Source organism: uncultured Sneathiella sp., from assembly GCF_963973085.1.
Taxonomy (GTDB): domain Bacteria; phylum Pseudomonadota; class Alphaproteobacteria; order Sneathiellales; family Sneathiellaceae; genus Sneathiella.
The window spans coordinates 228,860-286,530 of sequence record NZ_CAXAXA010000004.1; the positions used below are offsets into that span (position 1 = coordinate 228,860).

At 51.7% G+C, this 57,671-nt stretch carries 53 protein-coding genes and 1 tRNA gene (1 of these 54 cut by a window edge); 20 read left to right on the forward strand and 34 right to left on the reverse strand.

The genetic code is table 11. The annotated features are described in order from the left end of the window. Window positions 1–57: 57 nt before the first annotated feature. A tRNA-Ser gene (locus AACZ19_RS11810) sits at window positions 58–147 on the reverse strand. A 241-nt stretch (window positions 148–388) separates the two neighbouring features. Here AACZ19_RS11810 and rplU point away from each other — a divergent pair. The 14 genes from rplU (at window position 389) to AACZ19_RS11880 (ending at window position 14,435) form a co-directional block, all read left to right on the forward strand. Continuing rightward, window positions 389–928 (forward strand): 50S ribosomal protein L21, encoded by a 540-nt coding sequence (gene rplU / locus AACZ19_RS11815; RefSeq protein ID WP_339634156.1) that lies wholly within the window; start codon window positions 389–391, stop codon window positions 926–928. Between the two features lie 5 nt (window positions 929–933). Then, window positions 934–1,191, forward strand: a complete 258-nt coding sequence (rpmA, locus tag AACZ19_RS11820) for a 50S ribosomal protein L27 (RefSeq protein ID WP_288904789.1) — start codon at window positions 934–936, stop codon at window positions 1,189–1,191. 117 nt (window positions 1,192–1,308) lie between these two features. Continuing rightward, window positions 1,309–2,373 carry a GTPase ObgE gene (gene obgE / locus AACZ19_RS11825; protein ID WP_339634160.1) on the forward strand — a complete coding sequence of 355 codons (1,065 nt, stop codon included), beginning with the start codon at window positions 1,309–1,311 and terminating at the stop codon, window positions 2,371–2,373. Beyond that, on the forward strand, window positions 2,361–3,485 hold the full coding sequence (proB, locus tag AACZ19_RS11830; RefSeq protein WP_339634161.1) for a glutamate 5-kinase: 1,125 nt from the start codon (window positions 2,361–2,363) through the stop codon (window positions 3,483–3,485). Before obgE ends, proB begins: the two co-directional genes overlap by 13 nt. A 23-nt stretch (window positions 3,486–3,508) precedes the next feature. Next, entirely contained in the window at window positions 3,509–4,795 is a 1,287-nt protein-coding gene (locus tag AACZ19_RS11835; RefSeq protein WP_339634163.1) for a glutamate-5-semialdehyde dehydrogenase, read from the forward strand. A gap of 7 nt (window positions 4,796–4,802) precedes the next feature. Further along, entirely contained in the window at window positions 4,803–5,408 is a 606-nt protein-coding gene (locus AACZ19_RS11840; protein ID WP_339634165.1) for a nicotinate-nucleotide adenylyltransferase, read from the forward strand. 76 nt (window positions 5,409–5,484) lie between these two features. Next, window positions 5,485–5,844 (forward strand): ribosome silencing factor, encoded by a 360-nt coding sequence (gene rsfS, locus AACZ19_RS11845; protein WP_339634167.1) that lies wholly within the window; start codon window positions 5,485–5,487, stop codon window positions 5,842–5,844. A 42-nt stretch (window positions 5,845–5,886) separates the two neighbouring features. Continuing rightward, window positions 5,887–6,345 carry a 23S rRNA (pseudouridine(1915)-N(3))-methyltransferase RlmH gene (rlmH, locus tag AACZ19_RS11850; RefSeq protein WP_339634170.1) on the forward strand — a complete coding sequence of 153 codons (459 nt, stop codon included), beginning with the start codon at window positions 5,887–5,889 and terminating at the stop codon, window positions 6,343–6,345. Between the two features lie 42 nt (window positions 6,346–6,387). Continuing rightward, complete coding sequence (gpmI, locus tag AACZ19_RS11855; RefSeq protein ID WP_339634173.1) at window positions 6,388–7,968, forward strand: 2,3-bisphosphoglycerate-independent phosphoglycerate mutase; 1,581 nt, start codon at window positions 6,388–6,390, stop codon at window positions 7,966–7,968. Further along, window positions 7,955–9,277, forward strand: coding sequence for a peptidoglycan DD-metalloendopeptidase family protein (locus AACZ19_RS11860; protein ID WP_339634175.1), 1,323 nt, complete (start codon window positions 7,955–7,957; stop codon window positions 9,275–9,277). The genes gpmI and AACZ19_RS11860 overlap by 14 nt, the downstream gene beginning before the upstream one ends. After that, window positions 9,277–10,569: a S41 family peptidase gene (locus AACZ19_RS11865; RefSeq protein WP_339634177.1), complete on the forward strand. Its 1,293-nt coding sequence runs from the start codon at window positions 9,277–9,279 to the stop codon at window positions 10,567–10,569. The genes AACZ19_RS11860 and AACZ19_RS11865 overlap by 1 nt, the downstream gene beginning before the upstream one ends. 85 nt (window positions 10,570–10,654) lie before the next feature. Next, complete coding sequence (locus AACZ19_RS11870; protein WP_339634179.1) at window positions 10,655–12,163, forward strand: divergent polysaccharide deacetylase family protein; 1,509 nt, start codon at window positions 10,655–10,657, stop codon at window positions 12,161–12,163. Then, window positions 12,160–12,639, forward strand: a complete 480-nt coding sequence (locus AACZ19_RS11875; RefSeq protein ID WP_339634181.1) for an RNA pyrophosphohydrolase — start codon at window positions 12,160–12,162, stop codon at window positions 12,637–12,639. The genes AACZ19_RS11870 and AACZ19_RS11875 overlap by 4 nt, the downstream gene beginning before the upstream one ends. 335 nt (window positions 12,640–12,974) lie before the next feature. Continuing rightward, window positions 12,975–14,435, forward strand: a complete 1,461-nt coding sequence (locus AACZ19_RS11880) for a PilZ domain-containing protein (RefSeq protein ID WP_339634183.1) — start codon at window positions 12,975–12,977, stop codon at window positions 14,433–14,435. Between the two features lie 35 nt (window positions 14,436–14,470). Here AACZ19_RS11880 and AACZ19_RS11885 read toward each other — a convergent pair whose 3' ends face one another. Both AACZ19_RS11885 and AACZ19_RS11890 read right to left on the reverse strand, forming a co-directional pair. Beyond that, the gene (locus tag AACZ19_RS11885; RefSeq protein ID WP_339634185.1) at window positions 14,471–15,916 is read right to left on the reverse strand and encodes a HAMP domain-containing sensor histidine kinase; all 1,446 of its coding nucleotides are present in this window, start codon (window positions 15,914–15,916) and stop codon (window positions 14,471–14,473) included. A 141-nt stretch (window positions 15,917–16,057) separates the two neighbouring features. Then, window positions 16,058–17,398 carry an FAD-dependent monooxygenase gene (locus AACZ19_RS11890; RefSeq protein ID WP_339634187.1) on the reverse strand — a complete coding sequence of 447 codons (1,341 nt, stop codon included), beginning with the start codon at window positions 17,396–17,398 and terminating at the stop codon, window positions 16,058–16,060. 151 nt (window positions 17,399–17,549) lie between these two features. Here AACZ19_RS11890 and AACZ19_RS11895 point away from each other — a divergent pair, with 151 nt between their 5' ends. Continuing rightward, complete coding sequence (locus AACZ19_RS11895; RefSeq protein ID WP_339634189.1) at window positions 17,550–18,458, forward strand: IS1595 family transposase; 909 nt, start codon at window positions 17,550–17,552, stop codon at window positions 18,456–18,458. A gap of 419 nt (window positions 18,459–18,877) precedes the next feature. On the opposite strand, the gene AACZ19_RS11900 is transcribed toward AACZ19_RS11895, so the two are convergent. From AACZ19_RS11900 to AACZ19_RS11935, 8 genes are all read right to left on the reverse strand, one after another. Then, window positions 18,878–19,315, reverse strand: a complete 438-nt coding sequence (locus AACZ19_RS11900; protein WP_339634191.1) for a hypothetical protein — start codon at window positions 19,313–19,315, stop codon at window positions 18,878–18,880. 492 nt (window positions 19,316–19,807) lie between these two features. Beyond that, window positions 19,808–20,092, reverse strand: coding sequence for a hypothetical protein (locus tag AACZ19_RS11905; protein WP_339634192.1), 285 nt, complete (start codon window positions 20,090–20,092; stop codon window positions 19,808–19,810). A 138-nt stretch (window positions 20,093–20,230) separates the two neighbouring features. Beyond that, the gene (locus AACZ19_RS11910; protein ID WP_339634194.1) at window positions 20,231–20,632 is read right to left on the reverse strand and encodes a F0F1 ATP synthase subunit epsilon; all 402 of its coding nucleotides are present in this window, start codon (window positions 20,630–20,632) and stop codon (window positions 20,231–20,233) included. A 26-nt stretch (window positions 20,633–20,658) separates the two neighbouring features. Continuing rightward, window positions 20,659–22,080 (reverse strand): F0F1 ATP synthase subunit beta, encoded by a 1,422-nt coding sequence (atpD, locus tag AACZ19_RS11915; RefSeq protein ID WP_339634196.1) that lies wholly within the window; start codon window positions 22,078–22,080, stop codon window positions 20,659–20,661. Window positions 22,081–22,130: 50 nt separating this feature from the next. Then, window positions 22,131–23,009: a F0F1 ATP synthase subunit gamma gene (locus tag AACZ19_RS11920; protein WP_339634198.1), complete on the reverse strand. Its 879-nt coding sequence runs from the start codon at window positions 23,007–23,009 to the stop codon at window positions 22,131–22,133. A gap of 31 nt (window positions 23,010–23,040) precedes the next feature. Beyond that, the gene (gene atpA / locus AACZ19_RS11925; RefSeq protein WP_339634199.1) at window positions 23,041–24,570 is read right to left on the reverse strand and encodes a F0F1 ATP synthase subunit alpha; all 1,530 of its coding nucleotides are present in this window, start codon (window positions 24,568–24,570) and stop codon (window positions 23,041–23,043) included. Continuing rightward, window positions 24,570–25,130: a F0F1 ATP synthase subunit delta gene (locus AACZ19_RS11930; RefSeq protein ID WP_339634201.1), complete on the reverse strand. Its 561-nt coding sequence runs from the start codon at window positions 25,128–25,130 to the stop codon at window positions 24,570–24,572. Before AACZ19_RS11930 ends, atpA begins: the two co-directional genes overlap by 1 nt. A gap of 203 nt (window positions 25,131–25,333) precedes the next feature. Continuing rightward, entirely contained in the window at window positions 25,334–27,514 is a 2,181-nt protein-coding gene (locus AACZ19_RS11935; RefSeq protein WP_339634203.1) for a primosomal protein N', read from the reverse strand. A 65-nt stretch (window positions 27,515–27,579) separates the two neighbouring features. Here AACZ19_RS11935 and fsa point away from each other — a divergent pair, with 65 nt between their 5' ends. From fsa to AACZ19_RS11950, 3 genes are read left to right on the forward strand one after another with little or no spacing between them, the layout of a single operon-like run. Then, window positions 27,580–28,239 carry a fructose-6-phosphate aldolase gene (gene fsa / locus AACZ19_RS11940; RefSeq protein ID WP_339634205.1) on the forward strand — a complete coding sequence of 220 codons (660 nt, stop codon included), beginning with the start codon at window positions 27,580–27,582 and terminating at the stop codon, window positions 28,237–28,239. 23 nt (window positions 28,240–28,262) lie between these two features. Beyond that, window positions 28,263–28,991: a DUF484 family protein gene (locus AACZ19_RS11945; RefSeq protein ID WP_339634206.1), complete on the forward strand. Its 729-nt coding sequence runs from the start codon at window positions 28,263–28,265 to the stop codon at window positions 28,989–28,991. A gap of 2 nt (window positions 28,992–28,993) precedes the next feature. Continuing rightward, on the forward strand, window positions 28,994–29,911 hold the full coding sequence (locus tag AACZ19_RS11950) for a tyrosine recombinase XerC (protein WP_339634207.1): 918 nt from the start codon (window positions 28,994–28,996) through the stop codon (window positions 29,909–29,911). A gap of 10 nt (window positions 29,912–29,921) precedes the next feature. Here AACZ19_RS11950 and AACZ19_RS11955 read toward each other — a convergent pair whose 3' ends face one another. The 8 genes from AACZ19_RS11955 to mdh all read right to left on the reverse strand — a co-directional run bounded on the left by AACZ19_RS11955 (window position 29,922) and on the right by mdh (window position 40,634). Further along, a complete protein-coding gene (locus AACZ19_RS11955) occupies window positions 29,922–31,058 on the reverse strand; it encodes an MFS transporter (RefSeq protein ID WP_339634209.1) in 1,137 nt (378 codons plus the stop codon). 66 nt (window positions 31,059–31,124) lie between these two features. Next, the gene (locus AACZ19_RS11960; protein ID WP_339634211.1) at window positions 31,125–31,724 is read right to left on the reverse strand and encodes a glutathione S-transferase N-terminal domain-containing protein; all 600 of its coding nucleotides are present in this window, start codon (window positions 31,722–31,724) and stop codon (window positions 31,125–31,127) included. An 87-nt stretch (window positions 31,725–31,811) separates the two neighbouring features. Continuing rightward, window positions 31,812–33,215, reverse strand: coding sequence for a dihydrolipoyl dehydrogenase (gene lpdA / locus AACZ19_RS11965; protein WP_339634213.1), 1,404 nt, complete (start codon window positions 33,213–33,215; stop codon window positions 31,812–31,814). Window positions 33,216–33,242: 27 nt separating this feature from the next. Next, window positions 33,243–34,517 carry a 2-oxoglutarate dehydrogenase complex dihydrolipoyllysine-residue succinyltransferase gene (odhB, locus tag AACZ19_RS11970; RefSeq protein WP_339634215.1) on the reverse strand — a complete coding sequence of 425 codons (1,275 nt, stop codon included), beginning with the start codon at window positions 34,515–34,517 and terminating at the stop codon, window positions 33,243–33,245. A 9-nt stretch (window positions 34,518–34,526) separates the two neighbouring features. Next, window positions 34,527–37,415: a 2-oxoglutarate dehydrogenase E1 component gene (locus AACZ19_RS11975; protein ID WP_339634216.1), complete on the reverse strand. Its 2,889-nt coding sequence runs from the start codon at window positions 37,413–37,415 to the stop codon at window positions 34,527–34,529. A gap of 71 nt (window positions 37,416–37,486) precedes the next feature. Beyond that, a complete protein-coding gene (sucD, locus tag AACZ19_RS11980) occupies window positions 37,487–38,362 on the reverse strand; it encodes a succinate--CoA ligase subunit alpha (RefSeq protein WP_339634218.1) in 876 nt (291 codons plus the stop codon). Then, window positions 38,362–39,531 (reverse strand): ADP-forming succinate--CoA ligase subunit beta, encoded by a 1,170-nt coding sequence (sucC, locus tag AACZ19_RS11985; protein ID WP_339634220.1) that lies wholly within the window; start codon window positions 39,529–39,531, stop codon window positions 38,362–38,364. Before sucC ends, sucD begins: the two co-directional genes overlap by 1 nt. Before the next feature lie 137 nt (window positions 39,532–39,668). Beyond that, on the reverse strand, window positions 39,669–40,634 hold the full coding sequence (mdh, locus tag AACZ19_RS11990) for a malate dehydrogenase (protein WP_339634222.1): 966 nt from the start codon (window positions 40,632–40,634) through the stop codon (window positions 39,669–39,671). 345 nt (window positions 40,635–40,979) lie between these two features. Between mdh and zapE the strand changes: the two genes are divergently transcribed. Together zapE and AACZ19_RS12000 are read left to right on the forward strand one after the other, a co-directional pair. Beyond that, the gene (zapE, locus tag AACZ19_RS11995; protein WP_339634224.1) at window positions 40,980–42,095 is read left to right on the forward strand and encodes a cell division protein ZapE; all 1,116 of its coding nucleotides are present in this window, start codon (window positions 40,980–40,982) and stop codon (window positions 42,093–42,095) included. Window positions 42,096–42,176: 81 nt separating this feature from the next. Then, complete coding sequence (locus AACZ19_RS12000) at window positions 42,177–43,337, forward strand: iron-containing alcohol dehydrogenase (RefSeq protein WP_339634226.1); 1,161 nt, start codon at window positions 42,177–42,179, stop codon at window positions 43,335–43,337. 30 nt (window positions 43,338–43,367) lie between these two features. Here AACZ19_RS12000 and AACZ19_RS12005 read toward each other — a convergent pair whose 3' ends face one another. From AACZ19_RS12005 to trmD, 15 genes are all read right to left on the reverse strand, one after another. After that, window positions 43,368–44,591, reverse strand: a complete 1,224-nt coding sequence (locus AACZ19_RS12005; protein ID WP_339634228.1) for an MFS transporter — start codon at window positions 44,589–44,591, stop codon at window positions 43,368–43,370. Between the two features lie 173 nt (window positions 44,592–44,764). Next, window positions 44,765–45,343 carry an FMN-binding negative transcriptional regulator gene (locus AACZ19_RS12010; protein ID WP_339634229.1) on the reverse strand — a complete coding sequence of 193 codons (579 nt, stop codon included), beginning with the start codon at window positions 45,341–45,343 and terminating at the stop codon, window positions 44,765–44,767. A 101-nt stretch (window positions 45,344–45,444) separates the two neighbouring features. After that, window positions 45,445–46,221, reverse strand: a complete 777-nt coding sequence (locus tag AACZ19_RS12015; protein ID WP_339634231.1) for a succinate dehydrogenase iron-sulfur subunit — start codon at window positions 46,219–46,221, stop codon at window positions 45,445–45,447. Between the two features lie 18 nt (window positions 46,222–46,239). Then, on the reverse strand, window positions 46,240–48,033 hold the full coding sequence (gene sdhA, locus AACZ19_RS12020) for a succinate dehydrogenase flavoprotein subunit (RefSeq protein ID WP_339634233.1): 1,794 nt from the start codon (window positions 48,031–48,033) through the stop codon (window positions 46,240–46,242). Window positions 48,034–48,043: 10 nt separating this feature from the next. After that, entirely contained in the window at window positions 48,044–48,424 is a 381-nt protein-coding gene (gene sdhD, locus AACZ19_RS12025; RefSeq protein WP_339634236.1) for a succinate dehydrogenase, hydrophobic membrane anchor protein, read from the reverse strand. A gap of 2 nt (window positions 48,425–48,426) precedes the next feature. Then, window positions 48,427–48,816 (reverse strand): succinate dehydrogenase, cytochrome b556 subunit, encoded by a 390-nt coding sequence (gene sdhC / locus AACZ19_RS12030; protein ID WP_339634238.1) that lies wholly within the window; start codon window positions 48,814–48,816, stop codon window positions 48,427–48,429. A gap of 97 nt (window positions 48,817–48,913) precedes the next feature. After that, on the reverse strand, window positions 48,914–49,978 hold the full coding sequence (locus AACZ19_RS12035; protein ID WP_339634240.1) for a MaoC family dehydratase: 1,065 nt from the start codon (window positions 49,976–49,978) through the stop codon (window positions 48,914–48,916). A 15-nt stretch (window positions 49,979–49,993) separates the two neighbouring features. Continuing rightward, window positions 49,994–50,869, reverse strand: coding sequence for a CoA ester lyase (locus AACZ19_RS12040; RefSeq protein ID WP_339634241.1), 876 nt, complete (start codon window positions 50,867–50,869; stop codon window positions 49,994–49,996). 99 nt (window positions 50,870–50,968) lie between these two features. Next, entirely contained in the window at window positions 50,969–52,273 is a 1,305-nt protein-coding gene (locus tag AACZ19_RS12045; RefSeq protein WP_339634243.1) for a right-handed parallel beta-helix repeat-containing protein, read from the reverse strand. A gap of 136 nt (window positions 52,274–52,409) precedes the next feature. After that, complete coding sequence (locus tag AACZ19_RS12050; RefSeq protein WP_339634245.1) at window positions 52,410–53,432, reverse strand: aspartate-semialdehyde dehydrogenase; 1,023 nt, start codon at window positions 53,430–53,432, stop codon at window positions 52,410–52,412. A gap of 67 nt (window positions 53,433–53,499) precedes the next feature. Beyond that, window positions 53,500–54,612, reverse strand: coding sequence for a 3-isopropylmalate dehydrogenase (leuB, locus tag AACZ19_RS12055; RefSeq protein WP_339634247.1), 1,113 nt, complete (start codon window positions 54,610–54,612; stop codon window positions 53,500–53,502). A 31-nt stretch (window positions 54,613–54,643) separates the two neighbouring features. Then, on the reverse strand, window positions 54,644–55,249 hold the full coding sequence (gene leuD / locus AACZ19_RS12060) for a 3-isopropylmalate dehydratase small subunit (RefSeq protein ID WP_339634249.1): 606 nt from the start codon (window positions 55,247–55,249) through the stop codon (window positions 54,644–54,646). A 12-nt stretch (window positions 55,250–55,261) separates the two neighbouring features. Continuing rightward, window positions 55,262–56,668, reverse strand: coding sequence for a 3-isopropylmalate dehydratase large subunit (gene leuC, locus AACZ19_RS12065; RefSeq protein ID WP_339634251.1), 1,407 nt, complete (start codon window positions 56,666–56,668; stop codon window positions 55,262–55,264). 83 nt (window positions 56,669–56,751) lie between these two features. Next, a complete protein-coding gene (rplS, locus tag AACZ19_RS12070) occupies window positions 56,752–57,138 on the reverse strand; it encodes a 50S ribosomal protein L19 (protein WP_339634583.1) in 387 nt (128 codons plus the stop codon). A gap of 16 nt (window positions 57,139–57,154) precedes the next feature. Beyond that, on the reverse strand, window positions 57,155–57,671 hold the 3' portion of the coding sequence (gene trmD, locus AACZ19_RS12075; protein ID WP_339634253.1) for a tRNA (guanosine(37)-N1)-methyltransferase TrmD. 200 nt of this gene lie beyond the right edge of the window; only the last 517 of its 717 coding nucleotides appear in the window; the start codon falls outside the window, past its right edge; its stop codon occupies window positions 57,155–57,157.

The following is a 57,671-nucleotide window of genomic DNA, read 5'->3' on the forward strand; positions in this document are numbered from 1 at the left end:
TTCCGGCAGCGCAAACACCAATTAATTTTATATATTTATCGGCATAGCTCGCGTAGATGGCGGTCGGTGAGAGATTCGAACTCTCGAAGGGCTTGCACCCTTACCGGTTTTCGAGACCGGCGCATTCAACCACTCTGCCAACCGACCGCACTGATAAAAACTTTTTTTGAGTCGCTTTAAACTGCGCTAAAAATAGTCTTCATTACAGGGAACAGGCTTGTAACGCATGGGTTATGACGGCGCAAGCGTAGAATCAGGCAAAAACTTTGAAACAACACCTGAATCATGTTGACTTCACCCGGACCATAGATATATTGCGGCCTTCAATCACGGTGCGCTAAGAAAACGGTCTTTGCGGCCTATTAATTATGTTCGAAACGGATCAGCCATGTTTGCAGTGATCAAAACCGGCGGCAAGCAATATAAAGTCGCCAAAGATGATGTCATCAAGGTAGAGCGCCTCGCTGGCGAAGCTGGCGATAATGTGCAGCTGGATCAGGTTCTGGCTATCTCAGGCGATGACGGGGCTCTATCTTTAGGTGCTCCGCTCGTTGAAGGCGCAATCGTCTCCGCCACTCTTCTGGAACAGGCGCGGGCTGACAAGATTGTTGTTTTCAAGAAAAAGCGCCGCCAGAACTATCGCCGCAAAGCAGGACACCGCCAGGATCTCACGGTTCTCCGGATAACGGACATCGCAGCGAAGGGCGCAAAGAAGGCCGCGCCAAAAAAGGTGGCGGAGCCCAAAGCCGAAACCGCTGTAAAAACGGAAAAGGCAGAGGACGCACCAAAGAAAGCTGCCCCTAAGAAAGCTGCCCCAAAGAAAGCTGCCCCAAAGAAAGCAGCGCCGAAGAAGGCCGCCGCGCCGAAGAAAGAAACAGCAAAGAAAGTGGCGCCGAAGAAGGCCGCCGCCAAGAAAACCGAGGAGTAAGCTAAATGGCACATAAGAAAGCTGGCGGTTCATCCCGCAACGGTCGCGACTCAGCCGGTCGCCGCCTCGGCATCAAGAAATATGGTGGCGAAAAAGTAATCCCGGGAAATATCATTCTGCGCCAGCGCGGCACCAAATGGTACCCGGGTGAGAATGTTGGCATAGGCAAGGATCACACCATCTTCGCCGTTACCGATGGTAATGTTAAATTTACCAAGAAAAGTGGCGGAAAGATCTATGTATCCGTGGAGCAGCAGGCTTAACGCCCGCCTCCAACGGTTAAAGGATTTATGAAGGGGAATGGTCAAGCCATTCCCCTTTTTTATTTGAATCATGTGACGGACGGTGCTCCGCTATATTAGGACACAGGCAGTAGAGAAATGAAGTTCCTCGATCAGGCCAAGGTATATCTTCGTTCCGGTAATGGCGGCCCCGGGGCGCTGAGTTTCCGGCGGGAAAAATTTGTAGAGTTCGGAGGTCCTAATGGCGGCGACGGCGGGCGCGGCGGCTCAGTCGTTATTGAATGTGTTGACGGGCTGAACACCTTGATCGATTACCGCTACCAGCAGCATTTCAAAGCCAAAAGCGGTGGGCATGGCATGGGTCGCGACCGCAGTGGCGCGGCGGCTAACGACATTGTTATGAAGGTTCCGGTCGGCACCCAGATTCTTGAGGAAGACAATGAGACTCTTATTGCAGACCTTACTGAAGTTGGTCAAAGAATCACGCTTTGCAAGGGCGGAGATGGCGGGCGCGGCAATGCGGCATTCAAAACATCAACAAACCGCGCGCCGCGAAAGATTGAGCCCGGCTGGCCGGGTGAAGAACGCTGGATCTGGCTGCGCCTGAAACTGATTGCCGATGTCGGGCTAGTCGGCCTGCCAAATGCCGGCAAGTCCACCTTCCTGAGCGTCACCAGCCGGGCAAAGCCAAAGATTGCCGATTATCCCTTTACAACCCTTGTGCCGCAGCTTGGAGTTGTTGCGGTCGGATCGCGGGAGTTTGTTCTTGCCGATATCCCCGGCCTGATCGAAGGAGCATCCGAGGGGGTTGGCCTAGGGCATCGTTTTCTGGGGCATGTGGAGCGCTGCCGGGTCCTTCTGCATCTGATTGATGCGACGGCAGAGGATGTCGTCGAGTCATACAGTACAATCCGCAACGAACTCGCCGCTTATGACGATGGCCTTGCCAACAAGGAAGAAATTATCGCACTGAACAAGATGGACTCTGTAACAGACGATGAACTGGAAACGAAGGTGAAGTCGCTCAAGAGCATCTCAAAAAAGCCTGTGCATGCAATTTCGGCCGTAATAGGAGAGAATGTCGAGCCATTGCTCTTTGCGCTTTTGAAAATTGTCGACGATAGCAAAGCAGCCGAAAAGGCTGTGCAGGAGGCTGAAGAACAATCACTTGCCGGGGAAGAACCGTCCACATGGCAACCCTGATCAGCAGATTCACAGACGCAAAGCGTGTCGTTATCAAAATTGGCTCGTCCCTGCTTGTCGACAGTAAGAACGGCCGATTACGACGAGACTGGCTTATTGCTTTAAGTCAGGACATTGCAAAAATGCGCCGACGCGGGCAGGAGGTCCTCGTGGTCTCGAGCGGTTCCATTGCATTGGGGCGCAATATACTGGGATTGAAGAACGCGCCTCTGCGACTTGAAGAGAGCCAGGCCGCGGCGGCCACCGGACAGATCCAGCTTGCGCACGCCTATCAGGAAATTCTCGCGCTTGAGAATATACCGGTTGCACAGATTTTGCTCACTCCCGGGGATACCGAAGAACGTCGCCGTTATCTCAACGCGCGCAGCACAATAACCACTCTGCTCTCTCTTGGCGCGTTACCGGTCGTAAACGAAAATGATACTGTCGCCACAATCGAAATTCGCTATGGCGACAACGACCGTCTCGCTGCACGGGTTGCCCAGATGATTTCAGCAGACTGCCTGATCCTATTAAGTGACGTTGACGGGCTGTACACGGCAGATCCGAAAAGCGGCGCGGAAGCCAAACTCATTCGCGAAGTATCCGAATTACATGACGATATCCTCGCAATGGCAGGAAAGACGAAAACCGATGTCGGCCGCGGGGGGATGGAAACCAAGCTCAAGGCGGCGCAGATTGCGATGGCCGCAGGCTGCAACATGTTTATCGCCAGCGGCACGATCCCACATCCGCTGCAGGCGCTTGAAGACGGCGCTAACAGCACCTGCTTCATTGCCTATGACACGCCGCGCAAGGCGCGCAAAAAATGGATTGCGGCAAGCCTTTCAGCCCGAGGCCGGCTCGTTATTGACAAGGGAGCAGAAAAAGCCCTGAACTCCGGCAAGAGCCTATTGCCGGCGGGTGTTATAAAAGTTGAAGGGCCATTCGAGCGGGGCGACCTCGTAATGGTTACGAACTGTGAGGGACAGGACCTTGGCCGTGGACTTGTCGCCTATTCATCAGAAGACGCTGAATGCATCATAGGCCATAAAAGTGGTGAGATCGAAGAGATTCTCGGCTATTCTGGCCGCAATGAAATGATCCATCGTGACGAACTTGCGTTAAACTAATCCCAGGAACGGGGAAACTCTTAATGACCGCACAGCCTCATATCACTGAAAGAAGCCCCATCGCCCAGATGATGGAAGAACTGGGCCGTAGCGCACGCAAAGCCGCGAAAACAATGTCTCTTGTTCCGACGGATGCCAAGAACAAGGCTTTGAGAGAGGCAGCAAATGCCTTGCGCATCCGCAATCTCGATATCCTTGAGGCCAATGCAAAAGATATGATGGCGGCCCGAGAGAAAAATATTTCGCCAGCGCTGCTTGATCGGCTGGAGTTGAATGACTCCCGTATTGAGTCGATGGCAACAGGGCTCGATGAAATCGCGAAATTGAAGGATCCGGTAGGTGACGTAATCGCGGAATGGGACCGCCCAAACGGCCTTGAAATATCACGTGTTCGCGTCCCGCTCGGTGTTATTGGAATCATATATGAATCTCGCCCCAACGTCACCGCAGATGCCGGAAGCCTTTGTCTGAAGGCGGGCAATGCCTGCATCTTGCGCGGCGGATCGGAGAGTTTTCATTCCAGCCGGGCGATATGGACTTGCCTGCAAGACGGGCTAAAGGCAGCCGGGCTCCCTGTTGAAGCAATCCAGATGATCCCGACAACCGATCGCGCCGCTGTCGGCGAGCTGCTCAGCATGAGCGAATTTGTTGACGTGATCGTTCCCCGTGGAGGACGCAGTCTGATTGAACGCGTGCAAAAGGAAAGCCGCATTCCGGTTTTCTCGCATCTTGACGGGCTGGTGCATATATATATCGACGAACAGGCTGATTCGGCCAAAGCACGTGAAATTGTCTTAAATTCGAAGATGAGGCGGGTAAGCGTTTGCGGTGCACTCGAGACTCTTCTGGTAAACCGCGACGTTGCGAAACAAATGCTTCCTGGTATTTTGGATGATCTGTTGACGGCAGGATGCGAGGTGCGCGGAGATGACGTTGTTCAGGCTCTTGATTCCCGCGTCAAGCCAGCAACCGAAAGTGACTGGCACACCGAATATCTTGAGCCCATCCTCTCGGTTCGGGTTGTCGATGATCTGGCGGCGGCGATCGAGCACATCGATACATATGGCTCGCATCATACCGATTGCATCATCACTGAAGATGATGCTGCCGCAAATGTTTTTATGCGGGAAGTAGACAGCGCCATTGTGCTGCAGAACGCCTCCACCCAGTTTGCAGATGGTGGGGAGTTTGGCATGGGCGCAGAAATCGGTATCTCCACCGGCAAGATGCACGCCCGCGGCCCGGTCGGCGTCGAACAGCTGACAAGCTTTAAATATATTGTTAAAGGAACTGGCCAGACGCGGCCTTGAGTATATTATGAGAGCCCTGAAAATCGGACTGCTGGGCGGCTCTTTCAATCCTGCTCATGACGGGCATCGCCAAATAAGCCTGGCGGCGCTCCGTCTGTTGGACCTGGATCAGGTCTGGTGGCTTGTATCCCCGCAAAACCCAATGAAACCTGAAAAAGGCATGGCGGGCTTTGCCGAGCGGTTTGAGGCCGCAAAAGCAATTGCACGGCACCCCAAAATACTGGTTTCCGATTTTGAAGCCCGTATAGGGGAGCAAAGGACAGTCCGAACGCTTGCCGCGCTAAAAAGGGTACACCCGCACCACAAATTCGTCTGGCTCATGGGTGCGGATAACATGGTCCAGCTACCCAAATGGCGGCAGTGGGAGAGCATTATGTCACTCGTTCCAATCGCAGTATTCAATCGCCCGGGCTATACCTACAAAGCATTGAACGGCAAGGTGGCCATAAAATACCGTCGTCAACGCATTATCGGCGGAATCAAGGGGGCTGACCTCCGCCAACTGGCCGATATGCCACCGCCTGCTTGGGCGTTTTTACCAGAGACAACGATTGAGTTGAGCAGCACCCAAATAAGAAAATATCGTGACAATGCAGGAAATACTTGCTCTTGAGCCAAAAAATTCCCAAATTATAAGAGTAAGGTTGTGAATATGATCACTGTAAACTGGAGAATAATTGATCCCTATTATGAAAGCTAACAAAGCTGTAGTTGCTAAACTCCGCGATCTCGTTGAAAAAACATTGAACGACGACAAAGCGGAAGATCTCGTCTCTATCGACCTTGCCGGAAAAACCTCCTTCGCTGATTACATGATTATTGCCAATGGTCGCTCCACCCGTCAGGTGGCGGCGATGGCGGATCATTTAAAAACGCGCATCAAGGAGGAAGGCTTCGGCACTGTGCGGACAGAGGGCCAAACCGGCGGTGACTGGATACTGGTCGACGCCGGCGATATCATTATTCATCTCTTCCGCCCGGAGGTTCGGAATTTCTATAACCTGGAAAAAATCTGGGCACCGGATATTCCGATGGAGATGATCAGCTAAAACCCCGGAAGGGGCTTTGCTTCTACGGATGAGGAGTAGTGGATGCGCCTTGTTGTCGCCAGCGTCGGCAAGTTTCGGGGCGGACCGCTGCAGGAAATGTATGCGGATTATGCAAACCGCCTTCCTTGGCCGATTGAACTGAAAGAAGTCGAAGAGAAAAAGCCCCTCAAAGGAGAAAAGCGCAAAACCCGCGAGGCCAAGCTTCTGATGGGCGCTATACCGGATGGCGCCATCCTGATTGCCCTTGATGAGTCGGGCAAGAGCATGACAAGCCCCGATTTTGCCAAGATGCTCGGTCAATATGCGGACGATGGACTACAGAACCTGGCATTTCTGATTGGCGGCGCTGACGGACATAGCCAGACCACCCTCGACAAGGCCGACCGGCTCCTGTCTTTGGGGCCCATGACGTGGCCACATATGATGGTCCGGGGGTTATTGGCGGAACAGTTATACCGCGCATCGTCAATTTTAGCGAATCACCCTTATCATCGCGTATGATAATAATAGAATCTTAAGTTTAAGAGGTCTATAAAGACGGCTATGAAAAACCATCCCGATCAATCACCCCCCCGACCAGTAATGCTCTGCATTCTTGACGGCTGGGGATATAGCAAAACCACCGTTGATAATGCCATCGCCGCTGGCAAAACGCCGAATTGGGATCGCATGATTGCCACTCGGCCACACAGCCTGCTTGGCACATCCGGTGCGGATGTCGGCCTGCCTGAGGGGCAAATGGGAAATTCCGAGGTTGGTCATATGACAATCGGTGGTGGCCGCGTCATCCTTCAGGACCTTCCTCGTATCAATCATGAAATTGAAGCGGGAATCCTGTCAAAAAACCCGGAACTTCTTGATGTTATCACCAAGCTGAAAGCCTCCAAAGGAAGCTGTCATATTGCGGGTCTGCTATCCTCGGGCGGTGTTCACTCTCATCAGGACCACATGGTCGCGCTTGCGCAAATCATGGATGAAGCCGGCATTCCTGTTCATATCCACGGGTTTATGGATGGCCGTGATACGCCGCCGAAAGGTGGTGCCGGCTATGTAGCTGAATTTGAGAGCAATATCTGTGAACTGGATAATTGCCATATCGCGACGCTCGTAGGCCGCTACTTCGCGATGGATCGGGATACAAACTGGGACCGCGTAGAACAGGCATATAGCGCCATGTTTGACGGAACTGGTTCGAGTTTTACAGACGCAGTCGATGCCCTTGAATCCGCTTATGCGGCAGGCGAGACGGATGAGTTTGTTAGCCCGCGCGTAGCCGAAGGATATGACGGCATCAAGGATGGCGATGCCTTTATCATGGCCAATTTTCGCGCTGACCGGGCTCGGGAAATCCTGACAGCGATTACCGACAAAGGCTTTACCGGCTTCACCCGCAAAAATCGGCCACAGCTCGCCGCCATAAAAGGAATGGTTGAATATTCGGCGACCCTCACCGAATTAGTTCCGGCCCTGTTTCCGCCGGTTGATGTCAAAAAGACACTCGGTGAAGTTGTCGCCAGTTCCGGTAAAACGCAGCTTCGTATCGCGGAAACAGAGAAATATGCTCATGTCACTTTTTTCCTGAACGGAGGCGAAGAGCGGGTTTATCCGGGAGAGGAACGCATCCTGGTCCCCAGTCCGAAAGTGGCAACGTATGACCTCAAGCCGGAAATGTCCGCTTATGAGGTTCGGGACGAATTGGTAGAGGCAATCAAATCCGAAGAATTTGATTTGATTGTCGTTAATTTCGCCAATCCAGACATGGTCGGCCATACTGGTGTGATGGAGGCGGCTATCAAGGCTGTCGAAGTGATCGACGAATGTATTGGCGATCTCTCTGAAGCGATGGAGAGCGTCGGCGGAGCAATGATGATTACAGCAGACCACGGCAATATCGAGGTGATGCGCGATCCTGATACCAAAGCACCCTATACATCCCATACGACAAACCTTGTTCCCTTTGTGTTGGCAGTGGGCGCGGATGATGCCATTGTCAGTGATGGCACGCTTGCCGATCTCGCCCCTACAATATTGAAACTGATGAAGCTTGAAGTTCCAACAGAAATGACGGGCAAAAGCCTGGTTAAGGAGAGGGAGGGGCTGGGAACCAACCGTGTTGCGTCTTAAGTTCAGTTCGCGTCATTGCGTTTACCTATACCCCATAGCCATTGGCCTGCTTGGGGTTGTTCTGTTGCTGTCTCCGGCGACTTCCGTTGCCTCACCGAATGATGATCTCAAGGCCTTGCAAGCGGCGCTGAGCGCCGCAGAAAGTCGGCAGGACGACTTCACCGCGCAGATTGAAAACCTTGGCGACGAGATCAAGTCCCTGAAACGGCAGTCTGTTTCAGCGGCCCGAAACCTGACACTACTCGATAAGAAACTCGTCGATGTGGAGGAGCGACTGGATCAGATACGGCAAGTGGAGGACGATACGCTTCAGGATCTGAAAAAACGAAATGCTGATCTTGCCGTAACACTGTCCGCTTTGGTAAATCTCAGCCGCCAACCGGAGGGAACTTTGATGGGAAACCCGACCGGGCTGGTCGATAGTTTGCGCGCCTCGACCTTGCTGCAATCGATTTTGCCGAAACTTAAAACTGATGCCGATCAACTTTCAATGCAGTTAAATACCCTGGCGAGTCTCCGCGCAGAATATGCTGCGGAGAAAGAAGAATTCAGTGCCTTGCGGGACGAACGCATCGCGGAACAGGAGGCGTTGGACCAGCTTTTGGCGAAGAAACGCACTGCACAAAACAAAGTAGAGCGCGAGAGGCAGGACGAGCAGCAACGACTCGAAAAGCTCGCTGCCGAAGTTCACGATACGACCGCATTGCTATCGCAGCTGGAAAAGGATAAGGCACGACAGCTCGCCGCCGAGAAAGAACGGCTTGAGAGAGAGATTGCGGCAAAGGAAAAAGAAAGAAAAGCTTTAGCCGCCATCGAACCCACCAATGACGCAACTCAACTGCCCGCGGCGGAAAAGACAGCAGAAGTTTCGCGTAAATTGACAAATCTTGGTCCGGGTCGTCAGTTCACAGATGCGAAAGGCTTGCTTCCATTACCAGTTGGCGGCAGAATCGTCACACGATATGATGAAGGTGATGACGTAAGCCATAAAAAAGGAATAGTAATCGAGACGCGTCCGGAAGCGGCCATTATATCGCCTTTTGATGGCCAGATCGCCTTTGCCGGCCCTTTTCGCCATTATGGCCTGTTGTTGATCATTGATCATGGTGATGGATACCATACATTATTGGCGGGTATGGGGACCATCGACGGAACGGTCGGCCAATTGTTACTCGCCGGGGAACCGGTTGGCCGAATGAAAAGTAGTAGCAAAGAAAAACCAAAGCTCTATATGGAGCTTAGAAACAACGGTGCCCCCATTGACCCCGCCCCCTGGTTAATGGCGGAGAATAGAAAGGTTAGCGGATAATGAGACATGTTGTAACAGGAGTGTTGGCGGCGTTGGTGCTCATATTATCGATCGCCATTATTGCCACTCCGGATAAGCGTGTGGAAGCCAGCTCCGAAACTTATCGGCAACTAAACCTCTTTGGTGATGTATTTGCCAAAATCCGTGAGGATTATGTCGAGGAAGTTGACGATGAAAAGCTGATCGAAGCGGCCATAAACGGCATGTTGAGTTCACTCGATCCGCATTCAAGTTACCTCAATCCGAAAAATTATGATGGCATGAAAGTGCAAACGCGCGGCAAGTTTGGCGGATTGGGCATTGAAGTAACCATGGAAAATGGCTTGGTGAAAGTCGTTGCCCCAATTGACGATACACCGGCGGATAAAGCCGGGGTCCTCGCAGGCGACTATATCACCCACCTTGACGGAGAACCGGTTCTTGGGCTGACTCTTGCCGAGGCAGTGGAGAAAATGAGGGGGCTGGTCGATACAGACCTCAACCTGACGATCCGTCGCGCCGACCAGAAAGAACCCGTCGAAATTACACTGACTCGCGCCATCATTACTGTTCAATCCGTGAAGGGTCGGATTGAGGATGGCGATATACTCTATGTCCGTATTTCCAGCTTTACGGAACAGTCAGACAGCGGCCTGCGCAAGGCCATCGAACAATTGAAAACCGAGGTAGACGGCGATTACAAAGGCCTCATCCTGGATCTACGAAATAATCCCGGCGGGCTCCTTGATCAGGCAATTGCAATCTCTGACGATTTTCTGGACAAGGGGGAGATCGTCTCAACCCGCGGACGCAATTTCGATGATGCTCAGCGCTACAACGCGAAACCGGATGATATTGTCGATGGCAAACCCATCGTCGTTCTGATCAATGGCGGTTCCGCCAGCGCGTCGGAAATTGTCGCAGGCGCCCTTCAGGACCATGGTCGCGCCGTTGTTCTGGGGACCAAAAGCTTTGGTAAAGGCTCTGTCCAAACGATTGTACCGTTACAGGGGAATGGTGCGATGCGTATGACTACTGCGCGCTACTACACACCATCCGGGACCTCAATTCAGGCAAAAGGCATCGTCCCGGATATCGAGGTGGAACAAGCCAAGCTCGAAGTACTGGAAACGGCCAGCGGACGCTCGGAGGCAGACCTTCGAAACCATCTTGAGAATAGTGATGAGTCAGATACCTCGGATAGAATAAGTGAGGAAGGGATTGAGGCGGCTGACATCCTCGACTATCAGCTGCTGCGTGCGAAAGATCTGTTGAAAGGTGTCTGGCTGTTTGCGAAAAAAGAAGTTAAGTAACGAAAACCTAGCTCTTTCGGCGGATTTCAATAGAGTGCGTAATTAACCGCCTCGTCGGAAGGATCGACTTTATCGGCGGATTACTGTGGGAAATTTGATTAACGACCAAAAAACAAAACCGGCTCCCAAAAACAGGGTGTCGGTTTTGTTTATTGTGTCCCTTGCAGTAATACTTGCCATAATTGGCGTCACCAGCTGGAGCTATTTTAGCAAGCCTGACCTTCCAAAAGCGCCAATTGCCACCGCCAGCACTGAAATCAACGCGACAATAGAGATTCCGGCGGCACCGGCTGACGTTGTTCAAGAACCGGAACTACCAAAGCCACAAGCAGAGCTTAGTGAAACAACGGAACCCCAGGGGACGCCGGAAGAAGCCCCCTTGCCAGAAGTTGAGCCACAACCTGAAGCCGTGCCCGACACAGCTCCGCCGGAGCTTGAAGAAATTGCAGAGGAACCAGTGCCAGGTATCACGATGGATACCCCGGCTCTGGATGATCCACCAGACAGTTCACCTTCAGCCTTATCGGAGCACTTGGGTCAGGAAGAACCGAAAACTCCACTGAGCCCCCCAAATGTTGGCCCGCCCGCTGATAAATCGATACAGAAGGACGACACCACGCCCTTCACTCCAATTCCTGAAGATACGGCACTGCCGGAACGTCCCAGCAATACGCCAGAAGAAATGGCGTCGGTGAAAGAGCAATCGACGTTGGCTGATGAATCAAATATGAGCGCTTCAGTTGAAACGGAGGCCGCCCCTGCAGAAATGCGTCCGGGCAAAACACCAAGCGAGCAATTACCACAAGTTGTTAAACCTGAATTACAGAATACTGCCTTAGCCGATGAAACGACTGCTGAAGAACCGAAGACGCCGCTGCAAGAGTTTGCCGTTAAATTTGATATAAGCGACAAGCGTCCCCGTATAGCCATCATTCTCAGTGATGCCGGCATTAGCGCGGCACATACCCGCGAGGCCATTGAAGTTCTACCCGCAGCTGTCACTTTTGCTATCAATCCATATGGCAGCAATCTCCAGAATTTCGTCGACCAAGCGCGGAAAAAGGGCCACGAGATTTTACTACAACTCCCCATGGAGCCAAAAGGCTATCCACGGATCGACCCAGGCGCGAAAGCTCTAAGAACAGATCTTGAAGAATCCGAGAATCTTGAGCGCCTTGAATGGGTACTTGACCGTATCACAGGCTATGTTGGACTGACGAACCAGATGGGCTCAAAATTTACAACAGAGCCAGCAGCTATTACACCTGTCCTCAAGGTCATCAAAGAAAAAGGGCTTCTCTATCTCGATAGCCGAACGGCAAGTGATAGCGTGGCTGCCGACATTGCAATCGGGCTGGAAATTCCGGTCGCCATCAACAACCGGTTTCTGGATCATAAAGCTGACGGTGATATTATCGATGCACGGCTGGAGGACCTTGAAAATATTGCCCGGCAGGCTGGCTTCTCCGTCGGCATTGCCTATCCTCATACGGAAACATTTCAACATATAATTGACTGGGCCAGCACCTTGGACAAAAAGGGTTTCGCTCTGGTGCCCGTATCAGCCCTTATCAAAAAGCAGGAAATCGAATGACTGAGAAAATCTCACCTGAAAGCCTTCCCTACCGTCCCTGCGCCGGAATGATGATCCTGAATAGGAAGGGACAGGTCTTCGTCGGACGGCGGCTCGATATGGTCAGCGAATATTGGCAAATGCCGCAGGGCGGCATAGACGATGGGGAGGCGCCCCTTGAGGCGGCGCTTCGCGAACTTGAGGAGGAAATCGGCACCCGCGATGTTGAGCTTATCCACAGTCTGGATGAATGGCTGACATATGACCTTCCGGACGATCTGATCGGTAAAGTATGGAAAGGGAAATATCGTGGGCAGAAGCAGAAGTGGTTTCTATTCCGGTATCTGGGGGAAGATCAGGATATAAATATCGTAACCCGGCATCCTGAATTTTCGGAATGGAAATGGGCGACAGTATCAGAAATTCCACAGCTGATCGTCCCGTTCAAACGTGATCTTTATGAGACAATCATACAAAGATTTGCATCGAGCCTCTAAATTTCAGGAGTTGCAAATTTTACCTACGCCGCAATCAGTAGTATAGATTGCCGGATAATTTTATATATTTCCCAATATATAGTAGTTCGCGTCTCTTTAATTAAAATGAGGCTAATAGGTTGTATTTCCATTTACCTTCCGATTATAATCTTAACTAATTGTTAACTGTGGGTTATTTTTATAGTTAACAAATTTGGTTAATTTTTGGTGTATGAGAAGCTTGTCTTATTTGTTCTTGTCGATACTAAAGAGACCAAAAAATTAACGGCTTGCAAACATGGTGCATAGCCAATAGCCTTTCTAGGATGTCTTAGTAGTCGTTTAGTGAGCGTAGAATGAAACATTATGAAGAGCTTACCGGAGGAGAGGGCAGACGCGTCTTTTATCGCGCTGAGCGCTTCGATGCCAAAACATTAATGAGTAGCATTTCGCCCGTCATAAATGTTGACGACAAATCCTTTGATCTTTTTGACATCAGCATGAGCGGCATTAGTTTTGTCAGCCCGCAGAATTTTTCATGGCTTGAGGACATGAACAAGGATGTCCCGCTCAAGCTCAAGCTTGGCTCGACGGAAATATTTGCTGGAAATGGCAAGATTCGCCGGATTGAGCCCCACGAAAGCCAGCATAAAGTCGCAATTGAGTTGACAAAAGGCTTTCTTGATATCCAAAAAATTCTTGATCAGCATGATGACCTCGCACTTCAACAGGCGGTCACGGTAGGATTGGCGGATCAGTCTCATCTGGTCCCGGCCGCCTATAAGGAAGCGATCAGCGATGCTGTTTACATGCTCCGATCCATTCACACCGTGCTGGACAAAGTTGAAAACGATCTAAATCGAGACGATTCCAGACGAGATGAGCGGATAAAAGATATTATCCTGGCGTGTGAGACGAAGGCCTTGGCACGATGGAAAGAGATTTCCAAACGATGCTTGGAAATCTCGCAGTCCCTTGGGAACAATGAGACGGCAATTGCGGCCACCAAGAGATATACAGAGCTGGTTCTGACCCCAGAGCTACTGCCCGGCGCTAGCTGGAACCGTGCATATTTGAAACCGCTTGGATATCCCGGTGACTATCAGGTTATGAATTTCGCCTATAACCTCAATCTGGAAGGCGACACCGCATACGCAAAATTCTGCCACCGTCTTGGTACGTCAACGGGGGAGTTTATTGCGACCCGCATGACGATGACAAAACAGACCATTGCTAACCTGAGCGCAAAAGCCGCCAGTAAAGGGCAAACTCGCTTCAAAGTCGCTAGCCTCGGTTGCGGGCCGGCGCAGGAAGTCGCGAATTATCTGAAAACATCAAAACTGCCGCTATCGATGGAGTTCACATTGATAGATCAGGATCACGATGCCCTTTCCTATGCCTACAACAGTACTTATCCTCAAGTCGCACGGCTTGACGGCAAGGCGTCCGTCAAATGCCTCCATGCTACTTTTCTCGAATTCCTGGCGACAGGCAAGCTATTCAGAAAGCTGGAAAAGCAGGACTTGATTTATGCAGTTGGTCTTGCCGATTACCTTGGAAAGAAGCGTGCGACAAAACTCGTCAATGATCTATATAGCAACCTGTCTCCCGGCGGGACTTTGCTTATCGGTTGTATGCGTAGCTCTGAGGAGAGCCTTGAATGGCAGGTGGAATATGTCTGTGACTGGACGCTGGTTCACCGCAACGAAGAGGAAATGCTTGAGCTCGCAAGAGATATCGATGAAGACGCAACGCGTAACATCGCAATTGACTCAACCGGGCACTGCCACCTCCTGATCATCAACAAGCCAGAGTAATCTGCCTCAGGGTTGCGGGCTCTATTGGCTGGAAGTCACCCGCGAGCCTGCCGGTGACTCTGCGTATCGTCAGAATCATGGCTAACCAGCCGCTCTTTTGGAAACTCTACAATGGCGACTGTTCCTTCACCTAGATGGCTATCCAGCGTGATCGAGCCATCGTGCAATTCCATAATATTTTTTGTAAGCGGCAGTCCAAGGCCAGTCCCTTCATAATTACGCGACATTGAACTTTCGATCTGAACAAACGGGGCAAATACTTTCTCAATATCTGCGGGATCGATGCCGATACCCGTATCCTTGATCCGAACCCGGAGACCTCCATTTCCGACCTCTTCAAAGCTAATCGCCACCGAGCCACCCTTATGGGTAAATTTAACTGCATTGGAAAAGAGGTTTAGAAATACCTGTGCAAGCAACCGTGGATCGCCAATCATTTGATAGTCATGCGATGGCACGTCAAAGGCTAGGCGAACGCCCCGCTCCGCGGCATGATCGCGAATTATACGCAATGTTGAGTTAACTGTATCGACAATCGACACTTCCTCATCCTGCAAGACCAGCTTGCCTGCCTCTGCTTTCGAAAGGTCTAGAATGTCATTAATAATACTGAGCAAATGCTGCCCGCTGACATTTATATCCTTAGAATATTCCTTGTAACGGTCCTGACCGAGCGGGCCAAACATCTCCTTTTCCAATATTTCTGAAAAGCCGATGATGGCATTGAGCGGAGTCCGTAACTCATGCGACATAATGGCCAGGAATTCGGATTTGGAATGGTTCGCCGCCTGCGCCTTTTCGGCAAGCTCATCGCTCTTCACACGTTCCTCATCGAGCTTCATCATGTTAATAAAGTCTTTTCGTCGTGCAAGTTCCTGAATGTAACTTGCAAAAATGCTCATAGCCGCAGCGACAACCAGAAAAAATCCGTTCTCAAGCAAATCGAGAAAAGGCAACGGATTGAGGAAAGTGGTAACAACGAAATATAGAAATAACAGAATTATGGTTACTACCGTCGCATAGAGAAAGCGGACCGGCGGAACGCAGCAGGTATAAATAAAAACCGGGACCAATCCAGCAAAGTAGATAGATCCACCAATCGGATCCGCAAGTGCAATCATAGCAATTACGCCGGAACCACTCGCTAGCACACACACAGCGGAGATAGGTTGTGCAAATGGTTGAGTCTTTAACCAGAATGTCGATAGGGCCGCAAGAATAAAGAAGGGGCAAATTATCAGAAAGCGGATAGCCCACGCTTCATAAACGACTTCCGGAATGGCGTAGATATCCAGGATAGCAAAAATTGCATAAATGAGGACGGCGCCAGTAAGCGACAATCGGATTACAGGCAGAGCCTTCTTCAGCTCAAGTGCATTATGAAGCTTCTCCACATCTTTTTCTTTGAAGTGGAGAGAATACATATCAATTTTGAACTTACCATCGCCGAAATGGTTGGCAATACGTTCAAGATTCCACATTTACACCTGCTAAGCTATCCAATTAGCCAAATTATGTATTTCACAAGGTAATAAAAATAGAATGTAAAGGTTAATGACGTCTTAATCAGGGGTATTTTGCCAATATTTTATTGAACTTAAATGCAGTTTATAGGGTACTGTCTAATGCTTCATAAATGTCCGATAAAGCATCTTGGGAGTGAGTAATTTAGTAGGCGGCTCAGCGAAATGCATGACACGGTAAAACTGTTTGGCAACCTCGGGATCATTTGACGCCATAACTTTATCCTTGAACCATCTTGTGAGCGCAAACGTTACAGGGCGCCTTCCTTTGGTGGTCCGGTATTTAAAATCCTCACCAACGGCCATTTCCCAAGACACGTCCAGTATCTTTGCAATGTCTTTGAAGAAAGGCCTGGCGATTGCCATCGGAATACTATCCCCAGATCTACTGATTTTCTTGAGGTTTTTCTCCAGAGCAAGGGCTTCCAGGGCTGCGACAGTTATGCCTTGGCCAAAAAAGGGGTTCGCTCGACAGACAGCATCTCCCAGAACCACCAATCCTTCCGGGAATTTCTTTAACTCTTCAAAATGTCGTCGTATCGCTTTTTTAAACTTAAACGAATGTATCTCTCCAACCAGCTTTGCGTTTTTTGCAGCTTCATGAACTTCAGGCTCCGGTAGGGATTTTAAAAATCCGAGAAAGTCTTCAGGTGTCGTCGGCGGATAGTCGCCACAATATCCCGCCGCCGTTACCATCCATTTCCCGGCTTCTACAGGAACAAACGCACCGGCTCGTGTCTCTTCCGGCGCCTTGGGATAGATAAGCACACTCTTATAGCGCCCTTGCCAGTCCTCTGGTATCTCCATGAGGCAGCTTGAATAGGCAAAATCCGGTTCTACTATACTCTCCCGCGGAACCGGATAACCAAAAGTAGCCAGTTGTTTTATTATATCAGTTGAAGCACCGGAGGTGTCTACGAACAGATCGGCGTTTTGCTCGCTTTCCTCCCCTGACTTCACATCTGTTAGAACCACCGACGTAACTTTGCCGCCATTTTCGGAAAGCCGATATTCTTTGTTTTTCGTCCCGTATGTAAAAGATATATTTTTCACCTTTGTAACACGGTCGCGCAAAACAAGCTCAAGCATTGGTCGTGTCTGAAAAAACGTTGTCATGCCTCCTTCAAACGAAGGCATCCACTTTCCGGTGACACGCCAGCGTACATCATTACCAAGTACGGCTGTCTGGGAACCAGCCTCCTGCATTTCCGATTTTATGCCAGGAAACAAGCCTTCCAGTATTTGTTCACCGGCGTTCAGCAAGACATGAATGTGACGGCCCTGGGGAACGCCCTTTCGTGGCACGGGAGCTGTCGGTTCATGGTCTTTTTCGACAATCACCACCTGCTGAAAGTAATCTGACAATACGCGTGCCGCAAGAAGCCCGGCAAACCCGCTTCCCGTCACAATGGCTCTTTGATACTGTTTTTGATCGGGCACTGAAGTCCTCAAGGTATTTTCATATTACGAATATTCCGGGAATATTAGGCGCCCTAAATCACAAAGTCAGCAGTTCATGCAATAAAAAAGGCGATTATATACTTGACAAACCCACTCCTGATTCATACATAAGGATCAAGGAGTTGGAACAATGTCTGTACTATCAAAAGAATACTTTCATAACGAAGAAGCCGCAATAGCTCACCTAGAGAGCATCTTGTGGGGAGACGAGCCGATTTGCCCGCATTGTGGCAGCGTAGGCAACTCCTACAAGATCGGCGGCAAGAGTGCCCGTCCGGGCCTTCGGAAGTGTGGTGACTGCCGCAAGCAGTACACGGTAAAGGTCGGCACGGTGTTTGAAAGCAGCCATGTACCGCTCTACAAGTGGCTACAGGCAACCTTCCTGATGGTATCCAGCAAGAAGGGTATCAGCGCCCACCAGTTGCACCGCGTTCTGGAAGTGACGTACAAGACGGCATGGTTCATGGCGCACCGCTTGCGTGAGGCAATGCGGGACGGTGGTCTTGACGTATTCGGTGGCGAGGGCGGCACGGTTGAGGTTGACGAAACTTTTATCGGCCATGACAAGGATATTAAGCCCAAGTACCAGAAGAAGGGTCGCGGTTACGCTCACAAGCACAAGGTGCTGGCGTTGGTTGACAGGGATACGGGCCGCGCACGGTCAATGGTAGTGGATAGCTTGAAGGCGACCGCACTGGTCCCGATCCTGAAAGAGAACATCGCCAAGGAAACCCGCGTTCTGACGGATGAAGCCGGTCAGTACAAGAAACTGGGTAACGATTTTGCCAAGCATGACTTTGTACGTCACGGCATCGGTGAATACGGTCGCGGCGAAATCCATACGAACACGATTGAAGGCTATTTCAGCATCTTCAAGCGCGGCATGAAGGGTGTCTATCAGCATTGTGCAAAGCGTCACCTGCACCGCTATCTTGCAGAGTATGACTTTAGGTACAATGAGCGGAAAATTACGGACAGCGAGCGGTCAGATATTGCCTTAAGGGGTATCGTTGGCAAGCGGTTGACTTACGCAAATTAAAAGAAACAATGAAGTCACGTTGCTAAAATTGCTTACTTCAATCTTTTCTTTACCGCAAATTAATAGGAAGTATCCTATATAAAGGAGATGGTAGAAAAGGCCCTCGAAGGCGGTGGTTATCCACTGTGTCTACCATAACCGAATAAGGGGCGGATTGCTCCGCCCCTTAAAGTTTAATCAAATGCCAGGCAATCTGGGCTGATCGTTCTGATCATGTTTAAGACGTATACGAAACGCCTTAAGACCATATTGCCAAGCAAAGATACGCCTACCGTTACGTAGACGGATTGATGCCCGGTAGATATACCGGTCTTCTAAAGTGTCCATAGGGGTTCTCCTCTATTGGACGGTTGTACCGCTCTCCACGCCGTTGATCTTCACTCACAGGCGTGGGGGCGGCTCTTCTCGGCACTAACTCACTATGAATTAATACCCGAAGTTCTATACCTGTGAAGTACTCTCACTGGGTCTTGATCCTTATTGTCCGGGCGATGGTTTTCCACCGGGGCAAACTCTTTTAATCGGTAAACATTGCCATCGTAATGAAGTGTTCCATCATTCTTAAGTCTACTAAGTAAACTGGAAACAGATTTGACATTAATATCTATACCCTGTTGTGTTGCCAGTTCGCAGGCAATGTTTCCATTAAGCCCTTTAGCACCGCGTTGATCCAATAGCTTGAATACCAAGGACTTAATATTAGATCGAGGTGCTCGTTGTTTCGGTTTTGAAGATTCTCCCGAAATGTTATCGTACACATCTTGCAAGGCTTTGATTTGAAGAGTTAAATCGTCAACCTGTTTCTTTTTTTCGTTTATTGAAGCCAGCAGGGCTTTCATTGTTTGGTCCTTTGCCATAAGATTCTCCTGTAGAAAATGGCGATATATTCTAGCCCCAGTGGGATTCGAACCCACAAGCCCTCGAAGGCATCGGTTTTAAAGACCGCTGTGTCTACCAATTCCACCATGGGGCCAGAGTGATATTATATTCGATGCAACATGTAAGTGTGAGTCTTTTCTGCGTTATAGCGTTAAAAAACCTATTGACATGAAAATAAGGTAACGTTTTCATATGGATGCAAATAAAAAAAGTCAGAAAAATAAATTTAAGGAAGCCGCTCGCGTACACGAAGTTGACGAAGACGAGAGGTCTTTTGACGACAAACTAAGACGAATATCAAAACAGCAACCCAAGAAGGAGAAACCCGCCGATTGAGCGGGTTTTTTATTGGAGAAATCAGATGAAGCATTTAATTTTACATTATGTTGCAAAAACGCTCGGGCTTTTGGTTCATATCAATGGATTGCCATATGGGGCAAAGATAAAAAGAGAACCGGGCGTATCTGGTTCTACTTATACCAGCGGTCCTGAATAAACTTGGATACGTCATCCGGCAGGTTATGCCACGCCGCCATATTATTTGTAGCATCAACAACATAGACTGAATCATTGGCGTCACACGCCGCCCATACAATATCGCAGGCCTCGTTTGAGTCCTTTGTAGAGTCTACATACCAATAAGATTGGTGGATTCTAACCCAGTTACTACCAAGCGATTTAATGGCGTCGGAAATTTCTTCGTAGTTCTGACCCGGCGAATGCAGGTCGTATGAGATGTGTAAGTTATTAGCCATATTCCCCTCCCGTTGGCGATTACGGGAGAAAGTCTGACTCAGATTCTACCGTGAGTCAATGACTGGGTGTGTAAAGTATATAATCGCCATAAAAAAGGGGCCAGATGCCCCTTTATCGTAGTCATAGTCTTAAATCAGCTAAACCATTGCATCAAGCAGTTGTTGCAAATGGTCCTTGTTCTCTGCGGCCCGTCGACGGGTTTCGTCGTCTTTTGCGTCTTCCTCATCTTCACGTGCATTCTGAATGCGCTGCTCCAGGTTAGTACGATCAAGATCTGCAACATAGACCGCCTCTTCCGCCAAAACCGTCAGCTTGTCATTGGAGACTTCTGCAAAGCCGCCATTGACGAAAATGCGGTCCTTCTCCTTGTCATCTTCATAAATGCTAATTACACCGGGTCGTAATGTTGATGTAATCGGCGCATGACCCGCGAGAACGGCAAAGTCACCTTCTGCTCCTGGAACGACAATCATCTCGAAGCGATCCGACAGCAGTAGCTTTTCGGGCGATACCAGATCCATAGTGATCATTTCAGCCATCTCGACACTCCTTCAGGCAGCAATGCTTAAGCAGCTTCCGCAGCCAGTTTCTTCGCCTTTTCAAGCACTTCTTCGATACCACCGCACATGTAGAATGCTGCTTCCGGCAATTCGTCATATTCGCCGGCAACGATTTTCTCAAATGCGTCGAGCGTATCTTCAAGCTTCACAAATTTACCGGGAGAACCGGTGAACACTTCGGCCACATGGAATGGCTGGCTGAGGAAGCGCTGGATCTTACGCGCGCGGGCAACGATAAGCTTATCTTCTTCAGAAAGCTCGTCCATGCCCAGAATTGCAATAATATCCTGAAGCGACTTGTAGGTTTGCAGCGTTTCCTGAACTTCACGTGCAATTTCATAATGCCGTTCACCAACAATCGCCGGATCAAGCATACGAGACGTCGAATCGAGCGGGTCCACAGCCGGATAAATACCAAGCTCTGCAATCTGACGAGACAAAACGGTCGTCGCATCCAAATGGGCAAAGGACGTAGCCGGAGCCGGGTCGGTCAAGTCGTCGGCCGGAACATAAATGGCCTGAACAGAGGTAATCGAACCCTTGTTGGTCGATGTAATGCGTTCCTGCAGCGCACCCATATCCGTTGCCAGCGTCGGCTGGTAGCCCACGGCAGATGGAATACGACCAAGAAGCGCAGACACTTCCGAACCGGCCTGAGTAAAGCGGAAAATATTATCGATAAAGAACAGCACATCCTGGCCTTCGACATCACGGAAATATTCTGCCTGTGTCAATCCAGAGAGAGCAACACGCATGCGTGCTCCGGGTGGTTCGTTCATCTGGCCGTAGACAAGCGCCACTTTCGACTTGTCACCTTCCAGATCGATAATACCGCCTTCAATCATTTCATAATAAAGGTCGTTACCTTCACGAGTACGCTCGCCAACACCGGCAAACACGGAATAGCCGCCATGGCCCATGGCAACGTTATTGATCAATTCCATGATCAAAACCGTCTTACCCACACCGGCGCCGCCAAACAGGCCAATCTTACCGCCTTTTGCATAAGGAGCGAGCAGGTCGACTACCTTAATGCCGGTGACAAGAATTTCCGCTTCGGTCGACTGATCAGCGAAGTCAGGGGCTGGAGCATGGATCGGAGCGGTTTTATCTGTCTTGATCGGGCCGCGCTCATCAACAGCTTCGCCTACCACATTCATGATGCGGCCAAGGGTTTCCGGACCGACCGGCATGCGAATGGCATCCCCCGTATCCGTCACTTCCTGTCCGCGGACCAAACCTTCGGTCGCATCCATGGCAATTGTCCGGACAGTGTTTTCACCCAGATGCTGCGCCACCTCCAGCACAAGCCGCTGGCCATTATTCTCACAATGCAGTGCATTCAAGATATAGGGGAGTTCTCCCTCAAATTGTACGTCTACGACGGCGCCCAATACTTGGGTGATTTTGCCGACATTCTTTGCCATTTTCATGCTCCCTACAGGGTCACTTCAGTTCTTAACAATCGATGGAAAAGCTAGAGAGCTTCTGCACCGGAGATAATTTCAATTAGTTCGCTCGTAATCGCTGCCTGACGTTCACGGTTATATTGCAGGGTCAATTTATCAATCATTTCCCCTGCATTACGGGTCGCGTTTTCCATGGCCGACATACGTGCGCCTTGTTCAGAGGCCGAATTTTCGAGAAGGGCCCGGAAAATCTGCACCGACAGATTGCGAGGAAGCAATTCTGCAAGAATTTCCTCTTCGTCCGGCTCATACTCGTAAACAACATCACCTGAATCCGGCTCCGCACTCTCTGGCACGGAAGCAGGGATGATCTGCTGCCCTTGGACTTCTTGCGTCATGACAGATACAAATTTGGCGTAAAAAATGGTACAGACGTCGAATTCGCCTGCATCAAACATAGCCAGAACACGCTGGGCGATTGGCAAAGCGTCATTGAACCCAATCCGCTTGGAACCAGAAAGATCCACCAGGTCAATGATCAGGTGACCATGTTTCCTTTTAAGGGCATCGCGCCCCTTCTTGCCAACACAAAGGATTTTAACATCCTTGCCCGCCGCAACAAGTTTATCGACCCTCAGCGAAACCGCTTTGGCGATGGAGTTGTTAAACCCACCGCAAAGCCCGCGCTCACCCGTTGCCGCAATAATCAAATGCCGTTGGTCGGAGCCCGTACCTGCCAGCAGTTTCGGCGCATCATCACGCCCTACCATCCCGCTTGCAAGGGACGCCATCATACTGTCCATACGTTCGGCATAAGGCCGTGCAGCATTCGCAGCTTCTTCCGCATGGCGGAGTTTTGCTGCCGCCACCATCTTCATGGCCTTGGTGATCTTCTGCGTCGATTTAACGCTGCTGATCCGGTTTTTGAGTTCCTTAAGGTTCGCCATGTTACGGCTATCCCTTTCCTAAGCTCAATTTTTACGCAAACGTCTTCGAGAAGCCGTCAAGAATGTCGTTCAGCTTCGCTTCGCTTTCGCTGGACAGCGCGCCTTCCTTCAGGATTGTATCGAGGAGATCCTGATGCTTAGCGTGCATTTCCGAAAGAAGCTGTTTTTCAAAGTCGCCGATCTGACCAACTTCGATCCGATCAAGATAACCCCGCACACCGGAAAAGATCACAACAACCTGCTCTTCCATGGTCAGCGGGCTGTACTGTGGCTGTTTCAACAGTTCCGTCAGGCGGGCGCCGCGAGCCAGAAGCCGTTGCGTTGCCGCATCAAGATCGGAGCCGAACTGCGCAAAGGCGGCCATTTCACGATACTGAGCAAGTTCCAGCTTAATTGAGCCGGCCACCTGTTTCATTGCTTTCGTCTGCGCGGACGAGCCCACACGAGACACCGACAGGCCCACGTTAATGGCCGGACGAATACCCTGATAGAAGAGCTCAGTTTCCAGGAAAATCTGTCCGTCCGTAATCGAGATAACGTTTGTCGGGATGTAGGCCGACACGTCACCGGCCTGTGTTTCAATAACCGGCAATGCGGTCATCGAACCCGAGCCATTCTCTTCATTCAGCTTGGCCGAACGTTCCAACAAGCGGGAATGGAGATAGAAAACGTCACCCGGATAAGCTTCACGTCCTGGCGGACGGCGCAGCAGCAAGGACATCTGGCGATAAGCAACAGCCTGCTTGGACAGATCATCATAGATGATCAGGGAGTGCATGCCGTTGTCGCGGAAATATTCCGCCATTGCGCACCCAGTAAACGGGGCAAGATACTGAAGCGGCGCCGGGTCCGAAGCAGTCGCCGCAACCACGATGGAATATTCCAGAGCGCCGTTTTCTTCAAGTGTCTTCACCACTTGAGCAACAGTTGAGCGCTTCTGACCAATAACCACATAAACACAGTAAAGCTTCTTGCTTTCATCATCCGTCGCATTGACAGACTTCTGATTGAGGATCGCGTCAACTGCAACAGCCGTCTTACCGGTCTGACGGTCACCAATGATCAGCTCACGCTGACCACGCCCAACCGGCACAAGGCTGTCAATTGCCTTAAGGCCCGTCATCATTGGTTCATGCACCGATTTACGTGGCATAATGCCCGGTGCCTTCACGTCAACGCGACGGGTTTCCGTTGCATCAATCGGCCCCTTGCCATCGATGGGGTTTCCGAGGCCATCGACAACGCGGCCCAGCAAGCCCTTGCCAACACCTGTTTCGACAATGGCACCTGTCCGCTTAACCGTATCGCCTTCACGAATGTCACGGTCAGAGCCGAAGATCACGACACCGACATTGTCGGTTTCCAGGTTCAAGGCCAGCCCCTTAATACCGCCTGGAAATTCGACCATTTCACCGGCCTGAATGTTATCCAGACCATAGACACGCGCCACACCGTCACCGACGGAAAGCACCTGGCCAACTTCTGAGACTTCAGCTTGCGTATCAAAACCCGCAATCTGTTGTTTAAGAATTTCGGAAATTTCTGCGGCGCGGATGTCCATCACCCAACCCCTTTCATCGCAAACTTAAGATTCTGAAGCTTGGTTCGGATCGAGCTATCGACCATTCGTGAACCAACTTTAATTACCAGGCCCCCGATCAGGCTCTCATCAACATTTGATTCGAGACTGACATCACTGCCAATGGCAGATTTGAGAGCCGCTGACACAGCGTCAAGCTGACTTTTAGTGAGTTTCTTCGCAGAGCTGACACTTGCCACCACCTCACCGCGTTCGGCAGCAAGCAATTGGCTATAGACAGCAATCATATCGGAGAGCGCAAAGAGCCGACGGTTCTTAGCAACTGTTCCAATGAACCGCCGAACCAAATCACTTACGCCCATTTTTTCAAGAACGGCGCCCATCGCCCGGGCTTGGTCATCCCGGCTGATGACCGGGCTTTTAACCAGACGAGCAAGATCTGCGTTCTCATCCATCATTGATTTGATTGTCGCCAGATCGGCGGCGACGTCGTCCAGTTGTTTGGCAGATGCAGCCAAATCAAACAAGGCCGTCGCATAACGACCCGCGATACCGGAAACTGTTATGTTCTCAGCTGACAAGAAACGATCCCCAGGCCTGAAAATAATGACGCGAAACGCGTCAGACTAAAATGAATTCCCCCTCTGCATGGTGACCTTTTCAGGCCCCCATCATTGAGGCAACGGGTTATTAGCACAGGGAATTCCGGGTGGCAATATGCTGCACACCAGTTTATTCACCAATTTTCCCTATTTGCGCCTTTCAGGCCGCAAAAAGTACATTTCTACATAAAATTATACGGATCGATATCTATCTGCAGCCTGATATCATTGGGTACTTTGCGCCCTTGCAACCATTTTCCGATAACAGACTGGATATTGATATCTTTGTCGCACTTCACCAAGAAGCGATAGCGATGTCGGCCCCGTATCATGGAAAGAGGTGCCGGAGCCGGACCAAGGACCGTAATTTTTTCTCCCATTGGCGCCCGCCGCGCCAAGTCATGGGCAAAAGCGGCAACTGATTCGGCTTTTACACCCGAAAGAATCAACGCCGCAAGCCGCCCGTAAGGAGGCATCCCGGCATTCTCCCGTCCTGCTGCCTCTAGGGCAAAGAAATCGGAGCTCTGCTGATGGACAATTGCTTCTATTACCGGATGTTCCGGCAGATAGGATTGCAGATAGACTTTCCCCAAAAGAGATTCGCGCCCCGCCCGACCGGTCACCTGTGAGAGCAATTGATAGGTTCTTTCAGCAGCGCGGAGATCTCCGCCCGCAAGCCCCAGGTCCGCGTCAATAATGCCGACGAGGGTCAGGTTCGGGAAATGATACCCCTTGGCAACCATCTGGGTGCCAATCAAAATCTCGATTTCACCCCGCTCCATCGCACCGACGAACTCTGCTGCCGCCCGTGGACTGGAAACCGTATCACTTGCCATCATCGCTATTTTGCGGCCTGGAAACAGACTTTCCGCTTCTTCCGACAATCGCTCGATGCCGGGGCCGCAGGCCTTGAAGCTTCCTTCCGCCCCGCACTCGCTGCAGCTTTTCGGCAAGGTCGTGGTGTAACCACAATGATGACATTGCAACCGGTTCGTCAGCCTGTGTTCGACAAGCCACGCACTGCAGTTCGGACATTGCAACCGATGACCACAGGTGTCGCAGAGGGTAAGAGGTGCATAGCCGCGGCGATTGAGAAAAAGCATAACCTGCTGCCCCTGAGCAAGTGTGTCCTCAGCAGCGAGCCTGAGCGGTTCCGAAATCCAGCGTTGCGATCCGGGAGGGTGTTGCTTCAGATCAACAACCTCTACGTCAGGCAGAGCCGCGCCTCCATAGCGTGAGGCAAGTTTAAGATGGCTGTATTTCCCTGTTTGAGCGTTCATCAGGCTTTCCAATGAAGGCGTAGCCGAAGCAAGAACAACCGGAAAGTCACCAATTTTAGCGCGTACTACCGCCATGTCACGGGCGTTATAAGGTACACCTTCATCCTGTTTGTAGGAGGCCTCATGTTCTTCATCCACAACGATCAGGCCCAGCATCTTAAATGGCAGGAAAAGAGCGGACCGGGCGCCCACTACGATATCGGCACGGCCTTCTATCACGGCACGCCAATTTCGGCGGCGCTCGGATTGACCGAGATCCGAATGCCATTCCACCGGTCGCGCGCCAAATCTCTCCTCAAACCGTGCGAGCCATTGTGCCGTCAGGGCGATCTCGGGAAGCAGGACAAGTGCCTGACGACCGGCTTTAAGACACGCGGCAATTGCCTCAAAATAAACCTCCGTCTTACCAGACCCGGTAACGCCATCAAGTAAGGATACCGCGAATGCATTTTTCTCTACCTCTGAGATAAGGGCGTCTGCCGCCAGTGTCTGGCCCTCAGAAAGCTCAAAGGCAGCGTATTGCCAATTCGCGGGAATGATCGGCCGCTCCGCCGGCAGATCAACGGCTTCCAGCGCACCTTTGTCGGCAAGCCCTTTGACAACAGAGGTACTGACTCCGGCAATAGCTGCCAGATCACTCGCAGTCTGTGTCCCCCCCTCTGCCGCGATTTCTAAAACGCGTTTACGGGCGGCGGTCATTTTCCCCGGTTGCTCACCCGTGAACCGATATCCGGTTCGCGGCGCTTTGGGATAAAAGGCTTCCGGGACACTGATCGCCATTTTCAAAACCCGGCCGCGTCGCTGCATGGTGTACTGAGCAACCCAGTCAATAAAATCCCGGCTTTCCGCCGGCAGCATCGCGACGGGCAGAACGGCCTGAATGTCCTTCATCCGATCTTCGGCGAGACTGGAATCTGTCGCTTCTTCCCAGACGACCCCAGTCACTTCCCGATGGCCAAGCGGAACCGTCACAAAGTGCCCGACGTCAACGTTCAAGGATGCAGGGGCACGATAATCATAAACGTCCCCGATAGACAGAGGCAGAAGAACACGGACACGGCGATGTTTAATTGTGCTGCTCATATCTATGCGATAGACTATTCTGACATTTTGAACCAGTTGTAAGCGTTAGGATTTAAGAATTACTCATGAAATTTTTTGTTGATACAGCGGATACTGAAGAAATCCGTGAGCTCGCCGACACCGGCCTCCTTGATGGCGTAACGACCAACCCGTCCCTTATCGCCAAGACGGGCCGGGATTTCTTCACGGTTATACAGGAGATTTGCGAGCTTATCGATGGTCCAGTCAGCGCCGAAGTTGCCGCAACGGACTTCGAAACCATGCTGGCAGAAGGAAAAAGGCTTGCCGGGCTCGCGGAAAATGTCGCTGTAAAGGTTCCGCTCACCATGGCGGGCCTTAAAACCTGCGCCGAACTGAACCGCGCGGGCACGCAAGTAAATGTCACCCTCTGCTTTTCCGCGGCACAGGCAATCCTCGCAGCCAAGGCCGGAGCGGCTTTTGTATCGCCCTTCGTTGGTCGACTGGATGACATCGGCCAGACAGGCATGGATTTAATTGGGGATATCGTCCAGATTTATGACAACTATCCGGCTTTAAAAACGGAAGTCCTTGTCGCATCAATCCGTAATCCCACTCATATTGTCGAGGCTGCGTTGCTGGGAGCGGATGTCTGCACTATCCCGCCCCAAGTCCTCAAACAGCTGGTGTCCCATCCTTTGACGGAAAAGGGTCTCGCGGCGTTTCTTGCGGATTGGGAAAAATCCGGCCAGACCATTCTCGGATAACAGTTAATGTGTGAGTAGATTTCGTGGAAAAAAAATCAGGCAGAAAAGTTAAAGCAGGCACCGACAATTCCTCTCCTTCCTTAAGTGAAGAAGACGTGCGGAACTGGCTGATCAAGAATCCGGATTTCTTGAATAATAATGCGGACCTGCTGACGATGGTCCTGCCGCCCGAACGAATATCGGGTGACGGGATTGTTGATATACAGTCTTTTCTCGTCAGTCGTCTGCAAAAGGAAGTGACGCATCTGACCGTGCTGCAGGATGACTTTGTCGAGGCTGCCCGAAATAACATACATACCCAGGATATGGTTCATGCCTCTATTCAGGCGATTTTGAATGCGACAAGCCTTGCCCATTTCGTCCATATCATGACACAGGATTTGCCCGAGCTGCTGGAAATTGATGTCATCACACTGTGTATCGAAGATGGGCCCGTCAAACTTCCGGACATAACCGGCCTGCGGCGCCTGAAAGCGGGCAGTATCGATCGGGCCCCATGGCGCAGTCGGAATATAATCTTGCGACCACAGGCTCCCAAGTCAAAAGCCGTTTTTGGCCCCGCAAAAGATCTCGTCCATTCGGATGCGCTGATCAGACTGGACGTGCCCTTCCTCCATACGCAAGCAATGGTCGCTTTCGGCAGTCGGCAGGAAGCGCATTTTCATGAAGAACAGGCGACGGATCTGCTCCAGTTTCTCGCCAATTGCATGCAGGCATGCCTGCAAATGTGGCTGGAGCAAAAGCCAGCGTAATCATGGGTAGCCAACCGCCTCTCGCCCGCATTCTTGAAGACTGGATCGATTGGCTCGTTCATGAGAAGAAAGCAAGCCGCCATACCGTCGAAGCGTATGAGCGGGACTTGCGGGATTTTCTCGCTTTTCTGACTGGTCATATCGGAAAGGAACCAGATGTTAGTGATCTCGCTGAGATGCGTACAGCGGACTTCAGGGCCTATCTCGCCCATCGCCGGCAGGAAGGATTAAGTGCAACGTCGCTCCGTCGGGTGCTGTCTTCAGTTCGCAGCTTTTTCAAGCGTCAGGAACGAAACGGCCTCCTGCATAATCCCTACCTGAAAACCCTGCGCACACCGAAAGCAGGAACACGCCTTCCCCGCCCCCTTCCTGCAGTCGACACGCAGAAACTACTCGAAGATAAAGTAAATCCGCAGGAGGCGAACTGGATCAGACATCGGGACCTGGCCGTCCTCACCCTGCTCTATGGCTGCGGCCTTCGGATCGGGGAGGCTTTATCGCTGAATTTCCGTGACAGGCCCGTTTCGGACACCATGACGCTGATTGGCAAAGGAAACAAGGAGCGTATGGTTCCGGTCCTGCCCGCCGTTCGCGACGCCATTAATCTGTACATGAAGGAATGTCCCTTTTCACTTGGTGATAACGATCCGCTTTTTGTCGGGATAAGAGGGAAAAGGCTTACCGCCCGCGCTATTCAACTTAAAATGCAGACCCTTCGGCGAAACCTTGGTCTTCCGGAAACGGCCACCCCTCACGCCTTGCGGCACAGTTTTGCAAGCCATTTACTGGCGGGCGGGAGTGATTTGCGCTCCATTCAGGAACTGCTCGGCCATGCCTCTCTCTCCTCCACCCAACGCTATACTGATCTGGATACGGAGAAGCTGCTCGCGATGTATGACCAGACCCACCCAAAAAGCTGAAATCGCTATATTAATTGCGTGTCAGGCGCAATGCGAATGGTCCCAGCAAGGTGATCGCTCCCATGGAAATGAACATCAGGCCCCAACCCATCGTGGACTCCGGCCCTCCTGCCTGATCCAGAACGATACCGGCAACAACGGGACCGATCATACCACCTCCGAAACCAAGAAAGCTGTGCACGGCCATTGTCGCCCCGCGAAGATCTGCGGGCGCACTCCCGACTGCACCAGCCGTAATTGAGGACGAGTCTGCCGTAATCATCACGCCGTAAAGCGCCGCCATGGCGACAACAAAAACAAACGGCATATGGGCGGTAAATCCGATCGTGAAAGAAAAGAAGAGACAAATAATCATGACAAGAGTGATTGATCGTTGCCGACCTATCCTGAGCGATAACTCATTTCCCAGCACGCTGGACGGTAGTCCCAGAAATACGGCGGCGGCTGTAATAACGGAAACGTCCATCCATGCTGGCGCCTCGGTAAGGGAATGGGAATAGGCCAGAAAAGCGAGCATAAAGGACCGCATCGCCACCAGTTCCCAGGTATGACAAATATAGGCCAGAATATAGCCCATGCTGAAACGATTGCTGAGTACAGGCATGTAGTTGAATATTTGCGACCAGGGCCGCCGCGTGTCCATCAGTTTGCGCGATGTCGACAACAGAATGATTGCGATGGCGATCGGCGGGCCTGCGATGGCAGAGATGAGCGCCAACTCCCAGCCTAGCCAAAGATTGACCTGACCGACGAGCAGAAAGGAAACGGCGGAGCCTGTGGAAAAGCTGGCGGTGTAAAATGCGATGGCGCGCGACTGATCCCCGGGCGGCAATCGGTCGGTCAGCAGCTTTAGACCCGGCATATAAGTACAGCCAAGTCCGGCGCCGGAAATAAACCGCCAAGGGAGCGCCGAGAAAAAATCATCGGCATGAAACGCGAACCCATAGGCCCCGATAAGGGCCATGAGGCATCCCGCAAGAAAGACCCCGCGCGCATCAATCCGGTCGGTCAGGGAGGTGGAAAGTGGCCCCACCAACGTAAATCCGAAGAAAAAGGCGGCGTTGATCCAACCCGCATCTTCCCCTGAAAGGTTCCAATGGTCGAAAAAGAACGGGGTTAACGCCGGAAAAGATGCAAAGGTCGACATTGCCATAATTTCCGCAATGCAGAGCGCAAGCGTCAGCCGGGGTCCGGACGGTGCCCGCCTCATATTTTAGGCGGGAGCTGTCTGCGCCAGAGATGGCCTTGCCGAGAACTTCTCATACCATGCGGCGAGTGCTGGGCGATTATTTCGCCATTGCTCAGGCCCAAATCGAAAATCGTGATACCCGAGCGCGCAGCCGACAGCGATCGTTCCAATGTTCAGTGTATCGCCATAACTTTCCGCCTGTCTCTCCATCTCATCGAGGCAATTTTCCATGGAGATTTTCAGGCGACCGTTCCAGCTCGGCGAGCCTTCGCCCTCAGGCATGATACTGTCTACGCGCCGTTGATAGGCCGCTTCCGTCATCCCATTTGCCATGGCATGAAGCGTCAGCACTCTCGCGCGCTCCAGCCCACTTCCCGGGAAAAGAGACGGGCCGCTGCCAACGCTGTCGAGATATTCACATATGACAAGAGAATCAAAAAGAACATCGCCGGTATCCAGTGTCAGGCTTGGCACTTTTCCGAGCGGATTGGCCGGGTTAATTCCCTTGAACATATCGCTATGATCCGAATCGACTATCTCAATCTCGTCCATAAGATGCTTCTCGATCGCTGTGATTCTGACCTTGCGAACGAAGGGGGACAGGGCGCTGTAACAGAGCTTCATGACGTCTCCTTTAGGGAACTGGCGACATAAAAAAAGAGGGGCGGAAAATTTCCGGCCCCTCATTGTGGTAGTTTTATGTGAAAAACGTCAACTGTTTATTGTGCGTCCCGCCACGGCAAGTGCCGCTTCCTTGACGGCTTCGTTCAAGGTCGGATGGGCATGGCAAGTTCGCGCTATATCCTCCGCAGATGCCCCAAACTCGATCGCCAACACACATTCAGAAATAATCGTGCCTGCGTCAGGTCCGATAATGTGAACGCCGAGAATTCTATCGGTTTTCTTGTCCGCGAGTATTTTAACGAACCCGTCCGTAAACCCGTTCGCCCGGGCACGGCTGTTGGCCATGAAAGGGACCTTGCCGACATTATATTCAATGCCTGCATCCTTCAACTGCTCCTCGGTCTTGCCGACTGTCGCAACTTCCGGCCAGGTATAGATGACGCCCGGAATGGCGTCGTAGTTGATATGGGGCTTCTGCCCTGCCATTTTTTCGACACAGACAACACCTTCATCTTCTGCCTTGTGCGCGAGCATCGGCCCTTCGATAACGTCACCAATGGCATAGATACCATCAACGCTGGACTTAAAATTCTTGTCCACGACAATCCGGCCCGCCTTGTCGGTTTCGACACCCAGGTCTTCAAGTCCCAGCCCCTCGGTATAGGGGCGGCGTCCGATTGCGACCAGAACCACATCGGCTTTAAGGGTTTCCTCATCCCCACCTTTCGCAGGTTCCATGGTCAGCGTAACGCTTGCTTTCGTCTTTTTCGCACCCGTGACCTTTTTACCGAGCATGAAATTAATGCCCTGTTTTTTCATAATCCGCTGGGTGTTTTTAGCAACTTCATTATCGGTTCCAGGAAGAATACGGTCCAGAAATTCGACAACTGTGACTTCGGCCCCAAGTCGGCGCCAGACGGTTCCCAGTTCCAGACCGATAACGCCCGCACCAATCACAACAAGCTTTTTCGGCACTTTCGGCAGATCCAATGCCCCCGTTGAGGACACAATCTGCTTTTCATCAATCTCCACGTTCGGAAGTGCCATTACATCGGAGCCGGTAGCGATCAGAATATTTTTCGCCTTAAGGGTTTGTGCCTCATCCCCGCTTACCTCAATACGGCCGCCGCCCTCAAGCGTGGCTGTTCCCTTGACGTAGGTCACCTTGTTCTTTTTGAACAGAAACTCGATCCCCTGTGTCAGGCCATCGACGGTGGAGTCCTTCTGCCCCATCATCTTTTTCAGATCAAGCTTGAGTGAACCCGTCGAAATCCCGCGTTCTTCGAAACTATGCTGTGCCTCTTCGAACAATTCCGATGACTGCAAAAGTGCTTTGGACGGAATACAGCCGACGTTAAGGCACACGCCGCCCAGTTTCCCGCGCTTTTCAACGCAGGCCGTTTTCATCCCGAGTTGAGCCGCGCGAATTGCCGCCGTGTAACCGCCCGGACCGCCGCCTACCACGACAAGATCGAAAGTTTCGTCGCTCATTTCATGCCTCGTTTCGAATTAAAATGATCAAAGATCCAGTAGCAACCGTTGCGGATCTTCCAATGCGTCTTTTACACGCACCAGGAACGTCACGGCTTCCTTGCCATCGATAATCCGGTGATCATATGTCAATGCCAGATACATCATCGGACGGATCTTGATTTCGCCTTTGACGACCATGGGCCGTTCCTGAATTTTATGCATGCCGAGCACGCCCGCCTGTGGCGGGTTCAGAATGGGCGACGACATCAGGGAGCCATATACGCCCCCGTTTGTAATCGTAAAAGTTCCGCCCTGCATATCGGCCATGCTGAGTTTACCGTCACGGGCCTTCTTACCGAGTTCCGCAATGCCTTTTTCAACGTCCGCAAAGCCGAGCTTGTCCGCATCGCGCAACACCGGCACAACAAGTCCGGAATCCGTACCGACGGCAATGCCCATATTGTAGTAGTTCTTGTATATCAGATCGTCGCCATCGATTTCCGCATTTACCGCCGGGGTTTCCTGAAGCGCTGCCACGCAAGCCTTGGTAAAGAACGACATAAAGCCCAGCTTGACACCATGCTTCTTGAGGAACAGTTCCTTGTATTCAGAGCGGAGGTCCAGCATCGCCGTCATATCCACCTCATTATAGGTGGTCAGCATCGCCGCCGTATTCTGGGCATCTTTCAGTCTCGCAGCGATACTCTTGCGAAGGCGCGACATCTTCACCCGCTCTTCGCGGTCTTCCTCAGAACGCGGGCCGGATGATGCGGCAGACGCCTCTTTAGCGGCAGGCTTCGGCGCTTCCTTTGTAGCTGACGAAGACTTGGACTTGCCACCATTTTCAAGGGCTTCCAGAACATCCCCTTTGGTGATACGTCCATCTTTACCCGTACCCGTGATTTGGCTGGCGTCTAGCCCTTTTTCATCAATGAGCTTTTGCGCCGCCGGCAGCACGTCCACCGAGGAAGAGTCAGGTGAAGGCTCTTCGGACTCGGTTTCAGGTTCCGGCGATGCTTTCGCAGCGGGTTCCGGTTTTTCCTTTGCCTCTTCCTTAACGGGTTTGGAAGCGGCACCTCCCGCGCCTTCTGCCAAATGCCCAAGCAATGCTCCGACTTCTACATCCTCGCCCTCGGCGACGATAATCTCATCAAGCCGGCCTGCTTCCGTCGCGTTCACCTCGAGAGTGACCTTGTCGGTTTCCAGCTCCAGTAACGGCTCGTCCTTCTCGACGGCATCGCCAACGCTTTTAAACCATTGCCCGACCGTTGCTTCAGTTACAGATTCCCCGAGTACGGGCACGCGAATTTCAACCGTCATCTTGATATCCTATTCCGATTTCACGCCAAGGGCGTCATCTACCAATGCGTTTTGTTGAAGAACATGCTTTTTTAGCAGTCCCGTCGCCGTTGACGCGGACGCGGTACGTCCAGCATATCTAGGGCGTTTGACTTTCTTCATCTTCAAATTTTCAAAGACTTTTTCCAGGTGCGGTTCGACAAATGTCCAGGCCCCCATATTCATGGGCTCTTCCTGACACCAGACGACTTCTTCGACATGCCGGAAATTCTTCATCTCTTCTTCCAGCGCCTGATATGGGAACGGGTAAAGCTGTTCGAGACGCAGGAAGTAAGTATCCTTTATCTCCAGTTCATCCCGCCGTGCATGCAGGTCATAATAAACCTTGCCAGAACACAGAACGACGCGTTTTACATCCTTGTCTGCGCATAGCTTCTCATTGTCATAAAGCACTCGGTGGAAGGTTGATCCGTCCGCCATATCCTCCAATGTTGAAACGGCGAGTTTGTGCCGCAGGAGAGACTTCGGCGTCATGACAACAAGTGGTTTGCGGAATTTTCGATGAATCTGGCGGCGCAACACATGGAAGTAGTTCGCGGGCGTCGTGCAGTTGACGACTTGCCAGTTGTCTTCGGCGGACTGCTGCAAATACCGTTCAAGCCGGGCAGAAGAATGCTCCGGCCCCTGCCCCTCATACCCATGCGGAAGCAGCATGACCAATCCACTCATCCGAAGCCACTTAGATTCACCGCTGGAAATAAACTGGTCAATGATAACCTGCGCTCCATTGGCAAAATCACCAAATTGAGCCTCCCAAAGGACCAGAGCGTTGGGCTCCGCCAGTGTATAGCCATATTCATAACCAAGGACGGCCGCCTCGGACAGCAGGCTGTCAATTACCTCAAAACGTGCCTGCTCACCACCAAGATTATCGAGTGGGACATAGCGATCTTCTGTCACCTGATCAACGATGACAGAGTGGCGTTGAGAGAAAGTACCGCGACCGCTGTCCTGTCCAGACAAGCGGACCGGAACCTTTTCCTTCAGAAGTGATCCGAATGCCAGTGCCTCGGCTGTTGCCCAATCGATATTCTCGCCTGTATCGATCATCTTCTTCTTGGCTTTCAGAACGCGCTGGAGCGTCCGGTGCACATTCAGACTTTCCGGAACTTCTGTGAGCTTCGCGCCTATGGCTTTTAGTTCATCAAGCGGTACACTGGTTGTCCCGCGACGCGCGCCCTCATCGGCCCGCTCGAAGCCCTGCCAGCGACCTTCAAACCAGTCGGCTTTGTTAGGTTTAAAGCTGTTGGCCGTTTCGAACTGCTTTTCGAGATATTCCTTGAAGTCGGCGATCATTTTCTCGACTTCTTTTTCCGAGAGGACATCTTCCGCAATAAGCTTCTTTGCGTATATCTGCATGGTTGTCGGATGCTGTGCAATCGTCCGATACATCAACGGCTGAGTGAAAGCCGGCTCATCGCCCTCATTATGACCGTGCCGACGATAGCAGAACATGTCGATAACGACATCAATCTGGAAAAGCTGCCGGAACTCTGTCGCAATTTTCGCCACATGGCAGACAGCTTCCGGATCATCACCGTTCACATGGAATATCGGTGCCTGAACCATCTTGCCCACGTCCGACGGATATGGGCTGGAGCGCGAGTATTTCGGGCTGGTGGTAAAGCCGATCTGGTTATTGACGACGAAATGAATAGTACCGGACGTCCGGTACCCTTTCAGTTCCGAAAGGCCGAAGCATTCCGCAACGATTCCTTGTCCGGCGAATGCGGCATCACCATGCATCAACAGTGGCATAACCTTACCGCCAACATCGGGGCCAATCTGAGCCTGCTTTGCCCGCGCCTTCCCCAACACAACAGGGTCTACCGCTTCCAGATGGGACGGGTTTGCCGTCAGTGACAAATGTACTTTATTGCCGTCGAATTCCCGGTCCGAAGAAGTACCCAGATGATATTTGACATCGCCCGAACCCTCAACGTCCTCTGGGTTGGCAGGTGTGCCCTGAAATTCCGAGAAGACAGCCCGAAAAGGTTTGGCCATGACATTTGTCAGAACATTAAGGCGCCCGCGATGCGGCATACCAAGGACAATTTCCTGTACACCCAGCTGACCCCCACGCTTGATGATCCCTTCCATCGCGGGAATAAGGGACTCCCCGCCATCAAGGCCGAAGCGCTTTGTGCCTGTATATTTGACATTGAGAAAATGCTCGAAACCTTCTGTTTCGATCAGCTTGCTCAGGATGGCAATCTTACCTTCCTTGGTGAAGGAAACCTCTTTATGGCGGCCTTCGATTCGCTCCTGTATCCAGGCTTTCTGGTCAGGCTCCTGTATATGCATAAACTCGACACCGATGGTCGAACAATAGGTCCGTTTTACGATGGCGAGAATTTCGCGAATGCTGCCTGTTTCGAGACCGAGTACGTTATCCAGAAAAATCTGCCGATCCCAGTCTTTTTCCGTAAAGCCGTATGTCGCTGGATTTAGCTCCGGATGCTCTTTCGGTATTTCAAGCCCGAGCGGATCAAGATTGGCTTTCAAATGCCCCCGCACGCGGTATGACCGGATCAACATCAAGGCACGGATCGTATCGATTGCCGCCGCCCGGACATCCTGTTGCGAGGCGCCTGACTTTGCCGCTTTCTCCGTTGCGCGGTTAGCGGCATCGCCGAGAATTTCATACTCATCCACAGGCTCAAGGCCGTTGGAAGGTGTCCAAGGCGCGCCGCGGGTTTCCGCTACAATTGTTTCCGCATCATCACCGAGAGACTGAAAATACTGACGCCAACTGTCATCAACGGAGTTGGGGTCATCTAGATAGCGCGCGTAAAGGTTCTCCATAAATCCGGCGTTGGATCCAAAGAGGAAGGAAGAATTATCCAGTTGTTGAGACATTTTGAGTAATCGGGCGGGACTGCCCCGCCCCCTTTAGAGCCAATTTAAAATTAATGGTTAACTCTAGCCCGTCAACCTTTCAAAACTCTTACCAAAGTCGAGCCTAAAGCGGACGGACTGTCAGAGACTGTAATCCCTGCACTGCGCATGGCGTCCATCTTGTCTTCAGCGCCACCTTTGCCGCCAGAAATAATCGCCCCGGCATGGCCCATACGTCGACCTGGAGGCGCGGTAACACCCGCAATAAATCCGACCACCGGTTTCTTCGTTTTCGAAGCCTTGAGGAATTCGGCCGCTTCTTCTTCCGCCGATCCGCCAATTTCCCCGATCATGATAATCGACTCTGTTTCATCATCCCCGAGGAACAGATCAAGACAATCGATAAAGTTGGTGCCGTTAACCGGGTCACCGCCAATGCCGATGCAGGTTGTCTGACCGAGGCCAGCCGCCGTTGTTTGCGCCACTGCTTCATACGTAAGTGTACCCGAGCGAGAAACAATGCCCACATTGCCGCGACGATGAATATGGCCGGGCATAATACCGATCTTGCATTCATCCGGCGTGATAATGCCGGGACAGTTCGGGCCGATGAGGCGAGAACCGCTGTCCTTCAACGCCCGCTTGACACGCACCATGTCAAGAACCGGAATTCCTTCGGTAATACAGACTATCAACTCGATTTCCGCGTCGATTGCTTCTAGGATCGCGTCTGCTGCGAACGGCGGCGGGACATAAATCACACTTGCATTGGCGCCGGTCTTTTCCCTCGCTTCACCGACAGTGTCAAATATCGGAAGGTCGAGATGTTTTTCCCCACCCTTGCCCGGCGTCACGCCACCAACCATCTTCGTGCCATAGGCTATTGCCTGCTCGGAATGGAATGTACCCTGTGAGCCTGTGAAACCCTGACAGATGACCTTTGTGTCCTTATTTACGAGAACGGCCATTACGCTGCCTCCTTCACTGCTTTAACAATTTTCTCCGCCGCATCCCCGAGATCATCTGCGGACAGAATGGGCAACCCAGATTCTGCCAGAATTTTCTTGCCCAGATCCACATTCGTACCTTCCAAGCGCACCACCAACGGAACGCTGAGCGCAACTTCCTTGGCCGCAGCAACTACCCCTTCAGCAATCACGTCGCAACGCATGATGCCGCCGAAGATATTTACAAGGATACCTTCGACATTTTCATCCTTCAGGATGATCTTGAAAGCTTCCGTGACTTTTTCCTTTGTCGCGCCTCCGCCAACATCGAGGAAGTTGGCCGGCGTACCGCCGTTCAACTGAATGATATCCATCGTCGCCATGGCCAGGCCTGCCCCATTCACCATGCAACCGATATTGCCATCGAGCTTGATGTAGTTGAGGTCATACTGCGCCGCTTCAAGCTCAGCCGGATCTTCTTCATCCGGGTCCCGCAATTCCGCTATCTCATTGTGACGGAAAAGCGCATTGTCATCAAAATTCATTTTCGCGTCCAGCGCGATAACATTACCGCTTCCGGTGATGACGAGAGGATTGATTTCAACAAGACTAGCGTCGGTGTCGACGATGGCCCGATACAGCGCCATGATAAATTTAACAGCCGCACCTACCTGCTTGCCTTCAAGTCCAAGTCCGAATGCAATCTTACGTGCATGGAACGGCATGATGCCAGTCGCTGGGTCAATGCTGACCATCAGGATTTTTTCCGGTGTTTCCGCCGCAACTTCTTCAATTTCCATACCGCCCTCAGTAGACGCCATGAAGGTTATGCAGTCCTTGGCGCGATCAATAATCGCTCCGAGGTAAAGTTCCCGCGCGATATCGCAGCCTTCTTCAATATAGACGCGCTTGACTTCCTTGCCTTCCGGTCCGGTCTGATGCGTTACAAGTTGCATCCCGATCATGGATTTTGCGGCAGACAGTACTTCTTCAGTGGATTTGACGACCTTTACGCCACCACCCTTGCCGCGTCCACCAGCGTGAATCTGGGCCTTCACCACCCAGACCGGCCCGCCAAGTTCCTGTGCAACTGTCTTGGCTTCTTCAGAGGTATAGGCAACGCCGCCCTTGGGCACCGTCACACCATATTTCGCAAGCAGGCTTTTTGCCTGATATTCATGAATATTCATTGTATTCCGTTATTGTTGATATTCAGAGACATGGATTTACATCGGTTTGGTATATTTTCCGGATTTTTCAAATCGTACGGTATAGCACCATAAAAAAGGGCACAACCGCTTATTGTTGTGCCCTTTCATTTTGCCCTCTAGCTTTTTAGGCTCGGATCTATTCCAACACAGGCCTCTATAAGGCCTTTCACCGCATCGACAGAATGATCAAACATCGCCTTTTCATCGTCGTTCATGTTGATTTCAACGATGCGCTCAATACCGTTTTCTCCGATGACCGTCGGCACACCAACATAAATGCCGTCCAGTCCATACGGTCCATCTACATACGCCGCGCAGGGCAGGACCCGCTTTTTGTCCTTCAGGTAGGCTTCCGCCATCGTGATAGCGCTAGATGCAGGGGCATAAAACGCCGAACCCGTTTTCAACAAGGCCACCACCTCAGCGCCGCCATTACGCGTGCGATCAATGATACCGTCAATTTTTTCCTGTGAGCTCCAACCCATCTTTATCAAGTCAGGTACGGGAATACCAGCTACTGTCGAATAGCGGATCAGCGGCACCATGGTGTCGCCGTGCCCTCCCAGGACAAATGCTGTCACATCTTCAACCGATACATCGAACTCTTCGGCGAGGAAAAGACGAAAACGCGCACTATCCAGTACACCGGCCATGCCGACAACCATGTTGTGTGGCAGGCCGCATTTTTCGCGAAGCACCCAAACCATGGCATCCAACGGATTGGTGATGCAGATAACAAAGGCGTTCGGCGCGTATTTCTTGATGCCTTCACCAACGGACTGCATAACCTTGATGTTGGTTCCCAGCAGGTCATCGCGGCTCATCCCGGGCTTGCGGGCAATCCCTGCCGTAACGATGCAGACATCCGCACCTTCGATTGCGCTGTAATCATTTGCACCGGAGAGGTTTGAGTTGAAACGATCCACGGGAGAAGAGGACGCGATATCAAGCGCCTTGCCTTGCGGCAGTCCTTCCGCAATATCAAAAAGAACAATGTCGCCTAATTCTTTCAAGCCGGCGAGATGAGCAAGGGTACCGCCAATATTCCCGCTGCCGATCAGGGCAATTTTTTTTCGAGCCATTACATTCTCCGAAGCAATAAGATGGGAGGGCTCTCTGAGAAGACAGAAAGTCCTCTTGTGAATATTATCGTGGGTACTAGCGCGTTTCCCAGCCGAGAGCAAGATTGTCAGGAAAATTATTGCCAATTTTTTGCAGTCCTGGAAAATTAATCCTCTGATTAGAGGTAATGACAATTCCAATTAGGAAATTACGCCAGACTAACAGCGATCTAAGGGCCCAAAAATGATACAAAAAATGAATCAAAAGCCGGACTGGTCGTTGCAAGAAAGAGATCATGTCTATACAGATCAAATTCAGGCGCCAATTCAGGCGCCCGTAATAATAATAGAAGTTTCTGCGCTTTCATGACTGATGTATCCGGCCCGCTAGACGCCTATCGAAAACTGCTCTCGCTGAATGAGCTGCAACCCGACCCGATACAGCGTCTGGCGATCGAGAAACTGCAGACCCTGCATCGGCGCCTCATCAATTACGACCCAAGCACAAGCACAAACTGGACGCATTTCTTCCGTCTCGGCCCCCGCAAACCCCGCGTTGAACCGCCACAGGGCTTATATATTTACGGAGATGTCGGGCGGGGCAAATCCATGCTGATGGATCTGTTTTTCGAGACAGCACCCATTGCGCACAAACGGCGGGTTCATTTCCATGCCTTCATGCTGGAAGTTCACGCCTTCCTGCATAAACAACGACAGAAAACAGATAAGGATGATGAGGATCCAGTGGTTGCTCTCGCCGATTCCATTACTGAGTCGGCGTGGCTGCTGTGCTTCGATGAATTTCAGGTAACGGATGTTGCAGATGCAATGATCCTCGGCCGCCTGTTTGAATTTTTGTTCGATCGGGGCGTTGTCGTTGTCGCAACGTCAAACAGGATTCCAGTTGATCTTTACAAGGATGGCCTCAACCGGCAACTTTTCCTCCCTTTTATTGCAATGCTGAAAGAGCAGCTGGATATCCTGCATCTTGACGGAGGTCGGGACTATAGACTTGAACGGCTGGCAGAGCATCCGGTGTATTTTTCGCCGCTTGACGACCATGCCGCTGCCGAAATGGACCGTATTTTCGAGGAACTGACGGAAGGACGAGAAATCGCTCCACAGACCCTGACAACTCAAGGGCGTGAACTAAAAATAGAGATGGCGGCCCGCGGGGTCGCTCGCCTCTCTTTTGAAGAACTCTGCGCACGGGCGCTTGGCGCCTCTGACTATCTGACCCTGACGGAACATTTCCATACCCTACTACTGGAAAATGTTCCGCAATTGTCACCCGCACGCCGAAACGAATCCAAACGGTTTGTGACGCTCATCGATATCCTTTATGAAGCAAAAACCAATCTGGTGATTTCCGCCGAAGTACCAGCTGAAGATCTTTATCCGAAAGGCGACGGCAGCTTTGAATTTGCCCGCACCGTCTCACGACTGATGGAAATGCGATCAGAAGACTATCTGAAAGGATAGGTCGCAAGGAACCTGACACAAGCGTTTCTTTTTAAGCCTGACCTGTTATAGTTTTGTCAGGCAGCAAAAAGGATCAAAAAGATGACTGCACCCGCATTTCCCGATATGGCCAACATAAAGAAGCGCCTTTTAATCGACGATGATATTGTCGCCGCGGTTTCCAGCTTAACCGCGGGCTCGGACGATCCACGTATCCTGATCTCCATTTCTCGCTCACTGATGGCCAACTCCTCCGTTGTTGAAGAACTGCAAAATCAGTTGCACGGCCAGATCGTTGGCGCGGTCAGTATCCTGACCGAGCATACGCCATACGACAAGGTATTCGAGCTTGTCGATGAAATTAAGTCCAGCAAGGCAACGCATCTTCTTTCAATCGGCGGCGGAAGCGTTATTGACGGTGGGAAAATAGCGCTCCTCGTGGCCAACTTGCAGGTCAAGGACGCCGAGGCGCTCGAAGAACTTGCCGGCTCCCTTGGAAATACAAAGGACATCGAGACCTGGCCAATACAGCATATTGCGGTACCAACGACACTTTCCGGCGCCGAGTTTACGCCGATTGCCGGAGCCACCAGCAGCATTACCGGCAGAAAAACGGGGTTTTCCCATGCTTTCCTGCTGCCGGATAATATAATTCTTTGCGCACCTCTCTCCCTGCACACCCCCGAAAAGCTCTGGCTGTCGACGGGTATTCGCGCTGTCGATCACGCTGTGGAGACGATCTGCGCCCCGGGCGTTGATCATGAAATCGCTGAATTTTGCGCCAATGGTCTCGCACTGCTATATCGCAGCATGATTGAAACGCGCAAAGATCCCGAAAGCCTTATTTACCGGGAGAGTAGTCAGCTTGGCGTCTATTATGCAACGGCCGGGATATCCCGTTACAGAATGGGAGCAAGTCATGGTCTTGGATATCTTCTAGGGGTTCTGGGTAACGTCCCGCACGGCATCACGTCCTGCGTCTTCCTGCCCGCAGTCCTCACGTACAACCTGCCCGTAACGGAAGACCCGCAAACGCGGATTGCCGGGGTCCTGGATGTTGACTCCGCATCGGATGTTTCCCCGGCGTTGAGAGACTTCATCGGCGCCCTCGGCCTGCCGAACAAACTAAGCACGCTGGGAATTTCCGAAGAGGCAATTGCCGAGATCAAATCATCGGCACTTATCCATCCCGTGGTACAGGCGAATCCGCGTCCCATTAAAACAGTTGAGGATGTTGCCGAAATTATGGCTCTTTCCGGCTAATCCGGCTTGGCGGCGCAATTAATCCTAAAGCTATTTGGCAAAGTGGCGGTGCCGTGTTTCCTTATAGACAAAAATAGCTACGAGCAGGGAAAGCCCAGTCGTTCCGGCAACCCAATATGCGGGAACGACCGGATCACCTGTTGTCGTAATCAGCCAGGTCACAATCAAAGGGGTTAATCCACCAAACAGGCCGACCGCTATATTATAGGAGACCGCATAACTCGTGCATCGGACAGAGGCGGGCAGCATTTCCACATTTGCCACCGTCACTGAACTCGAAATACAGGCAAAGCCAAATACAAACCCGAGCTGGCCAAGGAAAATCAGCATCGTCTCTGCAGAATGGATCATTTCAAAAAAGGGTACGGCACCGAAACATAGGACCATATAACCGAGAATAATGATCGGTTTGCGGCCAAACCGATCAGACAGGATGGACGTAATAGGAATGAGCAGAAGCAGGATAATCATGCTGCCGGTATTTATATTGAGCGCCTCTTCTTCCGGAAGCTTGTCGATCACCTTTAAATAAGTCACGAGATAGACAAACGCCACGTAGAATGTAACGGCATAACCGATATCCAGCAGGATGACTTTGATAACGTCACCATAATGCGTGAAAAATGTATCCCGCACCGGCGTTTCGGAACCGATATTCTGCTCCTCGGCATGAATTGCCCTACGGACCAGATAGCAAGTCAGCGCAACAAGCGCACCCAACAGGAAAGGTGCGCGCCATCCCCAGTCAGCAAGCGCCTCGGATCCAAAAACTGCGGCCGCACCCGCGCCTATTCCAGAGCCAAGCATAATGCCGAAAATTGCGCCCCACAGACTCCACATGGCGAAAAAGGAACGTCGGTTTTCCGGCGCCTTTTCAACCATGAACACGACCGAGCTGGTATATTCACCGCCGACAGAGAGGCCTTGGATCATTCGCAGGATGACAATCAATATCGGCGCTGCAATTCCGATTGCCGCATAATTCGGCATGAGCCCGATGAGCACTGTCGGAATGGCCATAGAAAGAACGGATAAGGTCAGAACCCGCTTGCGCCCAAAAACATCGCCAATCCTGCCAAAAAGGATTCCCCCGATCGGTCGCATAAGAAAGCCGGCTGCAAAAGCCCCGAACGCGGAAATGAGCGAAACAGCCGGGTTTTCAGACGGAAAGAACTGAGCGCCAATAATACTAGCAAAATAACCATATACAGCAAAATCATACCATTCCATGATATTGCCAACCAGTCCGGCCATTATCACCGATCTCCATTTGGATATCGGCATTCTGGATGGCGCGTTGTTGTCTGCAGAAGTATCCGACATTACTCAACCCTCAGTCGCTCAATTTTGCTATGCCGAGATATTTGCCGCATATTGGTGTGAGGTCAAGATATTCAATTAAAGGTTACCTTAATTTTAGCGATATGCTATTTCCATAGCTCACCAATCGTTGCCTGAATAGCCGCCTGATCTTCCGTCGATTTATTCTGACCGAGCTTGGCCTTACCCTCGATCCGCTCTATCGGAATTTCAAAAGCGGTAATGCCGCGCATCAACCCGTCAAGACGTTTTGAATCGAGCTGGTCGGGGTTCCATGGCTGAGACAGTTCTTTCTCATTGTCAAACGTCAATCGCTCCAGTAACCGGCGGACAGAGCCCGTATCCTCAATAATTTTAGGCATACCGTAAGCATGGACAGCTACATAGTTCCAGGTCGGGACGTTGGTGTTTGACGCATAATAGCTGGGTGAAATATAGGCATGGGGTCCTTGAAAAATCACCAGCGCTTCACTCTGCTCCAGGACTTTACCATGCGGGTTGGCCCGGGCCATATGGGCGATTAGTGTCCCATTCTCTCCCCGTGTTTCATCATAGGAAAATGGCAGGTGGGTTGCGAGCGGTACCCCATCCTCCCCCGTTGAAACAAGGATTGCGAAACTTGCTTCTGGTAAAAGCCGTATCAGGGTTTCCTTGCCCGGAACAGAAAAATGCGGAGGGACATACATTGGTTTTATTCCATAAAAAAGGCCGCTTCAAAATGCGGCCTTACTTTATTGATAAATTGGACCCAATCCAGCGCCAATTCCTTTTAATCTATAGGGCCACTCTACCGGCGTTCCACCATCATCTTTTTGATCTCGGCGATCGCTTTCGCCGGGTTCAGGCCCTTGGGGCAGGTATTGGTGCAGTTCATGATCGTGTGGCAGCGATAGAGCCGGAACGGGTCCTCAAGATTATCGAGACGTTCCCCGGTATGCTCATCGCGGCTGTCGATGATCCAGCGATAGGCCTGCAACAGGATAGCTGGCCCCAGGAACCGATCCGAGTTCCACCAGTAACTTGGGCAGGAAGTCGAACAACAGGCGCACAGGATACATTCATAAAGCCCGTCGAGCTTCTCCCGATCCTCTCTTGATTGCAGACGCTCCTTTGATGGTGGTGGTGTTTCCGCCTGAAGCCAGGGCTGGATCGACGCATATTGCGCATAAAAATTGGTCAGGTCCGGGACCAAGTCCTTCACTACCGGCTGATGCGGCAGCGGATAGATGTTGATGTCGCCGTCCATCTCATCCATGCCTGTGGTGCAGGCCAAAGTATTCGTCCCGTTGATATTCATCGCGCAGGAGCCGCATATTCCTTCCCGGCAGGAGCGACGGAACGTAAGGGTCGGATCAATCTCGTTCTTGATCTTGATCAGGCCGTCCAAAATCATCGGACCGCAGGTGTCCAGGTCGACATGATAGGTATCAATGGCCGGGTTCTTGTCGTCATCCGGCGACCAGCGATAGACATTGAATGTCTTGAGATTGGTTGCCCCTTCAGGTCCCGGGTATGTCTTGCCCGTGCCGACCTTCGAGTTTTTTGGTAATGTCAGTTCAACCATGTCTAATCCCTAACGCGCCTAGTACACACGTGCTTTTGGTTTAATATAATCAATCTCATCTGTCAGCGTATAATCATGAACCGGACGATAGTCGAGTTTCACGCCCTCCGTATCGCTGTGATAAGTCAGCGTATGCTTCATCCAGTTTTCATCATCGCGATCAGGGAAATCCTCATGGGCATGTGCTCCGCGACTTTCCTTGCGGTTTTCTGCCGCTGTCATGGAGACGACCGCCTGCCGGATCAGATTGTCCAGTTCCAGCGTTTCCACCAGATCTGAGTTCCACACAAGAGACCGGTCCGTCGTCTTGATGTCGGGCATCTGTTCCCATACCTTGTTGATCTTCTCAACGCCTTCAGCGAGGGTCTTACTGGTCCGGAACACGGCGCAGTCATCCTGCATCACCCGCTGCATATTGTCGCGCACGGTTGCCGTCGAACTGCCGCCATCGGCATTACGAAACTTGTCTAGACGCGCAAGAGCTTCGTCACAGGCATCTGCGGGAAGTGGAGCATGGGCAGCCCCGGGCGTCACGACATCTTTCGCACGAAGCGCCGCAGCGCGGCCGAAAACCACAAGGTCAATCAGAGAGTTTGACCCCAATCGGTTCGCGCCATGCACAGACACACAGGCCGCTTCACCAACGGCCATCAGGCCGGGTACGATCGCATCGGGATTGCCATCTTTCAAATCGACAACTTCCGAATGATAATTTGTCGGAATACCGCCCATGTTGTAATGCACCGTTGGCAGCACCGGGATCGGTTCCTTATGCACGTCAACGCCGGCAAAAATCCGGGCGCTCTCAGAAATACCCGGAAGACGTTCGTCAATCATTGCCGGATCGAGATGATCGAGATGCAGATAGATATGATCATTGCGAGGTCCGACACCACGACCTTCACGAATTTCCAGAGTCATGGAACGACTCACCACATCACGGCTAGCTAGATCTTTCGCATGAGGCGCATAACGCTCCATAAACCGTTCGCCTTCCCCGTTCACAAGGAAGCCGCCCTCACCGCGCACACCCTCGGTAATCAGGCAGCCCGCGCCATAAATGCCCGTCGGATGAAACTGAGTGAACTCCATATCCTGAAGCGGTAGTCCGGCGCGCAGCACCATACCACCGCCATCGCCTGTACATGTATGGGCAGAGGTACAGCTGAAATAGGCGCGACCAAACCCACCCGTCGCCAGCACGACCATATGTGAGCGGAAAAGATGCAGGGTGCCATCCTCAAGACTGAGGCAAAGCACGCCCTTGCAGGAGCCATCCTTGTCCATGATCAGGTCAAGGGCAAAATATTCAATGAAGAATTCAGTATCATGCTTAAGCGACTGACTGTACAGCGTATGCAGCATCGCATGTCCGGTCCGGTCCGCAGCCGCGCATGTCCGCTGTGCAGCAGGACCTTCACCAAACTGCGTTGTCATACCGCCGAAAGCACGCTGATAGATCTTTCCTTCTTCCGTACGGCTAAAAGGCATTCCGAAGTGTTCAAGCTCCAATACGGCAGCGGGCGCTTCCCGGCACATATATTCGATAGCGTCCTGATCGCCGAGCCAGTCTGACCCCTTGACGGTATCATACATGTGCCATTGCCAGTTATCTTCGCCCATGTTGCCAAGCGAGGCCGAAATACCACCCTGCGCCGCCACCGTGTGGCTTCTGGTTGGGAATACTTTAGTAACAGCGGCCGTTTTCAGGCCGGCCGCGGCCATGCCCATGGTCGCTCTCAACCCCGCGCCGCCAGCGCCGACAACAACCACGTCATATTTATGTTCTGTAATAGGATAGGCTTCAGACATTTTTTGTACTTTAACTCCCAAGCGCCAGCTTCAAAACGGCCAGAGCAGCAGCCAATCCAACGGCCGCACATAAGAAACTGTTAAGCAGCAAGAGAACGAATTTCGTGCTTTCAGTATGAATGTAATCTTCAATAACCACCTGGAGACCAAGCTTCATGTGATAAAACATGGCGACGATCAGCAATAGCATGACCAGCGCGGCAAAAGGAGTACCAAGAACGTAGCGCACATGGGTGTAATCCGCGCCGACAAGGCTCATCACATAAGCAAGCGCAATGATAAACAGCGGGATCATGGCAATCGCCGTGACCTTCTGATGCCACCAATGGGTTGTTCCATCCTTGGCAGAACCAAGACCCCGAACTTTTTTAAGCGGTGCTTTCATTGCCATGCTCAGGCCCCCATTCCGTAGGCGATTATCCATGTGAGAAGCGTCAGCACGACAGAAGCAATTATCGCTGCCATACCGGTTTTCCTCATGGTCGGCAATTCAAACCCCTTGCCCATATCCCAGAACAGATGACGAATACCATTGCAAAGATGATAAAACAGCGACCAGGTAAAACCGAACAGAACCAGTTGCCCAAACCAGGAAGAGATAAATGCACTGACCGTCGCATAGGCCTCTGGTCCGCTAGCAACAGCAATCAGCCACCAGGTCAGCAACAAAGTGCCCACACCCAGCGCGATGCCCGTTGCACGGTGCGTAATTGAGGTAATCATCGTGATCTGAGGTTTATAAATCTGCAGATGCGGCGACAACGGTCGTTCAATATTCGCCATGAGAAAATCTTTCTCGCTTATTAGTTTTGATACCTGTTATTCATTTGGGGGGAGTTTAATCCTCCACCTATCCAAGTCAACATAACCTTTAATCTATTTATAACGAGATCGTCTTTTTTGGCAAGACAACCCAGTAATCGAGATCGAGAACGACAGCGGGATCGCGCTTGCCATCTGCCGTTTTATCCGGGAAGCCTTCACAGGGCGTATCCTTCGCCGCCAACGTACGGATACGAAGCGCGCCTGCGGTCTGACAATCCGACAGTTCGGCTTTCTCCAGGACTTCACTCCAGGCATAAATCGTATGTCCGGCAAAAGTTGGCGCAGTATGGGAGCCCCCGTTTATGGCGGCAACAAGCTGGGCATTGCCAAGGCCGTTGAAAGATAGCGCTCGTGCCATGCTTATTATATGCCCCCCATATATCAATCTGCGGCCAAAGCGATCATTCTGCATCTGGTGCTGATTGAAATGAACCTTGGCTGTATTCTGATACAGCCGCGTCGCCATCATATGTTCGGCTTCTTCTATTGTCATGCCATCCACATGATCGATTTTTTCCCCGACTTCATAGTCTTCAAAAAAATGAGGAGAACCGGCCAGCGTCGCATCATAGCCCGAAAAATCCAGACCGCCGGGTATCGAAAGGAGCGCTGGATCAACGCGCTCCGGCAAATCCGGAACAACTGCTTCCGGTGCAGCGGCGGATTCATCTTTCTTGCGAACCATTACCCAGCGGACATAATCAAGAACAGTCGCCCCCATCTGGTTGGTGCCCGTAGAGCGCACATAGACTACCCCCGTCTTACCGTTGGAATTTTCCTTCAGTCCGATAACCTCAGAACTTGCCTGAACTGTATCGCCCGGGAAGACTGGCGCCTTGAACTGCACATCCGCGTAGCCAAGATTGGCGACTGCATTCAGGGACACATCGGGCACGGTTTTACCGAAAACGATGTGAAAAACGAGAAGATCATCGATAGGAGCGGCATCAAGACCACATTCCATCGCAAAACTGTCCGCTGACTGCAGGGCAAAACGTCCGCCATAAAGCGCCGTATAGAGCGAGACGTCCCCCTCGGTGATCGTGCGGGGTGTCGCATGATTGAGAACCTGGCCGACCCTGAAATCCTCGAAATAATTGCCGGGATTTGTTTTGCTCATTGTCATCCCTTTCCCTTACTCGGCCGCCGCCGCAATTGCATCCGCCAGAGCAACTTTTGCCTTGGCAATTTCCACATGAAGATTTTCAACGAGCTTGCCGTCCACAAGAACAACGCCCTTCCCTTCTTTCTCAGCCGCCTCGAAGGCTTCGATGACCTTCCGGGAGTGCGCCACCTCTGCTTCGGATGGCGCAAACACGTCATTGGTCGAGGCCAGCTGTTTCGGGTGGATCAGGGTCTTACCGTCAAACCCCAGCTCCAGCCCCTGAACACATGAATCGTGAAATCCGTTCTCATCGTCAAGGTCCAGGTAAACTCCATCCAGAACCGTCAGCCCATATGCACGCCCCGCCAGCAAGCACAGACCAAGCGACGTTATAACCGGCAAGCGAAGCGGCGTATGCTGCGCCTGTAAATCTTTTACCAGATCCGATGTTCCCATGACGAAACAATCGACCCTGGGACTGGAAGAGGCAATTTCTTCTGCCTTCAAAATACCGAGCGGCGTTTCCATCATACACCAGATTGTCGTTGTTTCAGGCGCACCGGCCGCTGTCATGATCTCTTCAAGTTTCTTAACCTGATCCGCGCTTTCAACTTTGGGCAGCAGAATAGCATCCGGCCCTGCCTTGGCGGCGGCGACAATGTCATCCTCTCCCCAGGGCGTATCAAGTCCATTGACCCGAATGATGATTTCGCGTTTTCCATATCCTCCTGAGGCGGCATTGGCGCAAACAATGTCACGGGCTTCCGCTTTCTTGTCCGGCGCAACGGCATCTTCAAGGTCAAGTATCAGGCCATCTGCCGCAAGAGATTTCGCTTTTTCCTGTGCGCGGGCGTTGGAGCCGGGCATGTAGAGGACTGACCGACGGGGGCGTATTGATTTTGTCATTATTGATCCCTGGGCTTTGATGCCCTTACTTTTTTCCTGATACTAGGTGAGAATTTCGAGCATATCATAATAGGTTTCTGCTGCGATGCAATAAGCAGATCAGTCTCTATACTCAACCGCCCCGGCATCCGCGCATTTACCGATAGGCCGCGGATTGCCAAAAAAATCGATATCCACTTTTTGATCTGCGGCGCAAATGTCGATTGCCTCGCTGCCGTCCGGCAACCTGTAGTCTCCGTCATCAATATCAACAAAGACATCATCAAAATCGGCATCCATAAAATTACCGACAACAACCACACCTTCAGAATCGCCGAAAATATCATTGGCGATATTATTGGCGATTAGACTGTTTTCTACAGGCGGACCGCCGTTCTGCCGCCGGATCGTAATGGCGGCGGGTCCAGGCTCAAAATAGTCAACATCCAGAACCGTGTTATGCTGGATACGAACATTGCGCGCGCCTAAAACGGTAATCCCATGGAAGTTATCCACGATGACAATATTATTCTCGATGATCCAGTCCTCATAAACACCACCGAACATCCCTATTCCTTGGAGTTCACACCGGTATGGTTGGTCAAAATCCTCGAAATTGAGAATTAGATTGCGGCGCAATATGACGTCCTTGACGACCCCCGCCGCAATCACGCCGTCGGCACTCATAGACCATGACTGAAATCCATCCGCATGATTCCGGTTCACCTGATAGCAGTTTTTGACGACATTCCCCTCAAACAAGGCGTGATCGCCAAGTCCGCGCAACCCGTCCCCGGAAAAATTTTCTATATGATTATTCACAACCGCGCTGTTGTCTCCGTATATCGTTATTCCAAAATTGACGTTTTTGATCCGGTTATTTTGGAATTCTGTATAATCCCCGGCAGAGAAAATGCCATCGATTGCCTGTTCGTTCCAATCCACATCCGACCAGTCAGAAATATCCGCGACGGTATAGATGGAGAAGTCATTAACGGTAATATGCTGTGAATTTTCATCAACCCGGACGTGATAACGATATTCCTGTTTCCTTTGTCCGCTTGACGTCACCGTAAGTCCCTGCAAATGCCAGTTTGAGCTGCCCAGAATGTCGACTATCTCGAACACAGGTTTCTGATCCTGACCTGCCAGAATCGTTGTTCTCTCGAACATCTTTTTATTTTCAACAAGCAGTCGGCCGTAATTGCCGGTCGCTAGGATGACGCGATCTCCGGCCTTGACAATATCATCATCGATAATCTGTTGCAGGTCTCGCCAGGGAGTGTCCGCGTTCCCATCACCGGAAAAGTTCGTGGCTGCGCCCGGATCCACATAATGATCCCGCGCCATTGAGAGAGACGAAAATGCAGGCAAAAGCATAAGAAGCGATATCAGCGCGACTAAATTAAAAAAAGCTCTTGTCATTTCCGCCTCCGGCTATCAGTTCACAAAACGGCACAGCGTCAGGATACAAGAAAGATAGCAGACGCGGGAGATAAGTTTAGGGCAGTCGCCACGCATGGTCACGACTGCCCCATATTTTAAAGTATTCTCTCGCGTATCAGGCCGCTTTTTTCAGGTATTCCCTGCCAATCAGCTCCGCGATCTGTACCGTGTTAAGCGCCGCGCCTTTACGAAGGTTATCTGACACGCACCAAAGATTAATACCATTCTCGATGGTTGGATCATCGCGGATACGTGAAATAAACGTCGCATAATCGCCAACGCACTCAACCGGCGTCACATACCCGTTTTCTTCCGGGTTATCGACAACCATGATACCGGGAGATTCCCGCAGGATATCCCGGGCCTGATCTGCTGTGAGTTCGTTTTCAAACTCAATATTGACGCTCTCCGCATGGCCAACGAAAGTCGGAACGCGAACGCAGGTCGCTGTCAGCTTGATTTTCGAATCAATGATCTTCTTTGTTTCGACCGTCATCTTCCACTCTTCCTTGGTATAACGGTCGTCCATGAACACATCGATATGCGGGATAACGTTAAACGCAATCTGCTTGGTGAACTTTGACGGTGTTGGCGTATCGTTTACATAGATACCCTTGGTCTGTGTAAAAAGCTCATCCATCCCTTCATTTCCCGCACCTGACGTCGACTGGTAAGTCGAGACGACGACGCGCTTGATAACGGCCGCGTCATGAAGAGGTTTCAGCGCGACAACGAGCTGCGCAGTCGAACAGTTCGGATTGGCAATGATATTTTTACGCGTATAGCCGGCGGCGGCTTCCGGATTAACTTCCGGTACAACAAGCGGGACATCCGGATCCATGCGGAAATGCGAGGAGTTGTCAATGACGATACACCCTTGCGCCGCAGCCCGTGGGCCAAATTTCGCAGAAACAGTGCCGCCCGCAGAAAACAATGCGAAATCTATTCCGGTGAAGTTGAAATCATCCAGCGCCTTAACTTTCAGCGTTTTGTCGCCAAAAGAAACTTCGCGCCCCACTGACCGTTTTGACGCTAGCGCGATAACCTCTGTTACGGGGAACTGCCTTTCGTGCAGTATATTCAGCATTTCACGGCCCACATTCCCGGTGGCGCCGACTACGGCTACTCTATATCCCATTTTCCTATCTCTTTGTTGCCCCGGAACAGGCGCTCCGGGCGTTAAATAAATCGGTCTTTCCGCAAGCTTATCCGTTTGCCGTGTCCAACTCCCGGATGATGGCATCGCCCATTGCTGTCGTCGATACCTGCGTCATGCCCTTGGACATGATATCGCCAGTGCGGATGCCACTTGCAAGGACTTTTTGCACAGCTGTCTCAACAAGGTCCGCTTCGTCGCCCATATCGAAGCTATATCGCAACGCCATGGCGTAAGAAAGAATAGTCGCTATCGGGTTAGCGATCCCTTGCCCTGCAATATCCGGTGCTGATCCATGAACCGGCTCGTAAAGAGCTTTACGGCGTCCGGCTGCATCAACATCACCCAACGAGGCCGAGGGCAACATCCCCAGAGACCCGGTCAACATGGCTGCACAATCGGAGAGGATGTCTCCAAAGAGGTTATCGGTGACGATCACGTCAAATTGTTTCGGCTTACGCACCAGTTCCATAGCGGCCGCATCGGCGTACATATGGCTAAGTTCCACTTCCGGAAATTCAGCATCATGGATTTTCGTCACTTCCTCGCGCCAAAGCACTCCAGATTCCATGACATTGGCTTTTTCGCTGGAACAAACGCGATTATCACGCTTTTTCGCCAGTTCGAATGCAACGCGTGCAACACGATGAATTTCCGGCGTCGTGTAGACCTGTGTGTTGATCCCCCGGCGCACGCCATTTCCCAGATCTTCGATCCCGCGCGGCTCTCCAAAATAGACGCCGCCCGTCAGTTCCCGGACAATCATGATATCCAGACCACTCACCAGTTCCGGTTTCAAACTGGATGCATCCACCAGCGCATCGAAACAGACCGCCGGTCGCAAATTGGCAAACAGCTCAAGGTCTTTACGAAGGCGTAACAGGCCGCGTTCCGGTTTGATGGAGAAATCAAGATTATCCCATTTCGGCCCTCCAACCGCGCCCAGAAGCACGGCGTCCACATTCTGTGCCTTGTCGACCACTTCGTCGGTGATCGGTATGCCATGCGCATCGATGGAGGAACCGCCGACAAGGTCTTCTTCAATTTCGAAGGAAACGGCGCGGTTATCTTCCATCCAGCTGACAATACGGCGTACTTCGCCCATCGCTTCCGGGCCAATGCCGTCACCCGGCAGGATCAACAAGGATTTATTAGATGCCATCGTAAAACACTCTCAAAGAATAGAAGGAGATTTATAGCCAGGGCTGGCTGAGTTTGCGGGTTTCTTCATATTCGGCGACCTTGTCTTCCTTCTTCAAGGTCAAACCGATTTCATCAAGACCCGTCAACAGGCAATGCTTGTTGAAATGATCGATGTCGAAATGAATAACGCCGCCGTCGGGCCCCCGGATTTCCTGTGCTTCCAGATCTATAGAGATTGTCGCATTTGATCCGCGATCCGCATCTTCCATGAGCTTTTCAAGATCTTCATGGGAAACCTCAATCGGCAGAATTCCGTTCCGAAAACAGTTGTTATGGAAGATATCCGCAAAGCTTGTGGAAATCACACAGCGAATCCCGAAATCGAGCAACGCCCATGGCGCATGCTCCCGACTGGAACCGCAACCGAAGTTATCCCCTGCAATGAGAATTTCCGCGTTCCGGTAGGCCGGCTGGTTCAGCACAAAATCTTCGACTTCCTCGCCATCATCCCCATATCGCATTTCTGCAAACAGGTTTTTACCCAACCCCGCGCGCTGAATGGTTTTGAGATATTGTTTGGGAATGATCATATCTGTATCGATATTGACCAAGGGCATCGGCGCGGCAACCGCCGTGAGTTTATTGAACTTTTCCATTTTCTTGTTCCTCTATCCCAAATCCCGAACGTCTGTCAGGTGCCCAGTTACCGCCGCCGCCGCCGCCATTGCCGGGCTGACAAGATGCGTACGCCCACCACGGCCCTGGCGACCCTCAAAATTACGGTTGGAGGTCGAGGCACAACGGTCTCCCGCGTCAAGCTTATCCGCATTCATAGCCAGGCACATGGAACAACCCGGCTGGCGCCACTCGAATCCGGCGTCGGTAAATATCTTGTCGAGACCTTCTGCCTCTGCCTGAATTTTAACGAGGCCGGACCCTGGAACGATAATCGCGTTCACACTGTCCTTGACTTTCTTGCCTTCAACAACCTTTGCAACAGCCCGCAAATCTTCGATCCGTCCGTTCGTGCAGGACCCTATAAAGACGTGGTCAACTTCAATATCGGAAAGCTTCATGCCGGCCGTCAGCCCCATATATTTAAGGGCCCGCTCTGCCGCGCCACGCTTGCCTTCATCGGCAAAATCGCTTGGTGCTGGAACATATCCCGTAATCGGCAAGGCATCTTCCGGGCTCGTTCCCCAAGTAACGTAGGGGATCAGCTCAGACGCATCTAACTCGACTTCCTTGTCAAACTTGGCGCCCTCATCGGAATTCAGCGTTTTCCAATAAGCAACGGCCTGCTCGAATGTGCCGGCTTTCGGCGCATATGGACGACCTCTAACATATTCAAATGTGACATCATCGGGCGCAATCAGGCCAGCGCGGGCGCCTGCCTCAATCGTCATATTACAAAGGGTCATCCGCCCTTCCATGGAAAGGGCACGAATTGCATCGCCAGCATATTCAATCACATGGCCGGTTCCGCCCGCAGTTCCAATTTTACCGATAATAGCAAGCGCGACATCTTTCGCCGTAACGCCCGGAGGAAGATCACCATGAACCGTCACCCGCATGTTCTTGGCTTTTTCCTGAACCAGTGTCTGGGTTGCCAGCACATGCTCGACTTCCGATGTTCCTATCCCATGGGCAAGCGCACCAAATGCACCATGGGTCGAGGTGTGAGAATCACCGCAAACGATTGTCATGCCCGGCAAGGTCAGCCCCTGCTCTGGACCAATGATATGAACGATGCCGCGCCGATCGTCGGTCATTGAGAAATAAGGTACACCAAATTCCGCAGTGTTGGCTTCCAACGTATCGACCTGAAGCTTGCTTTCAGGATCAGTAATGCCTTTCTCAATGTCCTTGGTTGGAACATTATGATCGGCAACCGCAAAAGTCGCATCAGGACGCCTTACTTTACGGCCCGCGACCCGCAAACCTTCAAAGGCCTGCGGACTGGTAACTTCGTGAACAAGATGGCGATCAATGTAAAGAATATAGGCTTCGTCTTCCAGTTGATCCACAACATGGCTGTCCCAGATTTTATCATACAAGGTTCTAGGGGTTCCCATTGTTCTTCCTCGCATCCCGTCAATTAATCTTGTTCCAAACTTACCAGAAACCTGGCCTTCCGTAGGTCCCGTGCCCGCTATTCCTAGCTAGCAGTTTTCCCGCTGTAACGGTCTTCCCGACGCTCGCGGATACGTGCCTTCTTACCACGCAGTTCGCGCAAGTAATAAAGCTTCGCCCGACGGACGACACCCTGACGGACAACTTCGATATGATCGATGCGTGGCGAATAAAGCGGAAAAATACGCTCAACACCTTCACCGTAGGAAATCTTCCGTACTGTGAAGTTGGCATTGATACCGCCGCCGTTTCGCGCAATGCACACGCCTTCAAAGGCCTGAATACGTTCACGCGTACCCTCGACAACCTTTACATGGACCCGAAGAGTATCCCCGGGGCGGAACTGGGGAACCGGACGCTCCGCCACCAGTTTCTCGATCTGCTCTTGTTCTAGTTTTTCAACCGTATTCATGGTCTTCACCCTTTTATCAAAAATTACGCTTCCGACGATCCCACAGGTCCCGCCTTCGTTCCTTTGTCAATTCCTCGGACTGGCGTTGCCGCCATTCCCGTATTTTCTCATGATGGCCCGATAGTAAAACTTCCGGGACCGAACGGCCTTCCCAGACCGGTGGGCGGGTATAATGGGGATATTCCAGTAACCCGTCCGCAAAACTCTCTTCCTCCAGCGATTCCCTGTTGCCCGTAACGCCGGGGAGCAGGCGAACCACCGCATCCAACAATGCCAGTGCCGCTATCTCGCCACCCGACAGAATGAAGTCACCAAGGCTGACTTCCTCCACATTTCGGGTTTCCAGAACCCGTTCATCCACTCCTTCAAAGCGACCACAGATCATGATCGCTCCCGGTCCCTCTGCCAACTCCCGCACAAAGGCCTGATCCATGGCCCGGCCACGGGGGCTGAAATAAATCACCCGCGCCGCCTTTTGCGCCGACGCCAGCGCCGTGTCAATTGCCGGTCCGAGGACATCCGGTCGCATCACC

Excerpts from the sequence above, each read along its gene's own strand:
- rplU (WP_339634156.1), top strand. The coding sequence starts at position 389 with ATGTTTGCAGTGATCAAAACCGGCGGCAAGCAATATAAAGTCGCCAAA.
- rpmA (WP_288904789.1), top strand. The coding sequence starts at position 934 with ATGGCACATAAGAAAGCTGGCGGTTCATCCCGCAACGGTCGCGACTCA.
- obgE (WP_339634160.1), top strand. The coding sequence starts at position 1,309 with ATGAAGTTCCTCGATCAGGCCAAGGTATATCTTCGTTCCGGTAATGGC.
- proB (WP_339634161.1), top strand. The coding sequence starts at position 2,361 with ATGGCAACCCTGATCAGCAGATTCACAGACGCAAAGCGTGTCGTTATC.
- AACZ19_RS11835 (WP_339634163.1), top strand. The coding sequence starts at position 3,509 with ATGACCGCACAGCCTCATATCACTGAAAGAAGCCCCATCGCCCAGATG.
- AACZ19_RS11840 (WP_339634165.1), top strand. The coding sequence starts at position 4,803 with ATGAGAGCCCTGAAAATCGGACTGCTGGGCGGCTCTTTCAATCCTGCT.
- rsfS (WP_339634167.1), top strand. The coding sequence starts at position 5,485 with ATGAAAGCTAACAAAGCTGTAGTTGCTAAACTCCGCGATCTCGTTGAA.
- rlmH (WP_339634170.1), top strand. The coding sequence starts at position 5,887 with ATGCGCCTTGTTGTCGCCAGCGTCGGCAAGTTTCGGGGCGGACCGCTG.
- gpmI (WP_339634173.1), top strand. The coding sequence starts at position 6,388 with ATGAAAAACCATCCCGATCAATCACCCCCCCGACCAGTAATGCTCTGC.
- AACZ19_RS11865 (WP_339634177.1), top strand. The coding sequence starts at position 9,277 with ATGAGACATGTTGTAACAGGAGTGTTGGCGGCGTTGGTGCTCATATTA.
- AACZ19_RS11875 (WP_339634181.1), top strand. The coding sequence starts at position 12,160 with ATGACTGAGAAAATCTCACCTGAAAGCCTTCCCTACCGTCCCTGCGCC.
- AACZ19_RS11880 (WP_339634183.1), top strand. The coding sequence starts at position 12,975 with ATGAAACATTATGAAGAGCTTACCGGAGGAGAGGGCAGACGCGTCTTT.
- AACZ19_RS11885 (WP_339634185.1), bottom strand. The coding sequence starts at position 15,916 with ATGTGGAATCTTGAACGTATTGCCAACCATTTCGGCGATGGTAAGTTC.
- AACZ19_RS11895 (WP_339634189.1), top strand. The coding sequence starts at position 17,550 with ATGTCTGTACTATCAAAAGAATACTTTCATAACGAAGAAGCCGCAATA.
- AACZ19_RS11900 (WP_339634191.1), bottom strand. The coding sequence starts at position 19,315 with ATGGCAAAGGACCAAACAATGAAAGCCCTGCTGGCTTCAATAAACGAA.
- AACZ19_RS11905 (WP_339634192.1), bottom strand. The coding sequence starts at position 20,092 with ATGGCTAATAACTTACACATCTCATACGACCTGCATTCGCCGGGTCAG.
- AACZ19_RS11910 (WP_339634194.1), bottom strand. The coding sequence starts at position 20,632 with ATGGCTGAAATGATCACTATGGATCTGGTATCGCCCGAAAAGCTACTG.
- atpD (WP_339634196.1), bottom strand. The coding sequence starts at position 22,080 with ATGGCAAAGAATGTCGGCAAAATCACCCAAGTATTGGGCGCCGTCGTA.
- AACZ19_RS11920 (WP_339634198.1), bottom strand. The coding sequence starts at position 23,009 with ATGGCGAACCTTAAGGAACTCAAAAACCGGATCAGCAGCGTTAAATCG.
- atpA (WP_339634199.1), bottom strand. The coding sequence starts at position 24,570 with ATGGACATCCGCGCCGCAGAAATTTCCGAAATTCTTAAACAACAGATT.
- AACZ19_RS11935 (WP_339634203.1), bottom strand. The coding sequence starts at position 27,514 with ATGAGCAGCACAATTAAACATCGCCGTGTCCGTGTTCTTCTGCCTCTG.
- fsa (WP_339634205.1), top strand. The coding sequence starts at position 27,580 with ATGAAATTTTTTGTTGATACAGCGGATACTGAAGAAATCCGTGAGCTC.
- AACZ19_RS11950 (WP_339634207.1), top strand. The coding sequence starts at position 28,994 with ATGGGTAGCCAACCGCCTCTCGCCCGCATTCTTGAAGACTGGATCGAT.
- AACZ19_RS11955 (WP_339634209.1), bottom strand. The coding sequence starts at position 31,058 with ATGTCGACCTTTGCATCTTTTCCGGCGTTAACCCCGTTCTTTTTCGAC.
- AACZ19_RS11960 (WP_339634211.1), bottom strand. The coding sequence starts at position 31,724 with ATGAAGCTCTGTTACAGCGCCCTGTCCCCCTTCGTTCGCAAGGTCAGA.
- lpdA (WP_339634213.1), bottom strand. The coding sequence starts at position 33,215 with ATGAGCGACGAAACTTTCGATCTTGTCGTGGTAGGCGGCGGTCCGGGC.
- odhB (WP_339634215.1), bottom strand. The coding sequence starts at position 34,517 with ATGACGGTTGAAATTCGCGTGCCCGTACTCGGGGAATCTGTAACTGAA.
- AACZ19_RS11975 (WP_339634216.1), bottom strand. The coding sequence starts at position 37,415 with ATGTCTCAACAACTGGATAATTCTTCCTTCCTCTTTGGATCCAACGCC.
- sucD (WP_339634218.1), bottom strand. The coding sequence starts at position 38,362 with ATGGCCGTTCTCGTAAATAAGGACACAAAGGTCATCTGTCAGGGTTTC.
- sucC (WP_339634220.1), bottom strand. The coding sequence starts at position 39,531 with ATGAATATTCATGAATATCAGGCAAAAAGCCTGCTTGCGAAATATGGT.
- mdh (WP_339634222.1), bottom strand. The coding sequence starts at position 40,634 with ATGGCTCGAAAAAAAATTGCCCTGATCGGCAGCGGGAATATTGGCGGT.
- zapE (WP_339634224.1), top strand. The coding sequence starts at position 40,980 with ATGACTGATGTATCCGGCCCGCTAGACGCCTATCGAAAACTGCTCTCG.
- AACZ19_RS12000 (WP_339634226.1), top strand. The coding sequence starts at position 42,177 with ATGACTGCACCCGCATTTCCCGATATGGCCAACATAAAGAAGCGCCTT.
- AACZ19_RS12005 (WP_339634228.1), bottom strand. The coding sequence starts at position 44,591 with ATGGCCGGACTGGTTGGCAATATCATGGAATGGTATGATTTTGCTGTA.
- AACZ19_RS12010 (WP_339634229.1), bottom strand. The coding sequence starts at position 45,343 with ATGTATGTCCCTCCGCATTTTTCTGTTCCGGGCAAGGAAACCCTGATA.
- AACZ19_RS12015 (WP_339634231.1), bottom strand. The coding sequence starts at position 46,221 with ATGGTTGAACTGACATTACCAAAAAACTCGAAGGTCGGCACGGGCAAG.
- sdhA (WP_339634233.1), bottom strand. The coding sequence starts at position 48,033 with ATGTCTGAAGCCTATCCTATTACAGAACATAAATATGACGTGGTTGTT.
- sdhD (WP_339634236.1), bottom strand. The coding sequence starts at position 48,424 with ATGGCAATGAAAGCACCGCTTAAAAAAGTTCGGGGTCTTGGTTCTGCC.
- sdhC (WP_339634238.1), bottom strand. The coding sequence starts at position 48,816 with ATGGCGAATATTGAACGACCGTTGTCGCCGCATCTGCAGATTTATAAA.
- AACZ19_RS12035 (WP_339634240.1), bottom strand. The coding sequence starts at position 49,978 with ATGAGCAAAACAAATCCCGGCAATTATTTCGAGGATTTCAGGGTCGGC.
- AACZ19_RS12040 (WP_339634241.1), bottom strand. The coding sequence starts at position 50,869 with ATGACAAAATCAATACGCCCCCGTCGGTCAGTCCTCTACATGCCCGGC.
- AACZ19_RS12045 (WP_339634243.1), bottom strand. The coding sequence starts at position 52,273 with ATGACAAGAGCTTTTTTTAATTTAGTCGCGCTGATATCGCTTCTTATG.
- AACZ19_RS12050 (WP_339634245.1), bottom strand. The coding sequence starts at position 53,432 with ATGGGATATAGAGTAGCCGTAGTCGGCGCCACCGGGAATGTGGGCCGT.
- leuB (WP_339634247.1), bottom strand. The coding sequence starts at position 54,612 with ATGGCATCTAATAAATCCTTGTTGATCCTGCCGGGTGACGGCATTGGC.
- leuD (WP_339634249.1), bottom strand. The coding sequence starts at position 55,249 with ATGGAAAAGTTCAATAAACTCACGGCGGTTGCCGCGCCGATGCCCTTG.
- leuC (WP_339634251.1), bottom strand. The coding sequence starts at position 56,668 with ATGGGAACCCCTAGAACCTTGTATGATAAAATCTGGGACAGCCATGTT.
- rplS (WP_339634583.1), bottom strand. The coding sequence starts at position 57,138 with ATGAATACGGTTGAAAAACTAGAACAAGAGCAGATCGAGAAACTGGTG.